Source organism: Kribbella kalugense (genome assembly GCF_004365875.1).
Classification (GTDB): domain Bacteria; phylum Actinomycetota; class Actinomycetes; order Propionibacteriales; family Kribbellaceae; genus Kribbella; species Kribbella kalugense.
Map to the genome: position 1 here is coordinate 1,126,746 of NZ_SODF01000002.1, position 55,984 is coordinate 1,182,729.

Consider the following 55,984-nt stretch of genomic DNA (forward strand, 5'->3'; position numbering starts at 1 on the left):
CTTGATCCGGTCGGGTGCATCCCATGGCAGTTGAGTGGCCGCTTCGCCTTCCTGCCCACCCTTGTCATCGGGCTGCACGACCACTCGAGTCGCCACCGCCAGGTCGAACCGCTGAGTGATCTGCCCGGCCGCTGTCTGACCCAGCCCCACAGTTCCTACTAGGGCAGCGACTCCGAGCACAGTGCCCAGAGTCGTCAGGATCAGCCGGGTAGGACGGGCAGCGACACCAGCCAACGCCTCGTCGAGCAGATCTCGTACCGCGGGACGAGATCTGGTACGACGGCGTCGCCGGGAGGTGGACGGCCCGCCGGCGGGATCCGGGGGGCCTGCTTGGGTTACCACTGGAGGGTTCCGTCGACGATGCGGACCTGACGCTGGGCGCGGCGACTGACATGGTCGTCGTGAGTGATGACCGCCAGCGTCATGCCTTCGGAATGCAGTTCGTCGAACACTTCGAGGATCGCCTCCGCGTTGGCGCTGTCGAGGTTGCCGGTGGGTTCGTCCGCGAGCAGCAGGCTCGGCTCCGCGACCAGGGCCCGCGCGATCGCGACCCGCTGCCGCTCACCGCCGGAGAGCGTGGTCGGCGCGAACTCCATCCGGTGCGCCAGCCCGACCCGCTCCAACGCGACCCGGGCCCGCGCCATCCGCTCCTTCCGCGGCACCCCGACGTACACCATCGACAGCGCGACGTTCTCCAGTACGGTCCGATGGTCGAGCAGATGGAACGACTGGAACACGAACCCGATCCGCTCCCCCCGCAGTACGGCGCGACGCCGCTCCCGCAGGCTCATCGTGTCCACGCCGTCGAGCCGGTAGACCCCGTCGGTCGGGTTGTCCAACAGCCCGAGCAGATGCAGCAGCGTGGACTTGCCCGACCCGGACGGGCCGACGATCGACAGGTACTCCCCCGGCCCGATGGTCAGGTCGACCTCTCTGATGGCCTGTACTTCGGGCGGCCCCGGGAAGAACCGCCGTACGCCGATCATCTCGACGACCGGTGCCGGCAAGGCAACAGCAGTGGCACTCACTTCCCGACCACCACCTGGTCGCCCTCGGACAACTTCGCGTCGCCCTTCGGCGTGACCTGCGCGAACCCGTCCGCGGACAGCCCGACCGTGACCGGGACCAGGTCCACCTGACCGTTCCGCAGTACCTCGACCCGCGAGCTGCCGTCCGACCCGGACGACAATGCGGCCAGGGGTACGGCGAGAACCTTGCCGGCCGTGCTCTTCACAGGGATCGTCACCCGGACGTTCGCGTCCCGCAGCAGGGCGAGCTGACTCGCGGTGAGCGAGTTCGGCCCGACCACGACGTCGTACTGGCTGCCGTTCTTCGTGACCCGGCGGACCTTGGCCGGGATCGCCGTACCGTCGAGGTCGAGGGACGCCGCCATACCGGCCTTCAGCCGCTGCGCCGTCTCCGCGTCGACCTTCAACGTCACGACCAGCGATGCGCCACTGGCCGACATCACCACGCCGTTCACCGTGCCGCCTCGCTCGACCTTCACGTCGTCAACCCGGCGCGGCAGGGTCTTCACGTAGACCACCTCGGACACCGGCAGCGGCGTACCGGCCTTGAACTCGGCCTCGCTCCGCGCGTCCTGGGCGTCGGCGAGGTTCGCCTCGGCGTCGTCGACGGCTCCCTGCTGCACCGACGTGTCCTTCGCCTTCGCATCCTTCGCCGCCTTGAGTTGCGCCTGTGCCTGGCGGAGCGCCTTCTTCGCCGCGTCCACCTGCTTCTTCGCGGCGTCGACCTCCTGCGTGAGCTGCTTGTCGGCCTCCGGCGCGTCGTACCCGGCGTTGTCGTACAACCGCTCCACGGCGGCCGAGGTGTCGAGGTCGTACTCGTCGTCGACCGTCCCCGGGTCGAGCCCGAGCCGGTCCAGCGTCTGCTCCAGCTGCAGCACGTCCGGTCCCTTGCTCCCCGGCGACAGGGACCGGTACATCGGCAGTACGCCGGCCAGCCCGATCACGGGCCGGCCGGTGATCTCGAGCAGCGCCTTGCCCTCGGTGATTGTCGAACCCACGGCCGGCACCTTCCCGGTCACGACCGGTGGCGTCTGGAGCCCGCTGGTCTCGACCCGGATGTTCACCGCGCCGTCGAACGAGGCGTCACCGCGCCCGACCGCCTTGCTGGACAGAGCCTTCTTCGCCACCGGCACCGTGATCTGGGACGCCTTCGGTGGCGCGGTCTTCGCGGCCGCGTCCTCCGGCGAGCTGATCCGGCTGCCCGCGGCCACGCCGACCCCGAGCGAGACCACGGCCACGCCTGCCACGCTGACGAGCACGCGGCGCCGGGACTTGGGTCGAGCGTTCACCGGTTCGCCATTTCGTCGCGGTACGACTCGAGCTCGGTCTTGTGCTGGTCGACGAACTCCTTCTCCGCCTCGTACTGCACCTTCTTGTAGGCGTCGTCGTACACCTTGGCCTTGCACTGCTGGTCCGCCTTGGCGAGGTCGATCTCGAACTTGCGCAGGTCGGCCAGCTTCGTCGCGTCGACCTTGTCGAACGACGGCGGACCAGTGATCGTCTTGGCCGGTCCGCCCTTGGCCGGCGGCTTGTTCCCGGTCAGCGCGTCGAGCTTCTGCTGGACCTGGTTGCGCGGGTCGTCGGTCTTCTTGAAGCCGGCATGGCCCGCGTCGGCCAGGCAGTCGGACCAGGCAGTGGTCGCGTCCACAACCCGCTGGTCGGAGTCGATCCGCTTCTGCAGTGCCTCGATGTCCTTGAACAGGCTGTCGAACTTCTTGAAGCTGGCGGTCCGGTCCTCGCCCTTGCCGTAGACCTGCTCGACTGCTTTGCCGCGGCAGCCCAGGTCCGTCGAACCGCTCGTGCTCGGGCCGCCCTTGCCGCCGCCCTGGATCACGACGGTGCCGTTGCTGGTCGCGTTCGGTCCGTTCAGCGTCTTGTCGTACGCCTTCTGCGCGGTCGGGGAGAGCGCGTTGCGGATCTTCGTGTTCGGGTTCGAGGTCTCGTCGTCTCCGGCCTTGGACCAGTCGATCGTGCTGATGCCGTACCCGTACTGCTCGGCGAACTTGTCCGGCGGCAGGTTGAACGCGTCGGCGAACTTGCTCTTCGCGTTCTGCTCCGGCGGCACGGCGACATAGTCGAAACCGGCCGCCTTCATGCAGGTCGCGGTGGCGTCCTCGACCTTGCGCTGCTTGGCCAACTCCTCCTCGCTCGGCTGCTGCGCGCCGCCGGCCCGGACCGCGACCCGGAACCCACCGCCACCGGACCCACTGACGAAGCCCTCGCCCATGTACTCCGCGAGCGGGCTCTTGTCGCTGTTCTGGTCCTCGGACGCGGCCGGGCTCTGATTGTTTCCACATCCGGCGAGCGCCAGGATCGCCACCAGGGTGAGTGCTTTTCGCGAGGTCTTCATGGCCAGTGAGCGTGCCGTCGCGGCGGTGAAGAAGCTGTGAAGGACCGGTTTGCACCCGATGCTCTCAGCCGATCTTCATCGGATTCTCATCAACTTCGGGGACATTGAGGGCTATGCCAGCGCGGATCTTGGTCGCCGAAGACGACCTGAAGCAGGCCGAGCTGATCCGGCGGTATCTCGAGCGGGAGGGGCACCTGACCGTCGTCGTCCACGACGGCCGGGCCGCGATCGACGAGGCCCGCCGGCGCAGCCCGGACCTGCTGGTGCTCGACGTGATGATGCCGAAGGTCGACGGCCTCGACGTCTGCCGGATCCTGCGGGCCGACGCCTCGAACGGTCTGGAGGTGCCGATCATCATGCTGACGGCCCGGGCCACCGAGGACGACCTGCTGCTCGGGCTCGACCTGGGCGCGGACGACTACCTGACCAAGCCGTACAACCCGCGCGAGCTGGTCGCCCGGGTCCGGACGGTACTGCGCCGGACCCGGAGCCGCGCCGAGGGTGAGGTGTACCGCGTCGGCGAGCTGGAGATCGACCCGAGCCGGCACGAGGTCCGGCTGGCCGGGAAGCTGATCGACCTGACACCGGCCGAGTTCAAGATCCTCGCCTGCCTGGCCGCGTCGCCCGGGCGGGCGTTCTCCCGGCAGCAGTTGCTCGAGCACGCGTTCGGCTTCGACCACTACGTGTTCGACCGGACCGTCGACGTTCACATGATGAACCTGCGGAAGAAGATCGAGCCGGCGCCCGGCGTACCGACGTACCTGAAGACCGTGTACGGCGTGGGTTACAAGCTCGCGGACAAGGTGGTCAGCCATGCGTCGTAGCGTGCTCGTCCGGTTCCTCGGACTGTCGCTCGCGGTCGCGCTCGGCGCGGTGATCGCGACCGCGCTGATCGCGACGTACAGCACGTCGGAGAAGCTGCAGGGCGAGATCGACGCGAACACCGGGCAGCTCCAGGTCGACGGCGAGATCTACGGCGAGTTGTCGCAGTACGCCTCGGACCATCCGACCTGGTCCGGCGTGGACAAACTGGTGCACGACCTGGCCGGGAAGCTCGGCCGCCGGATCGCCGTCACCTCCGAGGACGGCTCGGTGATCGCGGACTCGGCGCGGATGCTCGGCGCCGCGCCCGAGCTCCCATCGGTGCCAGCGGCAACCATCGACGCCCGGAACGAAGGCGTCGCGAAGATGTCCGTGTACGCCGCCCGTAAGACGCTGACCGGCGGTCAGGCGAGTGGCTTTGTCGCGACCGCGGCGGTCCCACCCTTCGTCTCCTCCCCCGACTGGGGGATGACCGACGAGGAGAAGCAGCAACGCCAGCGGCTGGGCCGGCAGGCGGTGGACTGCTACAACGCCAAGGGCATGTCCGCGACCCTCGCAGTGGCGGGCGGCAACGTCCCGCAGGTGATGGTCGAGTCGACGCAGTCGCTGGCCGGCGTCCGCGTGATGCAGAAGCCAGGCACGGCCGCGAAGGACGACACCTGCACGCCACCGGGGATGAACGCCCCGAGCGCCAAGGCCAAGATCGTGAACGACGACGAGATCCGCCGGGCGACCGCCTGCCTGGATGCGGCGAAGATCAACTACACGATCAACGACTTCGAGGGCCTGAAGTCGGTCGAGCCCAAGACCAAGGGTGAGTTCACCGACAAGTTCGTCGACTGCACCACCCAGGCCCGCGTCCAGGCGTTGACGCCGTACGTCGCTCCGCAGGCGAACCTGTACCTGGGGGCGAAGAGCACGTTCAACGTGTTCTCCGGTGAAGGACTGCTGCGGACGGCGGCGACCGCGCTCGGCGTACTGCTGATCGCGGCGTTGGTGATGATCTTTACCGGCCGCCGGCTGGTCCGCCCGATCGTGGCGCTGACCGGGGCGGCGCAGCGGATGCGGAACGGCGATCACGCGGCGCGGGTGCCGGTCAGCGGGAAGGACGAGGTGTCCCGGCTCGGGCACGCGTTCAACCAGATGGCCGAAGCCATCCAGCGGCACGACTTCCAGCGGAAGGCGATGGTCAGCGACGTCGCGCACGAGCTGCGTACGCCGCTGGCCAACATCAAAGGCTACCTGGTCGCGTCCGAGGACGGCGTGGTGCCGCTCGACCACGAGCTCGTCACGTCACTGCTCGAGGAGACCGGACTGCTCGAACACCTGGTCGCCGATCTCCAGGACCTGGCCCTCGCGGACGCCGGCATGCTCCGGCTGCACCCCGCTCCCCGCGATCTGTCCGAGCTCGCCCAGCAGGTCGTCTCCGCCCAGCGGCCCGCGGCCGAAACCGCCGGCGTCACGCTGACCGCGCACGCCCCGGAGCCCGCGATCGCGACGGTCGACAGCGCGCGCATCCGGCAAGCCCTCGGCAACCTGGTCTCGAACGCGATCCGCTACACCCCACCCGGTGGCGACGTGCTGGTCGGCGTACGGCGGGTGGACGACGGCTACAACCTGACCGTCACGGACAACGGCAGCGGGATCGCCGAGGAGCACCTGCCGCATCTGTTCGACCGCTTCTACCGGGCCGAGCATTCCCGCAGCCGGATCACCGGCGGTAGTGGACTCGGGCTCGCGATCACGAAGCACCTGGTCGAAGCCCACCACGGCCGCATCAGCGTGACGAGCCGCCTGGGCTCCGGGTCCACCTTCACGTTGTGGATCCCAGGAGTGCCACACTGACGGCGTGACTCAGCCTCCGAACCAAGGGCCGACCAGTGGCTGGCAGCAACAACCTGGGCAGCCCGGTCCCGGCTACACGCCGATGCAGTCCGGGTACGGTCCTGGATCGACGCAACCGCCGTACACCGGTTTCGGACCAGGCGGGCCGCGGCGTCCGCGGATACCGCTGTACCTCGTGGTGGCGATCGCCGGCGTACTCGTGCTGGTCGGCGTCGTCGCGCTGATCGTCCCAGGGCTCATGGGCGGTGACGACGACCAGAGCGGACCGACCGCGCCGTCCCCCGTAGGGCGCCAAGTGACCTCGCCGCAGCCGACCGCCCAACCGTCGACTCCCGGCGGACCGCGTCTCACCGAAGCGACGGCGCTCGCCACCAAGTTCCTCGCCTTCCTCAACGCGAACGACCAGAAGCACGCGCTGGCACTCGGTTGCGCGGACAGCATCAAGCTGCTGACCGGCCAGCTCCTGGTCACGATCGACCCGCCGACCAGGCTGACGGTCAGCGGACCCGCCGCCTCGGTGACCAGCTACTACCCCCGGATCTCGGTCCCGTTCTCCGGCACGACGAAGGGCGGCGCGCCGCTGAGCGGTACCGTCGACATCATGGACATGCCCTCCCAGCCGCTCTGCGTGCGCCTGACGTCGCTCGCGCCCTGATCCCTCTACGGATGGCGCCGAAGAAGGCCCGCGTGGCCGATGTCCACGAGATCGCGCAGGGAATGCCGCACGTCACCAAGTGGGAGCGCGACGACGGGACCGATCGGCCCGTCTACCAGGTCGGCGGCAAGTCGTTCGTGTTCTTCCGTACGCCGCGGCCGGACGCGGTCGACCCTCTGACCGGCGAGAAGTACGACGACGTGATCATGATCTGGGTCGAGTCCGAGGACGACAAGCTCGCACTGATCTCGGACGAGGCGAACCCGTTCTTCACCACGCCCCACTTCGACGGCCATCCGTCCGTACTGATCCGCGCCACCCGCCTCGGCGAACTGTCCCGGCAGGAGCTGACCGAGATCATCCAGGACGCCTGGCTGTCCCGAGCCTCGAACCGCCGCGCAACCACCTGGCTCGAAGAGCACCGGTTGAACTGATCGCGCTGCCACACTGATCCTGTGAGCTCACCGCCGCCCGGGCCGAACTACAGCTGGCAGCCGGAGAACCGCGACTACAAGTCCGCACCCACCTACGGCCAGCCGCCGAAGAAGAGCCGTGCGGGCCTGATCATCGCCCTGATCGTGATCTTCATCGTCGTAGCCCTCGGCGCCGTCGGCGTACTCGTCCAACGCCTGGTCTCCACCCACCAGAACTCCACAGCCAACCCCGGCCCCGGCACCTCGGTCGCACCCCCACCCGCGACGAAAACGACGCGCCCCACGGCACCCAAACCGACCACTCCCAAGCCGTCCACCCCGGCAAAGACCACACCTGCTACCCCGGCGACGTCAGCAGCAGCCTTAGGTCAGCAATTCGTTGCCCAACTCAACGCCAACAACTCCAAAGGCGCCGCCGCCCTGGCCTGCAAGAGCTCGGAACAACTGATCCCCCTCCTGATGCGCGCCCTGGTCGGCCCCCCAACCAACCTCACCACCGGCACCCCCACCGGTCAGACAACTACCCTCGTCATCCCCCTGTCCGGCACCTCCAAAGGCGCCAAAGTCACCGGAGTCCTAGTCCTCACCAAGCTCGCCCCCGCCCCCCTCTGCGTCCAAGCCTTCCAAATCACCACCACCCACTAGCCAGATTCGCGGATCCTGGTCGCAACGTCGATCTGCTCGAACACCCAGTCCCACCGGAATCCGTCGACCACCTGCGAGCCAGTTCCGGGCACCATCGGCTCCAGCGAGGTGGGCGAGCCATCGTGTGCATCGAGGATTCGGATACCCGCCTGACGAAGTACCGTGAGAGAGGCTGGCCAGGCGGGATGCCCAGTCAGCTCTTGACTGGCGTACGGCACGGCGACGGTAGGTGTTCGGGAGCCGAGGGCAGCGCACAGCGTGGTCAACGGATACGAGTAGGCGTTTCCAGTTGCCCAAGCATTCAGGGTGTGGAAGGTCGTCGGCACCACGGCAACGGCATCCGCTGCCGGAGTTCGCCTGGGCTCCGTGGGTTTGCGGTTGCCGACGATCACAGGAACGCCGCCCAAGTTCTGCTCCGCCAACCAAGGAAGTGCGGCATCGGTCGGTACGACGTAGGGGTCCCAACCCCGCTCGTACGCAGCCTGTACACCGTCACCAAGCCGGGCAGCTAGCGGCGCGCCGCAAGCGACCAGCAGAAGGGCGCGATTGCTCACGCCAAATCACCTGCCCAGCTCACAGTTGTACGCCGACCCAGTTGGCATAGCCGATGAGGTTGTCGGGCGCATGACGGCTTGCGTGGACAAGGCTGGCGATGGTTTCTCGAACGCTTGGGTGATATCTGGTCTTCTGGGGTGCGACCTGCCGTGCAACCAGCAGCGAACTCATGGAACCTTCGTTATCACCGATCAGCAACTGCGCACGGGCTGTGTCGATGTGATGGTGACCAATCCTGTCGGGCGGATAGCCGCTGGGTGTGTGGACTTGGCTGGCGAGTTCGACTGCGCTGCCATGGTTGCCGAGCTCCATTTCGATGGCGGCAGCATGGATCGCCACGTTCGTGGCACCGAACGACATCGCGCCTGCATAGCCAGTTGCCAGATCCATGCCAGTCACCTCCCGGCCAAGCACATCCGCGAGATGCCGAGCTTCCGCGAGTTCGCCACGGGCAGTATCCGCATCACCCTGGCGCGTTGCCAGAATCGAGGCGCGCAACCGCAGGTTGCCAGCCGCACATACCGCAATCGGATCGGCCGCCCGAACCTCGGCATCGATGTCGGCGAGCGCGGTGTGGATGATCCTCCGCCCGAGCTCGTGGCGGCCGGTTGTGAATGTGGAGTAAGCGCGCATGTAGCGATAGGTCGCGACCTGGTACGGATCACCGCAGCGGGATGCTGAGAAGTCCATGCGGGCAAGCAGTAGCGACACGAGATCGACCAAGCCGAGGGCGTACGCCACGTCGGCGGCCGATCGGTAGAGCTGAACGAGAAGATGGTGGGCGTGTTCGGCATCGCGACCAGTGAGTGTCTGTGACAACTGGACCAGTTCATCGATCAAGGCAGGAGCTCGGCCGAGAATCCGGGCGTACTGCGCATCGCGTCGGGCGAGCACCATGTCACGCACGTCAGGGCGGATTTCCGCAAGCGTTCGCATGGGTAAGTCGTCGAGAGTGAGATCGAAGTTCTCCAGCGACGCCCGCAAGTCATTGAGCGGGCCAGACAGCCGGTCCTCAGTCTGTTCCTCGATGAACGGCTGACCGGTCAAGTGGGTGACTGGTATCGACATCGCCCTCGCACACGCGGCAAGAAATGACTGGGACGCCGGCCTAGAGCCGCTCTCGACTTTGGTCAGGAGGCTGTGGGACACGTTCGCGCGTGCAGCAAGTCCTCGCTGGGTCAGCCGATTCAGTCGGCGATACGCGGCTATTCGGGCACCGGTGCTCAGCCTGCGATCTGACATTGCGTGTCTCCGGTTCCGGCAGTTGCGTATCTGGGTGGAACGATACCCGCGCCCTCGAATCGCTACTTGCTGAGTGTGCTGAGTGTTGCACCAAGTGTGCAACTCGACGACTTGCGCACTGACAACAATTGATCACACAGCGCGACAGGCTCGTGGAGGTGAGAGGGCATGCAGGTGGAATCACTGACCGCAGGCAGGTCCGACGACGAGATCGACCATCGAACTCTCGCGGTGGGGTACTTGCGGCAGTACCCGTCAATGACCCACTCCCAACTCGTTCAGGCGGAAGCGCATATCGCTGGACTCGCCGCGCAGCATCGCCTCGACCTGCGCAAGGTGTTCGTGGAGCACCTGGGCACTGATCCAGCCGCCTTCGACGCGCTAATCAAGAGGGTGAAGCGGCACAGGATCCCGGTGGTGCTCGTGCTCACACAAGTGCATCTAAGCGCCGTTGGCGGCGATGAGACGAAGGAAGAGCGACTTCGCCGTGAGACCGGCGCCCATGTGTTGGCCGCCAACAGGTCACATCCATGAGCCGACGAGTATCCACACCAGCCCGGTGGGCGGGCGTACTGACCCCTGCGTCTGCGCCCGTCCGCCGAGACCAGCCAACTCCTGGCTAAGCGGCGAACGGCAACTCGATGGCGACCTGATCGACGGCGAGCCGAAGACCTGCAAGCAACTCCGTGCTGACTGAATCAACCTGTGGAAGGACATGCGCTATGACTGCTATATCTCTTCGCCCGTGGGGCGTGAGCCGTGCCACCGAATGTAGTCCGCTGGATGACAGCGACGTTCTGGCGCTGACCGCCGAGGACATTGACCCGGTGACGCAACTCGGGATCTACCGCGATCCGACCGGTCAGGTCGTGCAGGCCGGGCCTCCGAAGCATGGCACGCAGCGAGCGCAGTTCAAGAGTCTCCCGACGGGGGGCGGCGATGGCTCGAAGCCCGGCAGCGGAGATGACACCAAAATCGTCGAGTACGTTCCTGACTGATGAGTGTTGACGGACCTGTCCTCGTCCTGACGTGTGCGGACGACCCGACGTCGGATGTGGTCCTGGCTGAGCTCAACAATCGCGGCGTACCCGTGTTCCGGTGTGATCCCGCTGATGTGCTCACAGGCAGGTTGGAGGTCTCGGCGCATTTCGGGACCAGCGGCGCGCGCAGCTATCTGCGCACAGACGCGAGGACCGTGGATCTCAGCTCTGTCCGATCGGTGTACTACCGCCGCCCGTCGTCGTACCTGGCTCCAACGACAATGTCCGAACGCGACGGACGATTCGCAAAGGAGCAGGCAAAACACGGCATGGCGGGCATCGTGGCCAGTGTGCGGGGCCGGTGGGTCAATCACATCTGGCGGGCAGTGGAAGCCGAGTTCAAGCCGACTCAGCTGATCGCGGCACGCGAGGCAGGTTTTGTGGTGCCGCCGACGATCATCACCAACAGGGTCGATGACGTACGCGACTTCACCAAGGAGCAGGGGTCGATCGTGTACAAGCCTTTGCAGAATACGGACCTTGCTGGATCGGATGGCACAGCGGCTGCGATCTGGGTGGATGAGGTCGAGGCCTCCAAGCTGGATGCCGGTCTGGGGTTGACCTTGCATTTGTTCCAGCGTCGGGTGGACAAGGTTGCCGACTTACGGGTGACTGTGATCGGCAACGAAATCTTCAGCGTCCGGCTCGAATCGCCACACATCGACTGGCGTCGTGACTACGACCAGGTCCGCTACAGCGTGGTCGACACACCCGTTGACATCGCAGCGCAGTGCCGCCGCTACCTCGACAAGTTCGGACTGCTGTTCGGTGCCTTCGACTTCGGGCTCACAGGCGATGGCTCGTGGGTCTGGTACGAATGCAACACCGGCGGACAGTGGCATTGGCTCGAACTCGAGACAGGACTACCAATGACAGCTGCTCTCGCTGACCTTCTGGAGATCACCCGATGACCGATCCGATCGATCAGCAGACATGGCAAGCCTTAGCCGGCGAGCTGGTTGCCTCGCTCAAACAAAAGGGGCACCTGAATGATCCAGGTCTGCGGGCAGCGTTCGCGGAGATTCCACGACACCATTTCGTGCCCGAGTACCTGCGCCTGGACGTCGATCCGGCGGGTGCCGCTCGCGTTGACGGCGTCGTCGACCGATCAGACCCGGAGTACCTGCAGACCATCTACTCCGATCAGGCGTTGATGACGCAGACGAAGCCTGTCCAAGGGCAGCCTGACAGCTTCGTATGGAGTTCATCCTCGTCGATGCCATCCGTCATGGCCGACATGATCGAGGAACTCCAGATTAGTCGAGGTATGACCGTACTGGAGAGCGGCACGGGTACCGGCTACAACGCAGCGATCCTTTGTCAACTGCTCGGCGATGCTGCGGTAACGACGGTGGAGATCGATCCCGACCTGCTTCACACAGCACTCGTACGCCTGGCCGATCTCGGATACCGCCCATCCACCAGCCCACAGCCCCGGAACTACGATCGGATCCTGTCAACCCACGCGGTCGACAACATTCCGGTCAAGTGGACCGAGCTAGGTAAGCCGGGAGCCGTCATCCTGACTGATCTTCGGCCACCCTCGAACACCCAGATCGGTGCCTGGGCAAAACTCACGATCGACGAAGATGGTCGCGGCGCGACCGGCCGTCTGATGGCCCCTCGCGGCTACTTCATGAGCGCGCGCAAAGTACCGGAGTTCGCCGACGACGGCCAGAACCTGCCCGTGCTGACCCTTGAAGAGCACCAACGCAGAGCACAACTGGTGGTCACTCGGACAACCGATCTTTCTCCCGAGATCTTCAATGACACAGGGTTCGGCCTGTACTTCTGGCGCCGCCGCCCGGATGTCTGGTCGTGGTACCACGCCGGAGAGATCAGCCTGAGCACCGCAGACGGCACCTGGACCCAGGTGCGCAACACCGCGGTCAGCCACATCGGTGAACGTGATCTCTGGGCCGAGGTGGAGGACGCGCACCGAGAGTGGCAAGCGTCAGGGCGGCCGCCGATCACGGAATGGACTATCCGCATCACTCCTGAAGGGTCCACCGAGATCGAACTGCCGCACTGATCGCGGGGGTCATCGACCCGTCGTGTAGAACTCGGCGAGGCGCTGGATCGCCTCTGCCTTCGTCATGGCCTTCACCTCGGCCTCGGGAATGTGCGCCTCGGCGATCAGTACTCTGACGACTCCTACCGGGATCGACTCGGTCGGGACCCGTGGTCCCTGTCGATCAGGGAGGACCTTGTGTTCGACGCACGCCCAGAACTCTGCAGCGGTCACAGCGAGCTGGTCGCGAAGAATGTGCGACCAGATGGACGGGCCGTAGCCGGTGCGATCGACGGGGTGACTGATTCTCGTGTACAGGATGCGTCCGTCCGGCAGGGCGAACTCGTAGTTGACGTGGTGGGTTCCGCGCTTACCCGTGGCGCGTTTGCGTTCGGCCCAGCCTTCGGTGATGCAGAAATCCTGGTGATCCGTCCGGCTGGCCGGACGGCGTTGTTCGTTCATGGTGTTCGTCAGCCGAGCAGCCAGTCGCGCAGCTGATCGTCCGATGAGAGGGCGACGATTTGGACCAATCCCCAGTTGTCGGCGTGGTTGGGCGCCAGCCGCAGGTGGTCGGCCCACTCCTCGGCGTAGTCGCGGAGTGCGTCGATCATCTCCGCCACCGCCTCGTCGAGGGTGGTGCCGTCAGCGGCAACAGGAAGCCCGGGGATGAAGATCGACCAGCCGTCGTTCTCGGCAACTGCCTCGGCGCCGGACGGGCGGATACGCGTCAGGAAGTGAACCAGCCGGTCTGCGTCGACGGCAGCAACCCGACGAGCGTCTCGAGTAACCGTTGCCGGGCGACCGTCATCGGCGGCGTCAAGGATGTCCTTGAAATGCTCACGCGCCTCGCGCGCGCTGCGGTACTCGATCGGGGCACCCATGACCTTCTCCATCCCTCTACTGTGTACACAGCGTACACGGTCGCGCTGTCGGTCAGCTCGGAGCGAGAGCGCGGGCGGTGTCGATCAGGCTGGTGCCGGTGGGGAGGGTGGCGATGATGGGGGTGTCGAGGCCGTTTTCGAGGTAGCGGTTGATGTGGGTTCGGCATTGGGCCGCGGTGCCGTGGACGATGAGGTCGTCGATGACTTCCAGGGGTACGGCGGCCATCGCGGCGTTGCGGTCGCCGGCGGACCAGGCTTCACGCATCTGTTTCATCGCGGCCCCGCGGCCGAGCCAGTCGTGGAAGGCGGCGTACCCCGGCACGGTCAGGTACGTCGCGATCAGGAAGCGGCCGATGTTGCGGGCCATCTCGGCGTCCTCGGTGACGCAGACGAAGATCCGCGCGGCCAGCTCCTTGTCCGGGCCGAGCTCGGCGCGGACCTGGCGTACGTCGTCCGCCGAGAGCCAGTTCGTGATCGCGCCGTCCGCCTCCCGCGCCGCCAACCGCAGCATCTGGGGACGCAACGCAGCCAGCATGATCGCCGGCGGCACGTCCGGCGCCTTCTCCAACCGGAAGCGATTGATCGTGAAGCTGTCGAAGGTCCCGTCCACCTTCTCCCCAGCGAACGCCTGCCGCAGGAAGCGCAGTACGTCGCGCGTCCGCGCGAACGGCGGGTCGTAAGAGATCCCGTTCCACCCGGTCACGATCGTCTCCGACGACGCCCCGATCCCGAGCACGAACCGCCCCGGCGCGAGGTCGGCCAACGCCGCCGCACTCATCGCGAGCGCCGCCGGCCCGCGGGTGTGCACGGGTACGACGGCCGTCCCGAGCCGCAGCCGCTGGTCCCACTCCGACGCCAGCACCAGCGGCGTGAACGCATCCGAGCCGGCCACCTCCGCCGACCACAGATCGGTGTAGCCCAGGTCAAAGAGCTCCGAGATCAGCGAGCGGTGGTCCCGCAGCGGTACTCCGGTCAGCGGAACGGTCAATCCCCAGCGCATCACAGCATCCTCTTCAGCAAGGGCAACGGCGCGAAGCGCATCGCCTGGGCCAGCGGCCGCCACGGCCATGACGGTACGTACGCCTTCGCCTTCTCGGCCTCGATCGCGTCGACCATCGCCCGGACTCCCGGCACCGTGTCGACGATCAGCGGCGTGTGCGCGACGTGCTCGTTCATCTCGGACCGAATGTAGCCGGGGTAGATCGTGCTGACCTTGATCGGCTTACCGAGCAACTCCAGCCGCAGTCCCTCGGCGAGCGAAGCCAGTCCGGCCTTCGTCGCGGCGTACGTCGTCACTGTCTTCGGCAGGCCGCGGAGTCCGGAGATCGACGAGATGAAGACGAGGTGGCCGGCGTTCCGGGCCCGGAACAGCTCCATCGCCGCCTCGGCCTGGGCCAGCGCGCCGACGAAGTTGGTCAGCGCGGTGTCGCGGTTCGCGTCGAACCGGCCGGTGCCGAGCGGCGCACCCTTACCGAGACCGGCGTTCACCACGATCCGGTCCAGCGGCAACTCCGCGTCGATCTCCCGGAAGACCTTGAACACCTGGTCGTGATCAGTCACATCCAAGCTGTGGATAACCACTGTGATCTGTGGATAACGCTCGGTGAGCTCGGTCTGCAGGGACTCAAGCCGCTCGGTCCGGCGCGCGGTCAGCGCCAGGTTGTGACCCTTCGCGGCGAACTGCCGGGCCATCTCCGCGCCCAGGCCGGCGCTGGCGCCGGTGATCAGGATGTTGCGTCGCATCGCAGCCCTATCTGTAAGTCAGCAGGTCAGCACCGACATGGACATGCTCGTTGTAGCTCACCACGGTCAGTCCACCTCGCCCGGACACGACCTTGGTGATCGCGGTGTTGATCGTCACCGGGTTCAGCTTCGCCCACAGCCCGTCGCCACCGGACAGCAGCCGGCTCACCACGGCCGCGATCGGCCCGCCCGACGTGAAGACCAGGGCCGTTCCACCCTTCCCGAGCCGCTCGGCAGTACGCCGTACCGCTGCCTCGGACCGCTCGCAGAACGCCTCGAAGGACTCGGTGTACCCGGCGCCACCATCGATCCACCGCTGCGTCGCCGCGGTGAACATGTCCTGGAACGCCCGCTGTGGATTCCCGGTCCGGGCCAGATCGGCGAGCATCACCGGACGCAGGCGGTACGCCGGTTTGTGGGCGATGATCACCTGCTCGTGGTCGAACTCGTCGTACCCGTTGTCGACCTCTGGAGTGAATCCGGCGAGCGTCGCCGTCTGCTCATGCCTGCGCATCGAGCCGGACATCACGAGCTCCGGCTTCACCTCCGACAACGTCTCACCGAGCCGTCGGGACTGTTGCTCGCCGAGCGGGGAGAGCTTGTCGTAGTCGCGGGCGCCGAACGACGCCTGGGCGTGCCGGATCAGGTAGATGACTGCCATCTACGACTGCCGGATGATGCGACGGCAGCGGCGCTCGAGCAGGTTGACCGGGAGCCAGAAGTTCTTGAACCGCGGGTTGCGGGTCTGCTTGTGGTGATAGCGGTAGTAGATCTGCTGCGCGATCACCGCCAGCCGGAACAGCCCGAACACCTCGTAAAACGCCCAGTTGTCGGCCGTGAGCCCTGATCGCTTGGCGTAGTACTCCACGATCTCGTCGCGGGTCAGCATCCCGGGCACGTCCGACGGCTGCAGCTTGAACCGGCGGAACGCCCAATCGTCGTCGGCCTGCACCCAGTACGCGAGCGCGCTGCCGAGATCCATCAACGGATCGCCGAGCGTGGCCAGTTCCCAATCGAGTACGCCGACCACCCGCAGCGGATCGTCTGGCGCGAGTACGACGTTGTCGAGGCGGAAGTCGTTGTGGATAACGCAGGTCCGGACATCGGCCGGCTTGTTCGCCGCGAGCCACGACATGACCCGCTCGTAGCTGGGGACGTTCCAGGTCTTCGCCTTGCGGTAGCGATCGGACCAGCCGGTGACCTGGCGTTCGACGTACCCAGCGCCTCGGCCGAGGTCGGACAGCCCGGCCGCTGCAGGATCGACCGCGTGCAACTCGGCGAGAGTGTCGATCAACGTGAAGCCCAGCTGCCTGGTCTGATCCGGAGTCAGGTCGACGCCTAACTCGTGGTGCCCGGGGATCGTCCCGGCGACGCGCTCCATCACGTAGAACTCGGAGCCGATCACGCCGTCGTCGTTGCAGTGAGCAACCATCTCCGGGACGTACCGGAAGACCGGCTTGAGGCCGGCCTGGATCCTGTACTCGCGACCCATGTCGTGTGCACTCTTCGCCTTCGTCCCGGCCGGCGGACGACGCAGGATCAGATCGTGGCCTTGATACCTCAATAGGTAGGTCAGGTTGGAGGCGCCGCTGGTGAACTGCTTCACCTCAGGCAGGCCGCCCGGCAGGTCCGTCTGCTGCCGCAACCAGGCGTCGACCGCCGGCACGTCGAAGGCGTCCTCGTCCCGGACCGCCCGCGCGCCATCACCCATTCGACGTCTCGGCCCGCTGCCGGGCTCGCTCGGCGATCTTCCGCATCTGCCGGTCGTACAGCGGTCGCGCGAACCGCTTCGTCCGCCAGGCCATCGCAGCCGGCCGGTCCGGGATGATCAGGAACCGCTTCTTCTTGATTCCCGCGAGTACGGCGGTCGCGATGTCGTCCGCGGACCGCGGCGACTTCTCGATCAACTGTCGAGCCGTCGCGCCCATCGCACTGTCCGCGCCGCGGATCGAGTCGGCCAGGTTGGTCCGGAAGAACGACGGGCAGACCACCGACACAGTCACGCCGTACGGATAGAGCTCGTGCGACAGCGTCTCCGAGAGCGCGACCACGCCGGCCTTGACCGTGTTGTACGAGCTCATCATCGGCGGGTGGACCAGTCCGGCCGCGGACGCGGTGTTGACGATGTGACCTGACCGCTGCCGCTTGAACAGTGGGGTGAACGCGCGGCAACCACGGACCACACCCATCAGATTGATGTCGACGACGCGGTCCCACTCGTCCAGCGTCTCGACGTCGATCCGGCCGCCGGTCGCGATCCCGGCGTTGTTCACCAGGATGTCCAGGCCGCCCCAGTTCTGCTCACACCAACTGACCGCGGCCTCCCAGTCCTCGGGCCGGCGTACGTCCAGCTTGAGGTACGTCGTACCGCCGTCCTCGGCGATGTCTGTGCTGAGGACTTGGTGGCCTTCGGCAACGAACTTGGCGACCAGCGCGGCACCCAACCCACTCGACGCGCCGGTGACGAGGACTCGGCTCACTTGCCCTCCTGAGCTGCTGCCAGGTACGACGCCAGCTCGATTCTGGCGACCACCCCACGATGCACCTCGTCGGGTCCGTCGGCCAGTCGCAACGCCCGCGCACTCGTCCACGCCACCGCAAGTGGGAAGTCGTCGGACAGTCCGCCGCCGCCGTGCAACTGGATCGCCATGTCGATCACGTCCTGCGCCATCCGCGGTACGGCGACCTTGATCTGGCTCACTTCGCTCAACGCACCCGCGAGTCCTTCGGTGTCCAGCAGGTACGCCGTTTGCAGCACGAGCAACCGCGCCTGGTTGATCGCGATCCGCGCGTCGGCGATCCGCTCCCGGTTGCCGCCGAGGTTGACCAGTGGCTTGCCGAACGCGGTCCGGCTGGTTCCGCGCTGCAGCGCGAGCTCGAGTGCCTTCTCCGCCAGGCCGACCAGCCGCATGCAGTGGTGAACGCGCCCCGGTCCGAGCCGGCCCTGGGCGATCTCGAACGCCCGGCCCGGTCCGACCAGGATGTTCGACGCGGGAACGCGGACCTCGGTGAACGAGACCTCGCCGTGCCCGTGCGGTTCGTCGTACCTGTGCATCGCGGGCAGCAGGCGCTCGACCTTGACGCCCGGGGTGTCGCGCGGGACGAGGACCATCGTGTGGCGCGCGTACCGGTGGGCGTCGGGATCGGTCAGGCCCATGAAGATCAGCAACTGGCAGTCCGGGTGACCGACGCCCGTGCTCCACCACTTGCGGCCGTTGATCACGACCTCGTCGCCGTCGAGGACGGCGGTCGCCTCCATGTTGGTGGCGTCGGAGGACGCGACGTCCGGCTCGGTCATGCAGAACGCGGACCGGATCGTGCCGTCCAGCAACGGCTCCAGCCACTGCTTCTTCTGCTCGTCGCTGCCGTAGCGGAGCAGGACCTCCATGTTGCCGGTGTCCGGCGCGTTGCAGTTGAAGATGTACGGCGCGATGAACGACCGGCCGGTGAGTTCGGCGATCGGGGCGTAGTCCAGGTTCGACAGGCCCTCGCCGTACCGCTCGTTACCCGGCTCGGCGATCGGGAGGAACAGGTTCCACAGGCCGGCGTCGCGCGCCTTCGCCTGCAGGTCCTTGAACACCGGTTGCGGCTGCCACGGATCGCTAGCGGCGCGGATCGCGGTGTGCAACTCTGCCTCGACCGGCTCGATCTCGGTCCGCAGGAACTCGGTCGTCTTCGCGATCAGCTCCTGGGCCCGGGCGGAAGGTTCGAACCCCATCAAGACTCCTCTCTTCGCCTTGACCGTAGCTCAGCGTCTAAGCAATGCTCAATAGCATGGATCACCGACTCTCGGCCGAGGACCGGAAGAAGCAGCTGGTCAAAATCGGCCTGATGATGCTGCGCACGACGCCGATCCACGAGCTGTCGATCGATTCCATCGCCGCCCAGGCCGGGATCTCCCGCGGCCTGCTGTTCCACTACTTCCCGAGCAAGCGCGACTACTACGTCGCCGTCATCTCCGCCGCCGGTCGCCGCCTGCTCCGGGTCACGAAACCGGACGCGTCGCTCAAGCCGGAAGAGCAGCTCCAGGAGATGCTGACCCAGTTCGTGGCCTTCATCGAACGCCGCCGTACCGCGTATATCTCCTTCGTCCGCGGCGCCGCCGGCGGTGACGACTTCGCCGTCGAGGTGTACGACGAAACCCGCGCGGGCCTGACCAAAAGGATCCTCACGTACCTGGGCACGCCGGACTTGGCCGACGAACCTACGTCAGCCGACTACCTTCGGATCCACGCGTGGCTGTCGTACACCGAGGACCTCGCAATCGAGTGGTCCGGCCTCCTCGAAGCCGACCGCCCGTATGCCGCAGACCACCTGGTAACCCACGCCATCGAAGCCCTCCACGTACTCCGCAAGCTCTAACACCACCACCCCCGACCCCCCGCGCACGACCATCTCAGGGGTCAACCCCTGCGATGGTCGGTTGCGCAAGCAGATTCTGGGTCCGCAACCGACAAGCAGCGGGGTTGACCCCTGAGAGTGCCCGGGGGCGAGAACCTACGGCAGTAGTTCGGGGGTGAGGTCGGGCGTGGGCATGTCGGGGTCGAAGGGGAAGAGGGGGCGGAGTACGCCGTGGTGGCCTAGGCGGAGGAGGTCTTGGTCTACGCCGCCGGGGGTTAGGGCCAGGAGCCAGTCCGCGGCCAGGTTGTAGAGCTCTGGTTCCAGGTAGCCGATCTTGACGATGACCAGGTCTGTGGCGGCGGGGTCCAGGCCTAACAGAGTGAAGTCGGCGATGTGGTGGTACGGCTTGCGGCGGCTGGTGAGGATGGAGTGGAGGCCGCCGGCCTTGATCACCGCGACCGTGCCGCCGACCGGGTCTTCGGAGATCGAGAAGACCGTGCCGGACAGCGGGACCGGGCCGGCTGGGATGTTGTCGACCTTGCCACCGGCGGTGACCTCAACGGAGTTGCCGACCCCGGCAGCGACGCAGGCCGCTACGGCTTCAGGGTCGGTGATGCTGGCGTGGATCGCGGTCGCCTTGCCGGACGTCAACTCCTCCACCCCCAGCAACTGCCCGAGCGTCCAGGAAGTGTCGCCCGCGCCGCCGGCGGTCGGGTTGTCGCCGGAGTCGCTGATCAGGAACGGGCGGGCCGTGCTGGCAAGACCCGCGGTCACGCACTCCTGCAAGGTCCCGGTCGGCGCAACGAATTCGAACCCGTCTCGCGCATCCCAGTAAGCAGCAGCCAGCTCAGCGGCGCGCGTAGTGATCAACGAAGAATCATCACCAGTGACGACAACAGCGGCCCGGCATCGCGGCTCGTCGGCCCACGCGTACCCGACCCACACGGCCGCATCCAGCACCCCCGGCTCGTCCGCGATCTCGCCCACCCGCCGATAGATCGACTTCGCCGGCTCGAGTCGGGTCGACGTCTTCTCACCGGGCAGCAGCACCGGCACCTGGACCCACGCCTTCCCCGGCTTCCCCAGCCCGGAACGCAGCCGCTCGACGAGATTCCGCAGCGCCCGCTCTCGGCTCTCCATCGCGTCCTCGTGCGGCGCCATCCGGTAACAGGTGATCAGATCGACCGCCGTACCCAGCTCGCGGGACACGTTTCCGTGCAGGTCCATCGAGGCCGACATCAGTACGTCGGGACCGAGCACGGCCCGGATCCGGGTGGCCAGATCCGCCTCCGCGTCCTGCCGGCCGACCACGCTCATCGCGCCGTGGATGTCGAAGAAGAACCCGTCCAGCTCACCGGCCCCTTCGAGCCGCGTGATGATCTCCGCCGACAGGTCGTCGTACACCTCAGGAAGGACGGCGCCGCCCGGCAGCGACCGCGCGTGCAGCAGTGGGACCCACTCGATCCCCTGCGCCCAGTCCTTGCCGAGGAACTCGTACCGCTCGAGCAGATGGTCCCCACGCCGTACGTCGAAGTCCGCCAGCCCGGCCCGGTGCGGCGAGAACGTACTGGACTCGATGGCGATCCCGGCAATCCCGATCCGAAGGTTCATGTCTAAAACCTGCCACAACCGAGCCGTTTCGCGCACTGCCCAACTCCGTATCCGGACACCACCTCAGCGCAGGGGCGGGGCCGTCGAGGTGCGGATGATCAGTTCGGTCGCGAGTTCTACGTGGAGGGCTTCCAGGGCGTGGCGGTCCAGGAGGCGGATGAGGAGGCTTACGGCCATTCGGCCCATTTCCTGGAGGGGCTGGCGGACGGTGGTTAGTTGGGGGGTGGTGGCGCGGCTGAGGTCCAGGTCGTCGAAGCCGGCGATGGAGAGGTCGCCCGGGACGTTGAGACCGCGGTCGCTCGCGGCTTGAAGTGCGCCGATGGCAGCTTTGTCGTTGAAGGCGACCAGCGCGGTCGGGCGTGGATCGAGGTCGAGCAGCAAAGCCGCGGCCCGATAGCCGTGCTCCGTCGTGGGGTGGTCGTGGCGGACCAGCGACGGGTCGGGCAGGATGCCGGCGTCGGCCAGGGCGGCGGCGTGGCCGCTGAGGCGGGCGTCGGCTGCGAGCCATTCGCGCGGACCAGCGATCACGCCGATGCGAGTGTGACCGAGTTCGGTCAGGTGCGCGGTGAGTTGGCGGGCGCCGGAGTGGTGGGCGGCTGAAACCGACGGGATGTCGCGGGCCAGCGCAGTACGCGGGTCGACGACCACGAACGGGAACCGGCGGGAGCTCAGCCGGACCAGGTCCTCACTCGGCTCCGGCGGCAGGATCAGGATGGCGCCGCCGATGTCGCGCTGGGATGCCAGGCTCGACACCACGGGGTCATGTTGCGCGGCCTCGCCGGCGTTCAGGACGAGCTGCCGGCCGTGGCGGTCGAGCGTCTCGGCGATGGACGACACGATCAGACCGAAGTAGTCGGTGAGCACGTAGGGGCAGCGCACGAAGACGGCGCCGTCGACGGGCTTCGGCGTACCGCCACGGGGAACGGGGCCAGGCAGTCCGAGCTCCTTGATCGTCCGCTCGACCAGCTCGCGGGTCTCCGGTGTCACGCTGCCGACCTGGTTCAGCACCCGGGACACCGTCGCGAGCGACACCCCGGCCGCGTTCGCGACGTCCCGCATCGTTGCTCTAGCTCGCGGCATTTGTTACATCCCGTTGTTTCACGCTCAGCACTCTAGCCAACGCTCCCAGATCTTGACAGTGGTTGATTGCGAGCGTTTCCTGTGGCCGTTTGTTACATCCTGAGGAGTGCGATGAGAACATCAGCATCCGGTGTCGCCCTGGCTCTCACGGTGGCGTCACTCACCGGTCCGGCCCAGGCCCATCCCCCGACGACCCAGGTCAACGTCTGGGTCACCACTCCCGACCGCGCCGAGCTGCTGCATCAGCGCACGCCGGTCGCGTTCCACGACGGCGCGAGTGACCTGACGACGATCACGGTCGACCCGCGTACGTCGTACCAGACGATGGACGGCTTCGGCGCCTCGATCACCGACTCGTCCGCGGCCGTGCTGTACAAGCTCAGCCCGGCCGATCGCGAGAGAACGCTGCGGAGCCTGTTCGATCCGAAGCAGGGCATCGGCGTCAGCTTCCTCCGGCAACCCGTCGGCTCGTCCGACTTCACCGCCGCTGCGGAGCACTACACGTACGACGACGTGCCCGCCGGCCAGACCGACTTCGGTCTGAAGCAGTTCACCATCGCCCACGACCAGCAGCAGGTCCTGCCGCTGCTCCGTCGCGCCAAGCAGCTCAACCCGGCGCTCAAGGTAATGGCGACGCCGTGGAGCCCGCCCGCCTGGATGAAGACCGCCGACTCACTCGTCGGCGGCCGGCTCAAGGACGACCCCAAGGTGTACGACGCGTATGCGCGCTACCTGGTCAAGTTCGTCCAGGCGTACGCCAGGGCCGGCGTACCGATCGACTTCCTCTCCATCCAGAACGAGCCGCAGAACCGCAAGCCGAGCGCGTACCCGGGCACCGACATGCCCGTCCGGCAGGAAGCAGCAGTGATCACCGCCCTGGGTCCACTGCTGCAGAAGGCCAGCCCGCGGACCAAGATCCTCGGCTACGACCACAACTGGACCACGCACCCCGGTGACGTCGCCTCCACCCCGCCTGGTGAGGACCCGGAGACCGACTACCCGTACAAGCTGCTCCAGACCCCGGCGGCCAAGTGGATCGCAGGTACGGCGTACCACTGCTACTCCGGCGACCCGTCGAAGCAAACCGATCTGCACAACGCGTTCCCGTCCAAGGGGATCTGGTTCACCGAGTGCTCCGGCTCGCACGGGCCGACCGACACGCCGCCGCAGATCTTCCGCGGCACGCTCACCTGGCACGCCCGCACGTTAATGCTCGGTACGACGCGCAACTGGGCCAAATCAGTCGTCAACTGGAACATCGCACTCGACTCCACCGGCGGCCCGCACCTCGGCGGCTGTGACAGCTGCACCGGCCTGGTCACGCTGCAGCCGGATGGGACGGTCACGACGGACGCGGAGTACTACACGATCGGCCATCTGTCGAAGTTCGTGAAGCCGGGCGCGGTCCGGGTCGGGAGTACGTCGTACGGGACGACCGGGTGGAACGGGCAGCTGATGTCGGCCGCGTTCCGCAACCCGGACGGTACGACGGCGCTCGTCGTCCACAACGAGAACGACGACCCGCGGAGCTTCGCGGTCGCGGTGGGCGGCAAGTCGTTCGAGTACGAGCTGCCCGGTGGCTCGATCGCGACGTACACCTGGGGACGGATGCAGACCGACGTACCGCAGCAGCTGACTGTTGCCAGTGCGACGGCAAGCGTGAACGCCGCCGACGCTGGTCTGCTGACTGACCAGGACGGATCGACTGTGTGGCAGAGCAAGGCGGCACAGGCACCGGGTCAATGGGTGCAGGCGGATCTGGGCAAGGCGCAGACGGTCCGCGAGGTCGCACTCGACAGCGGTGGCAACCTCGGCGACTACGCGCGCGGCTATGAGGTTGCCGTCAGCAACGATGGTGTCAGCTGGAAGACCGTCGCGTCGGGCGCCTCCACAGCTCAACTCACCACGGTGAAGCTACGGCCGACGCATGCACGGTACGTACGTGTTACGTCAACCGGGACGGCCGCGAACTGGTGGAGCCTGGCCGATCTCCGGCTCTACCGCTGAGAGCCAGCACGCGACCGCTGCGGCCTGCTCGTTGCTCGTAGCAATGATCTGCAGGCCCACCGGAAGGCCGTCAGCCGGAATCGGCAGGCTGACGGCCGCGTGCCTGGTGAGGTTCGCCAGGCGGGTGTTGTTCAGCAGTTGGCCGCGCACCTCCAGGCCATTGGTGTCGGCCGCGGTGATGGCCGGCGCCGTCGTCAGGACAGTAGGTGTGAGCACGGCATCGACCTGCTGAAGCACAGCATCCACAGCGGCAGTGATGCGCACCGCCTCTTCCCTGGCCCGTTCGTACTCCGCAGGCTGCACCTGTGACGCCTCGAGCAGTCGTTGGCGGACATCAGGTTGGTACTGGTCCTGCGAGCGACCGCGGTGGTTCGCAACTGCCTCGGGTCCTTGCAGGTTCGCTGCCGTGAAGAAGCTGGTTGACCAGTCCGGCAACTCAACCTCGACCGGATCGAGCAAGTCCAGCGCAGCAGACCAAGCAGTCCGGACCTCTGGAGTCATCTGCAGATACTCCGGGTTGGTTGCCACACCAAGGCGGGGCTTGCGCTGTGGCAGCTCACCAACACCACCCAGCACCTTAAGTGCGTACGCAGCATCCGCTGCGGTTCTCGTCAGCACACCGACGTGATCGAGGCTCTGCGACAACGGGAAGACACGATCCGTCGGCAAGGTGCCGTACGACGGCTTGAACCCGACGACCCCGCACAGCGCCGCCGGGATCCGCACCGAGCCCGCTGTATCCGTCCCGATCGCCAACGGCACCACGCCGGCCGCCACCGCAGCAGCCGAGCCGGAGCTGGACCCACCGGTCATCCGCGACAGGTCATGCGGGTTCCGGCACGGCCCGACCCGGTTCGACGTACCGAAGCAGCCGTAGGCGAACTCGTGCGAGTGACTGAGCCCAATCACGATCGCACCGGCCGCGCGCAGTCGCCGTACGACCTCCGCGTCCTGCCGCCCCACCTCGTCCATCGACGCGGACCCACAGCGGTACGGCAGCCCCTCGACCTCGACGATCTCCTTCACCAGCACCGGTACGCCGGCGAGCGCCCCGGTCCGGTCGTGTGCCAAGGCCGCCTCGCGCGCACCGCTGACATCCAGGTGCACAATCGCGTTCAGGTCAGCAGCGTCGGCTGCACGCGCCAGCGCATCCTCGACCAAGTCCACCGGGTCCAACGACCCGTCCCGTACGCCGGTAGCGATCTCGACCAGTGACCTCACCCGGCTATCAGATCACGCCGGTCCGGGCGGTGAGAGAGGAAACGGAAACAGCAGCGTCATGTCATCTTGCTACCGTCCGTGGGCATGGTGATCGAGGGAGTGGAACTGCACGCGAAGCCCAGCACGGATCCTGAACTCCTGGGCTTGATCACCGCGCAACAGGCCGAGCTCGCCGCGATGTACGGCGAGGACCAGCCGCAGGTCGCACTGCACTCCGACATCGCGTTCACCGCGCTCATGCTGGAGGGAGCGCTGGTCGGATGCATCGGACTACAACCGGTCGGACCCGCACTCGGCGAGATCAAGCGGATGTACGTCGCCCCGTCCGCCCGCGGATGGGGTCTGTCGCGGACCCTGCTCGAAGCCGTCGAAGCGGAAGCGCGGACCCGCGGGATGACCCGGCTCCGGCTCGAGACCGGCATCAAGCAGATCGAGGCGATCGCGCTCTACACGAACCACGGCTACCGGCCGATCCCGGCGTACCCGCCGTTCGAAGCCGAAGCCGTCTCGCTCTGCTTCGCGAAGGATCTCTAGAGATTCAGCACCACGTCCTCGCCTTCCCGATGGAAGCCGAGGTTCTTGAGGTACGGCGTGGAGTCGAGCATCCGCGGCGGGGCGAGGACCTGCCGGAAGCCGTGATCGGTGAAGACATCGCTCCGTCGGTAGACGAACTCGCCGGGAGTGAAGTCGCGGTACTTCGGCACCACATAGTCGAGATCGATCTGCGCACGACCGGTGCCGGCGTCATGTGCGAGGACGACACCGACAGTGCGGTCGCCGTGCTGCACCAGGAACGCGTACGGGCTCGCGCCAAGTACAAACCCGGGATTGAACCGGCTGATGTCCTTCTGGTGCCGCTCCAAGACATAGCTCAGGTACGCGTCGGACTCGGCGACCTGCAGCACCTGGTACGCCGTCTCGTCGTGCCGGTGCCGGAGCAGCCGCCACAGGTGTACGACGTTGATGACTGCCAGCACCGCGTTCATGCCGACCATCGGCCACACCCCGAGAGCGGTGTTGAACCCGACCAGGATCACGCAGCCGACCAGATTCAGCAGCCGCAGCCGCAAGATCCGGGTCTGCAGCAACGACAGCACGACCAGCGCGGATCCGCCCCACCCGATGATGCTCCACACGTCCACAGCGGGAGACTATGCGGATGAGCGAACAGTTGCTGCTCAACGGCGCACCCTTACCGACCGTCGACGCGATGTTGCTCCGCGCAACCAGCTTCGGCCACTTCACCTCGATGCAGGTCCGGGGCGGGCAGGTCGCCGGCCTCGATCTGCACTTCGACCGTCTGGATCGCAGTACCCGCGAGGTGTTCGGCCAGCCACTCCCCGCCGACCGCGTCCACGCCGACCTCCGCGCCGCCCTGGACCTCGCCGGCTCCGGCGACTTCTCGCTCCGCGTGAACGTCTTCGCGACCACGGACGTCAACCTGCTCATCCGCACCGGCCCGCCGGTACAGCCCGGCGCCGACCTGGTCCGCCTACTGGCCTTCGAGCACGAACGGTCGGTCCCGCACCTCAAGCACACCGGCACCTTCGACCTCACCTACTACGCCCACAAGGCCAAGCAGTCCGGGTACGACGACGCGCTCTTCTACACCACGTCCGGCGAGATCTCCGAGGCGTCGATCTGGAACATCTGCTTCGCCCGCGGCTCAGAGCTGGTCTTCCCGTCCGCGCCCGTCCTCCCCGGCATCCGGCAGCAGGTGCTGCAGCGCGGTCTCGACACCTACCGCACCGCGCCGGTCCCCTTGACCGACCTGCCGACGTACGACGCCGCCTACCTGACCAACTCCATCGACCCGGCGTTGCCGGTCGCGTCGATCAACACCACGACGTACAAACCCCACCCGGAGTCGGCCGAGCTGATCGCGAAGGCCTACGCGACCCAACCGCTACAGCCGATCTAGCGCTGCATCAAGAGGCGTTCAGGTCGTCAGACACAACCCCGACCGGTCGAGTGTGCTCGACAATCTCAGTGGCTGACCGGCTCTGCTGTCCTCTGTGTGGGTGGTGCGGTCGCATCGTGAGGCGCCCGCACCGGGGGTGTCGGTCATCTCGACAGGTAGTGTCCGGCGGCCGGTAGTACACCTGAGCGTGGACACGTCCGCGCGTACGGCGTATCGCAGGTGTACTAACTGTCGAGCTGCAGATCGCCGGCGCACGACCGGCGCACCGCTCGCCCGGCCCCGACGAAGCCCCACCCCAACCCGGGAGCCGGGCCACCCGCAGCACAGCTCACAGCTCGCGGCCACCACGGTCTCGTCAACAACCCCGTACCAGCCAGACACACCAACCACCGAAGACCCGCCGCCTAACAGGCCAACTCAACCCACCCACACATCAGTCACAAGAGCCGGTTGACCCCGAGATGGTCGGTTGCCCTGCCTGAATGCGAGGTGTCAACCGGCCATCTCGGCGGTCAACCCCTCAAACGGACCGGCGGATCGCCGCCCCGGTCAGGGCAGCCGGCGCAGGCGGTCTAGCTGCGGTCTGACCACCATTGGAGGAGCGCCTCGCGGGCGCGGTCCTCGCCGAGCGGGCCTTCGTCCAGGCGGAGCTCCATCAGGAACTTGTACGCCTCGCCGACCTCGCGACCGGGCGGGATGCCGAGGATCTCCATGATCTGGTTGCCGTCCAGGTCGGGCCGGAGCGAGTCGAGCTCCTCCTGCTCCTGCAGCCGCTCGATCCGCGCCTCGAGATCGTCGTACGCGGCCCGGAGCGACTCGGCCTTCCGGCGGTTCCGGGTCGTGCAATCGGCCCGGGTGAGTACGTGCAGCCGCTCGAGCTGGTCGCCGGCGTCGCGGACATAGCGCCGTACGGCGGAATCCGTCCACTCGCCGTCGCCGTACCCGTGGAAGCGCAGGTGCAGCTCGATCAGCTTGCTGACCTGATCGATCTGCTCGTTGCTGAACCGCAGCGCCTTCATCCGCTTCCGGGCCAGTTTCGCGCCGACCACGTCGTGGTGGTGGAACGTCACCTTCCCGTCGTCCTCGAACTTCCGCGTCTTCGGTTTCCCGATGTCGTGGATCAGCGCAGCGAACCGAATGACGAAATCGGGCGTCGGAACAGACAGACGCGATTCCAGGTCGATGGCCTGGTCGAGGACGGTGAGCGAGTGCTGGTACACATCCTTGTGCCGATGGTGCTCGTCCACGTACAGCCGCAGCGCCGGCAGCTCCGGCAGCACGTGCTCGGCCAGCCCGGTCGTCACGAGCAGGTCGAGGCCGATCCGCGGCTGGTCGGAGCAGATCAGCTTCTCCAGCTCGTCGCGGACCCGCTCGGCCGACACGATCGTGATCCTGTCGGCCATCGCGGTCATCGCCGTGACCACCGCCGGGTCGGGTGTGAACCCGAGCTGCGCGGCGAACCGGGCCGCCCGCATCATCCGCAGCGGGTCGTCGGAGAACGAGTCCTCCGGGGTGCCGGGGGTCCGGATCCGCTGGTGCGCGACGTCCTCGATCCCGCCGTACGGGTCGACGAACTCGTGCGACGGCAGCCGGACCGCCATCGCGTTCATCGCGAAGTCCCGGCGGGCCAGATCGGCCTCCAGGCTGTCGCCGTACGCGACGTCGGGCTTGCGCGAGGTGGGATCGTAGGTTTCCGACCTGTACGTCGTGACCTCGAGGATCCAATCACCCTTGCGACAGCCGATCGTGCCGAACGCCTTGCCGATGTCCCAGACGTGGTCGGCCCAGCCGGCCAGCAACCGCTCGATCACGTCGGGGTGCGCTGACGTGGTGAAGTCCAGATCCTTGCTCCCCCGGCCGAGCAGAATGTCCCGGACAGGACCGCCGACCAGGGCGATCTCATGGCCGGCGTCGGCGAACACCGAACCAAGCTCGTCGACCACCGGAGCGAGTTCCAGCAAGGCCTGGACTCCTCTCCGTTGCACAGCGGGCAACGATCCGGCGGAGGCTGACTGGTCGGCAAAGGGTGACACGGGGAACTAGGTTACGGTGACGGCGTGTTCAGACGGCGACTGAGGCTCCCGGCAGTGCTGGGTGCCTGCTTGTTGGTTGCTGCCACGGCAGCAACTCTGGGCACTCCAGCCTCGGCTGCGCCGTCGGACGAGCCGGTCGTCCAGGTGAGCATCGACTCGTTCGGCCCGATCGCGCCGAAGCCCGGTCAGCAGGTCGTGATCAAGGGCCGGGTGACCAACACCAGCTCGGTGACCTTCGACGACCCACAGGCGCTCGCCTGTATCGACCGGACCAGGCTGGCCAGCACCGCCGCGGTCGACGCCATCTCCGCCGAGCAGAACCTCCCGATGAGCCAGCGGGACAGCTGCAAGAACCTGGTCAACCCCGACAGCCAGACCTTCCAGCCGTTCGAGCAGCCGCTCGCCCCCAAGCAGTCGGTCGAGTTCACACTCACGGTGCCGTGGAAAGAGTGGCGGATCAACGACCAGACCGGCGTGTACGTCGTCGGCGTGGTCTTCCGCGGGAAGCCGTCGAACAGCGAGCGGGCCACCGCCGGCCGCGCCCGCACGCTGATGCCGGTGCTCGGCACCCAGCCGCTGACCCGCAAGGTCAACACCGCGCTCGTCGTCCCGCTGCGGCACCGTCCGACCCAGCTCGGTGGCATGAACTTCGCCAACGAGTCACTGGCCCAGTCACTCGCGCCGTCCGGCTCGCTCGGCCGCCTGCTTGCGCTCGGCAAGCAGCGCAAGGTCACCTGGCTGCTCGACCCCGCGATGCTCGACGAGGTCCGGCAGATGGCCAAGGGGTACGTCGTACTCGCCGACAACGGCGACACCACGCCGGGCATGGGGCAGACGATCGCAGCCAACTGGCTCAAGGAGTTCGGCACCAGCTGGGCCCGGGGCAACCAGGTCGTCCTGCTGCCGTACGCCGACCCGGACGTCGCCGGGCTCCTGGACTCCGGCGAACCGCTGAAGAAGCTCGTCGGCGAGGCCCGCAAGACCACCCAGGGCTACGTCATGCCGACGACGTCGACCACCGTGCCGGCGGCCTTCACCAACGGCCTGTGGCTTGAGGGCGGCGCCGCGGCGAGCCGCTACCTGGGCGCGGCGTCCGGCGGCTTCGCCGGCGCGAGCGACAGCGACCTGAACCTGGTCAGCAGCTCCTCGTGGTCCACCGCGACCCGGCCCGTGCTCACCTCGACCCCGGTGTACGACGTCATCACGCCCACCGGCCCCGACAACCCGGTCCGGACCGTCATCGCCGACTCGTCGCTCACCAACGGCGGCCCGGACCCGGAGACCGCTGCCACTCCCCTTCAGGTCCGGCAGCGGTTCGCGTCCGAGACCGCACTGATCGCCGCGAGCGGCACGGGCAACGCCTCGGTGGTCGTCCTCCCGCCTCGCGGCTGGGACAGCGACGGCGTCGCCACCGCGGAGCTGGCCAACGACCTGACCGCCATGCCGTGGATCAAGGCCACCGACGTCGCCGCGGTCGTGGCGAGCAACCCGAGGCCGCTGAGCACGAAGGCGCCCAGCGCACCGCAGTTCAACGGCGTGCTCACCCCGTCGCAGCTGGACAGCATCAAGCAACTCGACAATGCGACCAGCACGATGCAGGGCCTCCTGGTCGACGAGAACGCGCTGCCCGAGGTGATGTCGCACGCGCTGCTGCGTTCCACCTCGTCCGGCTGGAACGGCTATCCGGAGGAGGCCCGGCACTTCACCGCGATCGAGCTCGGATCGGCCAACCAGCAGCTCGGCAAGGTGCACCTGGTCAATGCCAGCGTGGACCGCGGGCTGCGCAAGGAGATCAAGGTCAACCTGGCCGGCAGCAAGGGCACCTTCCCGCTGACGATCACCAACGAGACCGAGTGGTCGATCCGGGTCGGCATCGACGTCACCACCGCGAACCGGTCCGACCTGAAGATCAAGCGGCCGCAGAGCGTCGTCCTCGGCCCGGGCCAGAAGTGGACGCCGCGGATCACCGCGAGCGCCGAGCAGAACGGTCTGATCCGGGCCAACGCCCAGGTGATCACCGCGGCCGGCCAGCCGGTGGGCAAGTCCCAGGAGCTGCTGATCCAGGCCAGTCAGTACGGCAGCGTCGGCTGGATCCTGGTCGGCGCCGCCTGCGCCCTGCTGTTCGGTACGTCGTTCGTCCGCATCTTCCGCCGGATCCGCACCGAGCGCCGTAACCCGACCGCGGTCGCGGGCGAGCCCACTGAGAGCACCGAGAGCACTGACACCGCTGATCCCGCCTACGATCGCCCCGAGGCGAACGGCGTACCCGAAGCTGCGGCTCCGGATGCGTCCTTGAAAGAAGGAGTCGGTTCGAAGGATGGCTGACCGCACCCTGCGATCCGCGGGGGTGATGGCAGCCGGAACGGTGCTGTCCCGCCTGCTCGGATTCGTCCGGATCGCCCTGCTGGCGGCCGCCATCGGTACCGCGTTGCGCGGGGACATCTTCACCGCCGCGAACACGATCCCGAACAGCCTCTACATCCTGCTGGCCGGCGGGGTGTTCAACACCGTGCTGGTCCCGCAACTGGTCCGCGCAATCAAGAACCACGACGACGGCGGCCAGGACTTCACCAACCGGGTGCTCACCTTCGGCTTCGTCGTACTGGCTGTCGTGACGGTGGGGTGCGTGCTGCTGGCGCCGGCGATCGCCCAGCTGTATCTGCCGAAGGAGTTGCACGACCCTTCCCGGGCGGCCGAGCGGGCTTCGATGGTGATGTTCGTCCGGCTCTGCCTGCCGCAGATCTTCTTCTACGGCGCGTTCGTGCTGGTCGGTCAGGTGCTGAACGCGCGACGCCGGTTCGGTCCGATGATGTGGGCGCCGATCGCGAACAACATCGTCGCCTGCGCGTCGATCGTGATCTTCCTGTTCATCTACCGGGTCGGCGACACCCCGCCGACGTACAGCCACGGCGAGGAGCTCCTGCTCGGACTCGGGCACACGCTCGGCATCGCCGTACAGCTGCTGGTGCTGCTGCCGTACCTGAAGGCGAGCGGCCACACGTATCGGGTGAAGTTCGGTCTCCGCGGTACCGGTCTGGGGCACACTGCCCGATTGGGCATGTGGACGGTCTTCTTCGTGGCGGTGAACCAGGTGACGCTCGTCGTGGTCACCCAGCTCGCCATCGCCGGTAGCGCCTCGGACGACCCCGGCGCGAAGGCCGGTCTGTTCGCGTACAGCACGGCGATGCTGATCATCCTGGTGCCGCACGGGATCGTCACGGTCTCGCTCGCGACCGCCGCTTTGCCGCAGATGTCGGCGCTGGCGGCCGAGGGTAATACGGCCGAGGTGGAGCGAATGTCCGCCCGGTCGATCCGGCAGTCACTCGCGATCGTCGTACCGGCGGCCGCGGCGATGATCGCGTTCGCCTATCCGATCGTCACGATCATCGCCGGGTACGGCTCGGGTAAGAACAACCTGACGCTGATGTCGTACACGCTGGTGACGCTTGCCCTCGGCATCGTGCCGTTCACCATCCAGTACTTCCAGCTGCGGACGTTCTACGCCTTCGAGGACACGCGTACGCCGTTCTTCCTGCAATGCGTGATCGCGGCAACGAACATCGCCGCCGCCGTGATCGGGGTCCGCGTGCTGCTGGACCGCGAGCACCTGCGATTCAGCGGTGTGATCCTCGGAGCGGCGTACGCGCTGGCCTACCTGGTCGCCGTCCTGATCTCCCGGCCGGTGCTGCGTCGTCGGGTGCCACGAGTTCCGGGCGCCGGGATCGGGCTGCCGCTGCTGGCGATGGTGATCGCCGCGGTCGCCGGCGCAGGCGCGGGCCGCATCGTGCTCTGGGTGCTGAGTCTGGCGATCGACTGGTCCGGACCCATCGGCGCGATCATCGAGTTGCTGATCGCGGCAGCCGTGATGCTGCCGGTGTACGCCGCCGTGTCGCGGGTACTCCGGATCCACGAAGTCAACGACGTGGTGTCCATGGTCACATCGAAGTTGCCGATCCGACGCTGAACCGAACCGCTTGTGCATTCGTGCACCACGTGCGGGGTCGACGGGGCACTAGCATGGGGGCTGCAAAGGCGCTGGGGCATCAAGGAGGGCGAGAGACACCGTGTCGAACCAGACCGTGAGTCCTGGTGCCCTGCTGGCCGGGCGGTACCGGATTGCCGAGCTGCTGGCGGAAATCGACGGTGCCCGGGTCTGGCGGGCGGTGGACGAGGTCCTCAGCCGAGCGGTGGTCGTCGACGTACTGCCGGTCGGTGATCCGCGGACGAACCTGCTGTTCGACGCCGCGCGCCGAGCCGCCGCCGCGAACGACCCGCGGTTCCTCCGGGTGCTCGACTGCGACATACACGACGGCGTCACGTACTGCGTGCGCGAGTGGGCCGGAGGCCGGCCGCTGGAGCGGATGCTCAGCAGCGGACCGCTGACCGGCCAGCAGGCTGGTTGGCTGGCGCGCGAGGTGTCCGAGGCCCTCGAGAACCTGCACCGGACCGGCTACGCGCACGGCGCGATCAACCCGGCGAGCGTGGTTGTCACGGATGCCGGCGCGATCAAGATCGTCGGTGTCGCGACCGAGGCTGCGCTGCGGTCGTCCGGGGCGGGTTCGCCCGAGGAGGACGTCCATTCACTCGGCGAGCTGCTGTTCGCGTCGCTGACCGGTCGCTGGCCTGGCCCGGTGCCGGCTTGGGGACTGCAGCCCGCGCCGGTCGAGCACGGCCGACTGCTGAGCCCCCGTCAGGTGCGGGCCGGCGTGCCGCGCTCGCTCGACGACATCAGCGACCGGCTGCTCGGAGACCCGCCGCGGCACCACGCCCCGCCGATCACCAGCGCGGCCGGCCTCTCCGCGGCGCTGTCCGGAGTCGTCGGCAGCTCGCACGAGCCGCCGAACCAGATGGACGAGACCGTCCAGGTCGCCCGGCAGAACGGCAGCATCGACGACGCGACCCAGGTCGTCCCGCAGGCCGGACCACCCGCGCTCGACCCGACGCCCCGGCCGACGTACGACTCAGAGCCGAATGGGTACCGCCAGCCGCAACCGGCGTACAACACCGCCGCCGAGACCCGGCCGGTCCGGCGGCAGACGCCGCCGCCGTCGAACGGGAACGGCCGGCGCCGGCACGACGAGCCGAAGCCGAAGGGGTCGTGGGGCGGGCGGATCCTGATCCTGCTCGCGATCCTCGCGCTGCTGTCGGTGGTCGCGATGGCGCAGTTCCTGCTCAAGGGCGCGATGAACAACGACCAGGACAACGGCAACAAAGGCGGCGGCACCAGCAGCAGCAACGCGCCGCAGACCAGCACCACCCCGTCGTCGACCGGTGGAAAGGCGACCATCGCCGGCGCCGCGGACTTCGATCCACCACCGGGTAACCGCGAAGAGCACCACAAGGACGTGCCGAACACCTACGACGGCGATCCCAGCACGACCTGGAAGACGCAGTCGTACCGGAACAAGCCGAACCTCGGCGGCATCAAGTCCGGTGTCGGAATCATCTACGACCTCGGCGCGAAGACCACCGTGTCGGCCGTCGCGGTCGCGCTGCAGGGCAACGACACCAGCCTCCAGATCATGATCCCGTCGGGCGACACCGCCACGTCGCCGACCACGATCAGCGGCTGGAAGGCGGTGGCCACCAAGGCGGACCAGGCCGAGGGTACGGTGACGCTCAATCCCTCGGCGCCGACCGAGACCCGGTACGTGCTCGTGTGGCTGACCAAGCTGCCGAAGGTCGCAGACGGTTACCAGGGCACGATCTCGGAGGTCTCAATCCAGAAATGACGGCTCACCTGGACCCGGGCAACCAGCCGCCCAGCCCGGACGTCCCGCGCATCGGCGCCGACGAACCGGTGGTTGCGCATGCGGGTGCGCCGGTGAGCTACGACCAGCTGGACGACCACGAACTGCTCCGGCTCCATGTGGCCGGCAACCCGGACTCGTTCGGGTTCCTGGTCAAGCGGCACCGGGACCGGATGTGGGCGGTCGCGATCCGTACTCTCGGCGAGCCCGAGGAGGCGGCCGACGCGCTGCAGGAGGCGTTCATCTCGGCGTTCCGGCGGGCCGACTCGTTCCGCGGAGACGCGAAGGTGACCACCTGGCTGCACCGGATCGTCGTCAACGCCTGTCTGGACCGGATCCGCCGCCGCCAGGTGCGGGCCGCCGACCCGCTGCCCGAGGACGAGGACCGCGCCGCCGAGCTGGCCGGACCGATGCAGGAGGACCCGGCCGAGGTCCGGGAACGCCGGCTGGACGTGCTCAACGCGCTCAAGCAGATCAACGAGGACCAGCGGGCCGCGCTGGTCCTGGTCGACATGGAGGGCTACTCGATCGAGGAGGCGGCGGCGATCCTCGACTGCGCCCCCGGCACGGTCAAGTCCCGTTGCGCCCGCGGCCGGGCCAAGCTCCTCCCGCTGCTGCGGCACTGGCAGACCTCCCGGGAGTCCGACGTACCGGAGAAATCGGCCGCGGAAGCGGTGGGAACCGAATGATCGGGTACCCCGTCGAAGCGAAGTCGCCTAGGACTTGCCTGTCCTCGTGCGACCGGACTGCTGATGCCTTTGACCCGGAGCTTTTTATGATCACGCCGCCGCATACCTCCTGTGAGGAGGCGAGCCCCCGATGACCGAATCCGGCCTTCCGACCAGTGAGCACCTCGAGCACCTGGATACGGACACGATTGCCGACCTGATCGAGAACCTGCTGCCCGCCAATGAGGCGCACCGCGCTCGTGAGCATGTGAAGGCGTGCCCCGAGTGCCAGCAGACGTACGACGCTCTGGTCCGGCTCTCCGAGGACCTCGCCGACGAGGGTCGCGCCGACATCCCGATGCCCACCGACGTCGCCGAGCACCTGGACGCGGTGATCGTGTCCGAGTCGGTGCTGCGAGCCTCGACGGTCGGAGTGCACTCGCTGGCACAGATCCGCGAGGAGCCCCGCCGGCACCTGCCGAAGCTGCTCGGCGCGGCGGCCGGCGTCGTACTCATCGCCGCGATCGGTGTCGGCGTCGTCATCGCCACCAAGGACCAGGCGAACGAAGGCGCGGCCAGCACCGACCAGAACAGCCCGCCGGCCGACGCCGTGACGTTGACCACCGACGACATCGGTTCGCAGGTCAAGCAATGGCTGGAGCACACTCCGAATCCGATCGTCCACGGGTCCGCGGACGAGCAGGCCTGCGCCCGGTCGTTCGCCTCCACCCAGCCGAACCCGAACGTCCGGCTGGTCCAGCCCGCCAAGATCGACGGCAAGCGGGCCACGATCATCGGGCTGCAGGGCGGCGCGGCGGGTGACATTCAGGTCTTCGCGGTCACCGGATGTAACGAACCGGGCGGAGTCGCCAGCTCGTTCTACGACACCACCGTGACATTGCGCAGTCGCTGAAGACCCACCGTTGGTAGGTGGGTACCGTATTGAACACGGCCCCACCCCTCCGCCCCGGTCAGGGGGAATGGACGGCCTCTAGGATCCGTTGAGTACGACGTACCAATCTCGACTCCCCGAGGAACGCCTGAATGAGCGACTCCACTGTTCGCAACGTCATCATCATCGGCTCCGGTCCCGCCGGTTACACGGCCGCCGTGTACGCCGCTCGCGCGGCGCTGCAGCCGTTGGTCTTCGAAGGCTCCGTGACCGCCGGTGGCGCGCTGATGAACACCACCGAGGTGGAGAACTTCCCCGGTTTCTCGCAGGGCATCATGGGCCCGGCGCTGATGGACGAGATGCGCACCCAGGCCGAGCGCTTCGGCGCCGAGCTGGTGCCGGACGACGTCGTCAAGGTCGACCTGACCGGTGACATCAAGGTGGTCACCGACTCGGCCGGCGTCGAGCACCGGGCCAAGACGGTCGTCCTGGCGATGGGGTCGGGCTACCGCAAGCTCGGTCTGGCCGACGAGGAGCGGATGTCCGGGCACGGCGTGTCCTGGTGTGCGACCTGTGACGGCTTCTTCTTCCGCGACCACGAGATCGCGGTCGTCGGCGGTGGCGACTCCGCCGTCGAGGAGGCCACCTTCCTGACCAAGTTCGCGAAGAAGGTGCACCTGGTGCACCGCCGCGGCGAGCTGCGTGCCTCGAAGATCATGGCCGACCGTGCGTCCGCGAACGACAAGATCGAGTTCCACTGGAACTCGGCCGTCGACAAGATCCACGGTGAGGACAAGCTGAGCCACCTGACGCTGAAGGACACCGTCACCGGCGAGACCTGCGAACTGCCGGCCACCGGCCTGTTCATCGCGATCGGGCACGACCCGCGCTCGGAGCTGGTGAAGGGTCAGGTCGACCTGGACGAGGAGGGCTACGTGCTGGTCAAGCCGGACAGCACCGAGACCAACCTGCCCGGCGTGTTCGCGGCCGGCGACCTGGTGGACCACACCTACCGGCAGGCGATCACCGCCGCCGGCACGGGCTGTGCGGCCGCCCTGGACGCCGAGCGCTACCTGGCCACCCTGGAGGACGCGGAGCACGCCGCGGCCGCCACCGAGCCTGTCTCTGTCTGACCTGACCATCACCTGAAGGAGAAACGCCCATGGGCGAGAAGATGAACGCTGTCACCGATGCCGAGTTCGACCAGACAGTGCTGAAGAGCGACAAGCCGGTCCTGGTCGACTTCTGGGCCGAGTGGTGTGGCCCGTGCCGCCAGGTCTCCCCGATCCTGGAGGAGCTGGCGCAGGACCACAGCGACAAGATCACGTTCCTGAAGATGAACGTGGACGAGAACCCGGTCACCCCGAGCAACTACCGCGTTACGGGTATCCCTACCATCAACGTCTATGTGAACGGTGAACTGGCCAAGTCCATCGTCGGCGCGAAGCCCAAGGCTGCGCTGCTGAAGGAGCTCTCGGACTTCACCGCCTGAGCACTACCCCGCCGCCACGGCAAGGAGTACAGAACTGATGGAATCCCCGCACGGCGTGTACCGGATCGGCGACAGCGGTGAGGCGGTCGCCGAGATCGTCGGCAAGCTGGAGCGGCTCGGGCTCCTGACCGGCGGTCACGACGTCTATGACGAAGCGACCGCACACGCCGTCCGAGGGTTCCAGCAGCAACGCGGGCTGATGATCGACGGCATCGTCGGCCCGGAGACCTACCGGGCGATCGACGACGCACGCTGGCGGCTGGGCGACCGGCTGCTGACGTACGTGCCGTCGCATCCGCTGAGCGGTGACGACGTCCAGGCGCTGCAGGCGAAGCTCCAGGAGCTCGGCTTCGCCGTGGCCCGGATCGACGGGATCTTCGCCGCGGACACCCAGCGCGCGGTGACCGAGTTCCAACGCAACATGGGCCTCCCCGGCGACGGCACCTGCGGTCCGTCGACGTTCAAGGCGCTGCAGCGGATCCGGCCGATGGCCACCGGTGGCCGGCCGGACGCCCTGCGTGCCCGCGAGGCCGTTCGTGCCGCCGGACCACGACTGTCCGGCAAGACTGTGGTGATCGACGCGGGCCACGGCGGCTTCGACTACGGCTGGGAGGGCTACGGCCTGCGCGAGTCCGACATCGCGTACGACCTGGCCGCCCGGATCGAGGGCCGCCTCGGCGCCACCGGCGTACGGGCGTATTTGTCCCGGGGCCGGGATCAGGGGCCGGACGAGCTCGCCCGGGCCGCGTTCGCGAACGAGACCGACGCGAACCTGTGTGTCTCGCTGCACACCGACGGTTCGATGAACCCAGAGGCGCAGGGCGTCGCGACGTACTACTACGGCAACGACCTGCACGGCGCTTCCTCGAGCGTCGGCGAGCAGTTCGCCGGCCTGGTGCAGCGCGAGATCGTCGCCCGCACCGACCTGCTGGACTGCCGCACCCACGCCAAGACCTGGGACCTGCTTCGCCGGACCAAGATGCCCGCGGTCCGGCTCGAGATCGGCTACGTCACTAACCCGCACGACTCGGCCCGCCTGGCCGACCCCGCCTTCCGCGATGTCATCGCCGAGGCGATCGTGGTCGCCATCCAGCGCGTCTACCTCCCGCCGGACCAGGACGCCGCCACCGGCATGCTCCGCTTCGGCCAACTCACCGTCTAGGTCGTCGATTTCGGGATGGGCTGTTCGTCATCTGAATGAGTTCGGTGACCACACCGGGCACATTTGGGGAGGAACCATGGCACATCCAGTCGTTCACGCCGAGATCAGGTCGGCGGACCCGGACAAGACGCGCGAGTTCTTCGCGGAGCTGTTCGGGTGGAAGGTCGCGTCCGAGGGCGCGTTTCCGGGGTACACCTTCATCGACACGGGAGCTGAGGGCGGGCCGTACGTCGCCATCAGCCCTCGGCAGAGCGCTGAGGACGAGGTGCTGTTCTTCGTCGCCGTCGAGGACGTCGCGGCCACCCTCGCCCGCGCCGAGCAACTCGGCGGAAGCATCGTCCAGCCGGCCCAACAGGTACCGGGCACCAGCTTCGGCGTCTTCGCCGACGCCCAGGGCCACAAGGTCGGCGTCGCCGCCAACGGCTGATCCCCCAGCGTGGACCGCGCCCAGCCCAGCGCGGCCCACGAGGCTCAGTCCTTTTCCAGCGCGATCCGTGGGAGGACGCGTTCGAGGCGGCGCGGGAGCCACCAGGCTCGGTCACCGAACAACCGCAGTACTGCGGGGACGATGACGCAGCGGATCAGGAGGGCGTCGAGCAGGACCGCGGTCGCGAGGCCGAGGCCGAACTGCTTCAACATCCGGTCCGGGCTCAGCAGGAAGGCGCCGAATACCACGATCATGATCGCGGCCGCCGCGGTGATCACGCTGCCCGTCGTCGCCAGCCCTTCCCGGACCGCCGCCCGGGCGTCCTTGGTACGCCGCCACTCCTCGTGGATCCGCGAGACCAGGAACACCTCGTAGTCCATCGACAGCCCGAACACGATCGCGAAGATCATCACCGGTACGAACGCCTCGATCGGCCCGGCCTGCGCACCGAACCAGCCCTGCTGGAACACCAGCGTGATGACCCCGAGCGAGGCGCCGATGCTGAGCAGGTTGAGTACGGCGGCCTTTAACGGAATCAGCACCGACCGGAACACCGCCATCAGCAGCAGCGCCGACAGCCCAACCACCACCAGCACGAAGATCGGCAGCCGCTTGCTCACCGCCCCGGCGAAGTCGTCGGCCGCTGCCGTCGCTCCACCGACCAGGTACGTCGCGTTGGTCTGCGACTCGAGCTTCGGCAACGTGTCGTCCCGCAGTCGTTGCACGAGGTCGCTCGTCGCCGCGTCCTGCGGAGCCGACTTCGGAAACGCCAGTACCGTCGCGATCTTGCCGTCCGGAGTCAGCTGCGGCGGCGTGACCGCCGCGATCCCGGGATCCGCCACCAGTGTCTGACCGAGCACCTGGGCCGCGGCCTGGTCCCCCTCCGACACGACCACGAGCGGACCGTTGAACCCGGGCCCGAAGCCGTCGGCCAGCAAGTCGTACGCCTTCCGGCTCGTCTTCGCCGGATCGTCCGTCCCCGCATCCGCGAACCCGAGCCGCATGTTCAACGCCGGCAGCGACAAGGCGCCCAAGGCAACGACTCCGAGCAGCAACGGAACCCACGGTCCGCGCTGCACCGCACCCGCCAGCTTCCGCCAGCCGTCGCCCGGCGTACGGCGTTGCTTCGCGGCATGCTTCCGGACACTCCGCTCGATCCGCTTGCCGAACAACGCCAGCAGAGCCGGCAGCAACGTCACCGCAGCCAGCATCGTCATCAGCACGGTCAACGTGACGCCGAGCGCAACGCCTTGCAGCGAACCAAGTCCCAACGCCAGCAGGCCGAGCAGAGCGATCACGACAGTGCAGCCGGCGAACATCACCGAACGACCCGCGGTGTCCAAGGCAACGGTCGCCGCCGCCGCCCGATCCGTCTCACCTTTCAGGAGTTCATGGCGGTAGCGCGAGAAGATCAGCAACGCATAGTCGATACCGACGCCCAGCCCGACCAGCAGCATCACCGGCGTCGTGTACTCCGGCACCTTGAACAGATGCGACGCGAGCATCAGCAGACCAACGGTGCTGCCGACCGCGAACACGGCAGTCAACAGCGGAAGTGTTGCCGCAAGCAACGATCCGAAAAGGAACACCAGGATCACCAGGGCGGCGATGACACCCGCGCCCTCGGACGCGCCGCCGGCACTGTCCGACGCGTTCCGCGCCAGGTCCCCACCGACCTCGACCTGGAATCCCGGCCGCGCGAAGTCCTGAGCCCGGTCGATGATCGTCCGCACGTCCGCCACCGGCATGTCCGTCTCCGCGACATCCAGGCTGACAGTCGAGTACGCCGTACGTCGATCTGTCGACATGCTGCCCGGAGCGGTGAACGGGTCGGCGACCGCGCCGACATGCGGAAGGCCCCGGACGACCGCCAGCATCGACGCCACCCGGGTCTTGTCCGCCGCCAGCCCACCATCCGCCCGTACGACGATCTGGACCGAGGCCGTGTCGCCCTTCGGCTGGTGCGCCTGGAAGATGTCCGTCACCCGCTGCGAGTCGGTCCCCGGGAGCGAGTTGTCGTTCTTGTAGGTCGCACCGACAACGGTGGCCGCGGCGGTGACCGCGGCCAAAACGAGTACCCACAGCAGAAGGGCCAGGCCGGCGTGCCGCATGGCCCAGCCGGAGACCCGGTGCAGCAGACCAGGTCGCGTCGTACGTCGGACCGGGGTGTCGATGACCATCGCGCTCTCCTGATAAGTAGGTCGACTACATGTTGCCTCTCGACAGTAGCAGGGATATGAGTAGACTGGCTACATGAAGGCGGATGCGCTGCGTGGACACCTCGACCCGATGATCCTGGCGGTGGTCGAGACCGAGCCGCTGCACGGTTACGCGATCATGGAGGCGCTGCTGGAGCGCAGCGGCGGCGAGCTCGACCTGCCGACCGGCACGCTCTACCCCGCGCTGCGGCGGCTGGAGCGGGCCGGTTACCTGGCCAGCGAGTGGAGCACGGTCGGCGGACGCAAGCGCCGGACCTACCAGCTCACCAGCGCCGGCACCAAGATGCTTGCCTCAGGCAAGCAGGAGTGGGTGACCTTCCGAGCCGTGGTCGAAGGAGTGCTACGCCCGGGCCAGGCGTAGGCAGCGGCCTGCCTGGACACTCACCAGTGCGAGCGGCAGGACGACGAAGGTCCCGACGATTCCGTACGCCGGCAGGCCCGGAGCATGCGTGCTGGTCGCGGTCATCGTGACGCCGATCGCGGCGATCAGCGCGGAGCCTGCGAGTGTGAAGAGTGCGGTGATCCGACTCAGATGCTCCCGGACCAACGGGTATCGCAGGCCGATGCCGGTGCTGAGCACAGCCAGCACAGCGCCGGCCATCACGACCCCGCCGATGTCGCGGACCACGACCTGCAGCAGGTCGTTCAGGGCGCTCGTCCCGGTCTCGTCGCTGGTCCAGACCCATGCGCCGCTCTGCCAGACGATCGGCTGGATCAGCAGCGCCAGCAGCAGCATCATCGCCGTCCGGCGGCTCTGACTGATCGCCAGCTCCTCCCGGTAGCCGGGCGCCACATCCTCGATCGACCCGAAGTCGGCCACCGCGTGCTTCTCCGCGTCGTACCGCTCCAGACCGTCGGCCTCGAAGGCTTCGGTCGCGTCGGTCAGGTGGTCGCGGGCCTCGGTCAGCAGGTCCGCCTTCCGACGCCGTGGCCCTCTGAGCTCCTTGCTCAGAGCGGTCAGGTACTCGTCGATGGGCACGGCTCCAGTATGGGGACCTTTCGCCCGGATCACGTCCGGGGTCCCACTGACTCTCCCCTGACCTTGGCCTGCCGACGACGCCGCAGTACGACGAAGAACCCGGCGTACCCGATCAGCACCAGGGCGAACCCGATCCGCTCCGCCCACGGCGTCGCGCCCTCGGGCCACAGGTGTCCCTCGAGGTAGTGATGGATGTACCCGCCCGCGTAGACGCTCTCGCCGCCCTGCCGGCGGAAGAACTTCTCGGTGGCCGTGACCGGACAGCCGAAGTCGACCAGGACGATGACGAGGTTCCACACCACGATGGCGAGGTGGAGCCAGATCAGCTTGGGCCAGCGCCAGGCGAGGAACCCACCGACTACGAAGAAGAGCAGCAGGGCGCCGTGCACGACCATGACGACATCGGCCAGCACCCGCCAGATCATGGGGCCTCCGGACCCGATCTCAAGGCATCCCGGACTGTGACCGGCTTCGACGGCGAGTTCTCGGGGCGGATCACGCCCATCAAGCGTTCGACCGCGGCCTCCATCTCGCTGCGCCAGGTGATCGTCGAGCGCAGATCGAGCCGCAGCCGTGGATTACGCGGATGCTCCCGGACCACCCCGAACCCGACCGCCCGGAGGAACTCAGTTGGCCAAACACACCCCGGCCCGTCCCAGCGCGAGTCTCCGAACGCCTCAACGGCCCGGAATCCACGCTTCAGCACGTCCTTGGCGACCGCCTGGACGAGGATCTTGCCCAGCCCGAGCCCGAGGTACCGCGGCTGGATCCGGCCGGTCGCGAGTACGACGGCATCGGGACTGACCGGAGCGGTCGGGAACGCCTGGATCCGGGGCAGGTACGTCGCGGGTCCGTAGACCGCGAACCCGGCTGGGTGCTCGTCGACGTACAGCACGACTCCCGCCGGCCCCCAGTCGAGCAGGAGCTGGGAGAGCCAGGCTTCTTTCTCGAGTGCGGTGTCGCCGTTGCGGTCGGCCTGGCGCGCGGCGACCGGGTCGAGCTCCCAGAACACGCAGTCACGGCACGGAGCGGGCAGCTCGCCGAGATTGGCGAGCGTCAGCGGTTCGAGCCGTCGAGCCATCAGCGGATCCGATCAGCGCTGGATCGCGGCCGTTCTGGTGGCTCGGAGCCTGTTAGCTTCGTCACCGTACGTGTCACCGCGTAGCGGGAGCGGCCGCCGGCTCGGGGACCGGGGACGGCGTCCGCGCGTCCGGGGTCCGGGTCGCCTCCGGGGCGACGTACCGCTGCTGCACTTTCGCTGCGGGCTGCTGCCTGAACAGCTCACCCGCGAACCCGGCCAGCACACCCAGCATCAGTCCGCCGAGCGCCCATCCGGCTGTCTTGCGCACGCTCATCCGATCCGCCTTCCAGTCCACCTCTCAGGCCGCACCCGCCGATCGGCTGTCTCAACAGCCAGATTGCGGCATGGTCGAACCTGCCCCTATAAGGCATGGTAGTGAGAGGTCACGCCGATCCACAGCCCGGACTCGGGTTCCTCGACGTAACCTGGTGACTTCCCCCTCGATCACCGTTGGAGTGGCCCCCGTGAGTGCTGACGTGCCCGATGTCCGGCAGACCCGCCTCGACAACTACGTCGAAGCGTATGCAGCCCGGACCAAGGGTATGACCGCATCGGAGATCCGAGCGCTGTTCTCGGTCGCCAGCCGGCCCGAAGTGGTCTCGCTCGCCGGTGGCATGCCGAACATCGCCGGCCTACCGCTGGACGTGGTCGGCGGAGCGGTCCGCGACCTGGTGATCGACAACGGCACCATCGCGATGCAGTACGGCTCCGGCCAGGGCGATCCGACGCTGCGGGACCAGATCTGCGACATCATGCGGCTCGAGGGCATCGAGGCGCATCCGGACGACGTCGTGGTCACGGTCGGCAGTCAGCAGGCGGTCGACCTGGTGACGCGAGTGTTCTGCGACCCGGGCGACGTGGTGCTCTGCGAGGCGCCGTCGTACGTCGGCGCGCTCGGAGTGTTCCGTGCGTACCAGTGTGAGGTCGTCCATGTCGCGATGGACGACGACGGCGTTGTGCCGGAGGCGCTGGAGCAGGCGATCGCCTCGGTGCGCGCGGCCGGTAAGCGGATCAAGTTCTTCTACACGATCCCGAACTTCCACAACCCGGCGGGGGTTTCGCTGTCGGACGAGCGGCGTGCTCGGGTGCTGGAGATCTGCCAGCGGGCCAGCTTGCTGGTGCTGGAAGACAACCCTTACGGCTTGCTCGGCTTCGAAGGTGAGCCGCAGCGGGCGTTGCGCGCCGCGGACCGGGAAGGCGTGATCTACCTCGGGTCGTTCTCGAAGACGTTCGCGCCCGGGTTCCGGGTGGGATGGGCGGTCGCACCGCATGCGGTGCGGGAGAAACTCGTGCTGGCACAGGAGTCCGCGACGCTGTGCCCGCCGACGTTCAGTCAGCTCGCCATCTCGTCGTACCTGGTCAGGCACGACTGGATGGGGCAGGTGAAGCAGTTCCGGGAGATGTACCGGGAACGCCGGGACGCGATGCTCGCGGCGCTCACGGAAAAGATGCCAGCGGCAACGACCTGGACGCGGCCGCGCGGTGGGTTCTATGTCTGGCTGACGTTGCCCGAAGGCCTTGACGCGAAGGCGATGCTGCCGCGGGCGGTGACCGCGCGAGTGGCGTACGTACCCGGGACGGCCTTCTTCGCCGACGGTTTCGGCTCCCAGTGCATGCGGCTGTCGTACTGTCATCCGACGCCGGAGCGGATCACCGAAGGCGTCGGCAGGCTCGCCGCGGTGATCAACGAGGAGCTCGAGCTCCGCCAGACCTTCGGCCCGCTGCCACCCGGCGCCGGCCGTGACTACGACGCTCCCGGGCCTGAGCTGAGCTAGACCAGTAGGCAAAGGTTGCGCAATGGATCTGCGGGTACCCGTGGGTCGCTGACACGCTAGCGGTACCGTTCCAGTGGGCCTCGGGACCGGCGACCGTGCCGGAGTCGCCCACGAGTGATCGGGATATTAGTGATGAGTGATCTGGGTCGAGTGCTGGTACTGGCAGGTGGTTTGTCGCACGAGCGGGACGTGTCGCTCCGGTCCGGTCGGCGGGTAGCGGACGCCCTGCGCAGCGTTGGCGTGGAGGTGGAGCAGCGCGATGTCGACGCCTCCCTGGTCGATCGGTTGCGCAACGATCCCCCGGACGCGGTCTTTCCGGTCCTGCACGGCGTCACCGGTGAGGACGGCGCTCTCCGCCAGGTCCTCGACCTGTACGGCGTTCCGTACGTCGGAGCTGATGCGGCCGCCTGTCGGACAGCCTTCGACAAGCCCGTCGCGGCGACGATGGTCGGATCAGCTGGCCTGTACACGCCGGCCTCGGTCGTGCTTGGACATGAGACGTTCCGCGAGCTGGGTGCCGCGTCGCTGATGGAGTCGGTCATCCACAAGATCGGCCTGCCGCTGGTCGTGAAGCCGGCGCGCGGCGGTTCGGCGCTGGGTGCGTCGATCGTGCGGTCCGCCGAGGAGCTGCCGTCGGCGATGGTGAACTGCTACGCGTACGGTCCGGTGGCGTTGATCGAGCAGTACATCGACGGCACCGAGGTCGCCGTGACGGTGGTCGACACCGGCGACGGGCCGCGGGCGTTGCCGGCGGTGGAGATTCGCCCCGACTCCGGGTTCTACGACTACGAGGCGCGGTACACGGCCGGTGCGACGCAGTTCGTCGTACCTGCTCGGCTCGAGCCTGAGGTTGCGGGCGCGTGTGCTGCGGCCGCGGTTCAGGCGCACCAGGCGCTGGGGCTGCGCGATCTGTCGCGGTCGGACCTGGTGGTGGACGCAGCTGGGGTGCCGTGGTTCCTCGAGGTAAACGTGGCGCCGGGTATGACGGAGACGTCGCTGGTCCCCTTGGCCGCCGAGGCAGCTGGGATCGAGCTCGGCGTACTCTGCCGCGACCTGCTCGCCGCAGCAGCAGCCCGCTGAAGGCCCCCGATGCCCGACCCTGACGACCGGCCTCTCTGGCGGACGGTTCTGACGCCGCGGTGGTTGGGGCTCCTGGTACTGGCGCTGGCCATCGCCGCAGTGATGTCCGTGCTGGGTGTGTGGCAGCTGGACGTGTATCACTCGAAGACTGCGGACGCGACTGCTCACCGAGCTGACGCCGCACCTGTGCCGTTGCAGTCGCTGTTCTCGATCGACGAAGGCTTGCCGTCCAAGGCGGTCAGCCGACGGGTGACGGTCGACGGCACCTGGGGTCCGGCCGCGGACCAGGTCTTCATCGCCAATCGCTTGCAGGACTCGCGTGAGGGCTTCTGGGTGGTCTCTCCGGTGAAGCTCTCCGACTCCGACGCGGTCATGGTCGTCCGCGGATGGGTGCCGACGGCAACGGCTGCTGCCCCGACCGGACCGGTGCAGCTGACGGGGACGGTGATCTCGTCCGAGTCCGAGGACTCTTCCGACGATGCCGCCAAGGGTCGGGTGCTGTCTTCGCTGCGGATCCCTACGATCGTTCACCTTGTCGACTACCGGGTGTACGACGCCTTTGTCGTACAGGAGTCCGTCGTCTCCGGCGTCGTACCGTCTCCTGCGCCGGCCGTCGTACAACCGCCTGCACCTCCGACCGATCACGCCGGGCTGCGGAACGTCGCGTATGCCTTCCAGTGGTGGATCTTCGCGGCCTTCACGCTGTGGATGTGGGCCCGGATGGTGCAGGACGCGCGCCGGTCCGACCCGGACTCCCCTGATCCGGAGTCTGACGATCCAGACCAGGCCGGTGAGCGCGTGGAGCCAAGCGGTACCGTTTCAGCGTGACTTCCTCTGCCGACCCCGCCACCTCCGCCGCGTTGACCCCGGCCGTCCGCGGGGCGCTGATGCGCTACCGCGTGATCGCGTACGTGGTCGGCGTGATGCTCCTGCTGCTGGTGTTCCTTGCGATGCCGCTGAAGTACTTCGCGAACAGCCCGGGCGCGATGGACGTGATCGGTCCGACGCACGGGTTCCTGTACATGGTCTACCTGCTGCTGACCTTCGACCTGTTCCGCCGGGTTCGCTGGTCGTTCCCGCGACTGGTGATGATGGCGCTGGCGGGCACGATCCCGTTCCTGTCGTTCTACGCCGAGCGCAAGACGTCGCACGAGCTGCTGGGTCGCTAATCCCTTTGTGCTGTTGGTGTTCCCGGCCCTAGCTTCAGGGTTGTGCTCCACGACATCACGGAATCCAACCGCGCCAGCTGGAACCAGATCCACAACGCCCGCCCCGGCGAACCTGCGTCGTACTTCGCCAACGGTGGCTCGACCCTGGAGCCTGACGAAATCGCGGCCGCCGGCTCGGTCCAGGGTCGCCGCGTCCTCCACCTAGCCTGCTCGTGTGGCGACGAGGCACTCTCCTGGGCTCAAGTCGGCGTCGAGGTCACCGGCGTCGACATCTCCGAAGTCGCAATCGCGATGGCCCGCTCGAAGTCTTTGGCAGCCGGCATCCCGGTCGACTTCCGTCGCGCCGACATGATGGATCTGCCGGCCTCGCTGACCGGCTTCGACCTGATCTACCTCAGCTGGGGCGCTATCTGCTGGGTGCCGGACCTCACCGTCTTCGCCACCGTGATCGCCGACCGTCTGACTCCCGGCGGCTCGGTCCTGATCTCCGAACACCACCCGGTCTGGGAAGTCCTCACCGTCCAGGGCCCGAACCACCTGACCGTCACCGAGGACTACTTCGCCCGCTCGACCCCGTGCGCCCGAGCCGACAACGCCAAGCTCCCGACCGGCGCACGCGACAACCCCGACGCCCCTTCGTTCACCGCGTACATCTGGACCCCGAGCGACATCATCACCGCCCTCCTCTCCGCCGGCCTCACCCTGACCGCCTTCCACGAGTCCCCCGCCCCCGAGATGTACGCCGGCCTAGGCCCCGCCGCAGCCCACCTCCCCGCCACCTACCTCATCAAAGCCACCCGCAATGTTTCACATGAAACATCACAGCAAGTCCCCAAATAACTAAGTCGACAAATCCCACCCGCCCCGGACTGCCCCGAGAACCCCAGAATTCCTCTGAGAGCCGGATCCTCCGCCCACTCACCCCACCCAAGCACCGCGGTAGAAGAGGATCTGAGCGGAGAAGCGGAAGGGCCGCGTCCACCGCTGCCAAGCCTGGAGGAGACACGCCTCCACAGCCAAAAGGCCTCCCAGAACCACCGCCTGACGAGCCACCGCGAACCCTCCCCCGGGGACGGGCGCTCGCTGCACAGACCCGCACGCTGTGCTGGACAGCCAGCCCGCTCGCAGCTGCTGAAGCCAATGCCGGTGACCTGAGACAAGAAGTCGTGGCCAGAGACCTGAAATTGCATGTCTCCGCCCCCGACAACCTGTCCCAGGCCACCACAGACGAACGTCCGCAACGCACCCCGCACCACCGCACCCCGCACCACCGCCCCCTGGCCGCGTCACCAACCACCGCACGCCGGCAAGCGCACGCCGCCCACTCGGCCGCGCCGCGACTCGATTGCGCGCGACGGGACGCAGCAGGGGCACCCGTACCGGCTGCTCCTGAACCGGCAACGGTGGCGGAGGCAGCCCAACCGTCAGGTTCCGAACTCCACCACGCTCCGGCGCCTCGGCAGCGCCGTACCCCAGCGGTGCCGGTCCTGCGGCGCCCGCCCGTACCTCTTCGGTCACGCACCTCCCGCGCCGCAGGTCTGCGCGCCGTCCCCGCATTCCCGATGGGTCTGACACGGCCCTCTCGCCAGGATGCTGCCCGCTTGCCGACCCGGCGGCCGCACCCACTGGTCAGGTCGCTAACCGGCGCACACCGGCCAACGTGCGGCGGCCCGCAGCCCGCGCCGTGACCCGATTGCGCGCGACGGGACTCGGCGGGCGCGCCAGTTCCGGCCGCTCATCCGCTAGCTCACGCCGGTTGGCGCACTCGACCGGCCAACAGCCGAGCGGCATCAGGCAGCGCCCATCATCGGCCGTCCGGCTTCCCGCAGAGCGGCCGCCGCAGACATCGCCGTGAGCAGGCCCGACGACCTCGACGGACCAGGTCACAGGACCGGACCGCACCGCGCGCCACGGCGGCTGTGGGGCAGCGCCCGTTCTGGGTCGCGCGGCGCGGGCTCCGGGTCGCGCGGCGCGGGCTCCGGGTCGCGCGGCGCGGGCTCCGGGTCGCGCGGCGCGAGCTCTAGGCGGCGCGGCGCGGGGCCACCGCCGCGAGCCTGCACTCGGCTGACGCGAAGGAGCAGGTCGGTGTGCGTAGCCAAGCGCCTCCGGACGATCGGCATCGTCAGCGCGGTCTTGCGCACCCGCCGGTGCAGCCATCCCTGGTACGCCGCCAGGTGGTTCGCGTCGTGCGGGCCCCGGGAGCCCCGGAGAGCGGGTGTTAGGGGTTTTGTTTGTTGGGGTCCATGAGGGTGACTATGCGTTCTAGGTCGTCCAGGGAGGCGAACTCGACGGTTATTTTGCCCTTGGTTTTGCCTAGGTCTACCTTGACGCGGGTTTCGAAGCGGTCGGAGAGGCGGTCGGCTAGGTCGACCAGGCGGGGGGCGACCGGCTTGTTGCGGCGGCGGGTGGTTGGGGTGTCTTCGGCGTTCATGTCGCCCAAGGCGACGATCTCTTCGACGGTGCGGACCGACAGGCCTTCGGCGACGATGCGTTGGGCGAGGCGCTCGATGGCGTCGCCGCTCGGGAGGCCTAGGAGTGCGCGGGCGTGGCCGGCAGACAGGACGCCGGCGGCGACCCGGCGCTGGACGGAAGCTGGCAGCTTCAGTAGGCGCAGGGTGTTGGAGATCTGTGGGCGGGATCGACCGATCCGGGTGGCGAGGACTTCCTGGGTGCAGCCGAAGTCGTCGAGCATCTGCTGGTAGGCGGCCGCTTCTTCGAGCGGGTTCAACTGGCTGCGGTGCAGGTTCTCCAGGAGGGCGTCGCGGAGCATCGCGTCGTCCGACGTCTCGCGGACGATTGCCGGGATCGTCGTGAGGCCGGCCTGCTGCGTTGCGCGCCAGCGGCGCTCGCCCATGACGAGTTCGTACTTGTCGCCCTCGAGCTTGCGTACGACGATCGGCTGGAGCAGCCCGATCTCCTTCACCGAGTGGACGAGCTCCTCCATCGCGTCCTCGTCGAAGACGCTGCGGGGCTGCTTCGGGTTCGGCGTGATCTTCTCGACGTCGATCTCGGCGAACGATGCTCCTGGCACCGCGGCCAACTCTGGCCCCTGCGGCTCGGCCGGCCTCGGCGGCGCTCCCGGGATCGAGTTCGACTTGCTGCCGAGGGTCGTGGTTCCGGGAGCCGGCGAGCTGGGGATCAGCGCGCCAAGTCCGCGTCCGAGTCGGGTGTTCATCGCGCTCCCTCGAGTTCGACCTGCTGAGCTACTGCTGGCTTGCTACACCACCGGCTACACCACCGGCTACACCACCGGCTACAACACCGATCAGGCATCGCGTTTCACGTGAAACGGTGCCACACCGATCCGAGGATCGACGGAAGGCCTAGGCGTTGTTCCGCATCGCGATCTCGCGGGATGCCTCCAGGTACGACAGCGCGCCGGCCGAAGCAGGGTCGTACGCGAGCACGGTCTGCCCGTGGCTCGGCGCCTCCGAGATGCGCACCGAGCGCGGTACGGCGGTCCGCAGTACGGCGTCCTTGAAGTGACCACGTACCTCGGCAGCAACCTCGCCGGCCAGCTTCGTGCGGGCGTCGTACATCGTCAGCAGGATGGTCGACACGTCGAGACCGGGGTTCAGGTGCGACTTCACCATGTCGATGTGGCGGAGGAGCTGCGACAGTCCCTCGAGTGCGTAGTACTCGCTCTGGATCGGCACCAGGACCTCACGCGCGGCGGTCAGCGCGTTGACGGTCAGCAGGCCGAGTGACGGCGGGCAGTCGATGAAGACGTAGTCGAACTTCTCGCCCGCGGCCTCGGTCTTGGCCAGGTAGGCATCGAGCACGTTCTTCAGCCGGCTCTCGCGAGCGACGACGCTGACGAGCTCGATCTCGGCGCCGGCCAGGTCGATGGTCGCCGGGATCACCTGGATGCCCGGGTGCTCGGCACAGGGCTGGGTCAGGTTGTCCAGCGCCTCACCTTCGATGACGGCCTCGTACACACCCGGTGTTCCCTCGGCGTGGTCGATGCCGAGGGCCGTCGACGCGTTGCCCTGGGGGTCGAGGTCGATGACCAGGATCCTGGCGCCGTACAACGCGAGGCCGGCGGCGACGTTCACCGTCGTCGTGGTCTTGCCGACGCCGCCCTTCTGGTTGGCGACCACGAAGACTCGGGTCTGGTCGGGCAGCGGGAACTCGCGGCCCATCGTGCGTCCTTCATTCACCAGCAGGGTCCGTTCGGTCGCGGCGGCGATCGGAGTCTCGAGAAGTCGTCGCTGAAGCTCGTCCGACGTGGCCCGCGCGGCGATCTGTGCGGCAGTCATAGCGCCCATTCCAATAGGTGCGGGACTTGGCCCGAAGAGGATGTCTGTAGGGGTTGGGGCGGGTCTACCCCCAGCTCCGTCCACAGGCTGCTGTGGACGAATTCCCGTGTGCGAGGGCAGTTTCGTGCGGTGGTCATCCACAGGCGGTGGAGATTCCGGGAACACCGGTTCGGCGTCCACCAGTGACACCGATTCGGGCTCGGAACCATCATCTCGCATGTCCGGCGTTTCACGTGAAACGGCGCCGGAGTCGACAACGGCGGGTACGTCGAGACCGGCCGCGGCGACCGCCCGGAGGCCCGAAGTGTCGATCGGTGCGGACACCACCACGGGCTCCGACGGCTCGCGAAGAGAGGAAGTCTGGACCGGTGGTGCAGGGGCGGGGGTCGAATCGGGAGCCGGCTCCTGGGTCACGACGCGTACGCCGGAATCCGGATCGGTCGGCCAGCCGATGCCCTGCGAAGACCTCGGCTCACCTGTGCTCTTCTCGGGCCATCCGAGGGCACGACTCACCAACCCGCTCACCTCCCGTATTGTCCGCGCCGGGATCCCCCTGCAGCACGTCCGGCCACAATACTCACCACAGTGGTGGGGAGGGCCAGTTCATCGCCGCCGAGTTGATGAATATGCCAAAGCTCTGCACCAAGCTTCGCCAACTCGCGTTCCGAGGCGTCCAGTTCCTCCTCTGCGGACGACCCCTTCATCGCCAGCATCAGTCCACCCTCGACGCACAGCGGCAGACACCACCGCGCCAGCTTGGCTAACGGAGCCACGGCGCGAGAGGTCACCACGTCGTACGACGCCGGCGGCAGATCCTCGGCCCGCGACCGCAGTACGGTCGCGTTGTCGAGCTCGAGGGCGTCGACCGCTTCTTCTAGGAAGGTCGTCCGTCGAAGCAGTGGCTCGACGAGCGCGACCTCGAGATCCGGGCGAACGATGGCGAGCACGATCCCCGGAAGGCCGGCGCCGGTGCCGATGTCGGCCACCGAGGACTCCTCCGGGATCAGGCGCTCTACGACGGCACAATTCAACAGGTGCCGGTCCCAGAGCCGCGGCACCTCGCGAGGCCCGATCAGCCCTCGCAGTGTGCCTTCGGTCGCGAGCAGTTCGGCGTACGCCGAAAGCCGGACCGCCGCCCGTGGAAACAGCTTCTCCACGAGCGGCGGTGTTTCACGTGAAACGGATTCGGTCACTGGCGCACGATCATGGCTGGATCACTACGCGGCGGCGGGGCTCTTCGCCCTCCGACTCGGACGTCAGGCCGGCGGCCGCGACGACATCGTGGACGACCTTGCGCTCGAACGGCGTCATCGGGTCGAGCCGGACCGGGGTCCCGGTCGCCTTCGCTTCCTCGACCGCCTTGCGGCCGACCTCTTCGAGCTCGGACTTCCGGTTCGCCCGGTAGTTCGAGACGTCCAGCATCAGCCGCGACCGCTCACCGGTCTCCCGGTACACGGCGAGCCGCGTCAGCTCCTGGAGCGCCTCCAGGACCTTGCCGTTCTCGCCGACGAGGTTGTTCAGCTCCGCGCCGACGATCGAGACCGCAGCCCGATCGCCGTCGATGTCCATGTCGATGTCGCCGTCGAGGTCGGCGATGTCGAGCAACTCCTCGAGGTAGTCGGCCGCGATGTCGCTCTCGGCCTCGAGGGCCTTGAGGCGATCCTCGGCCGAATCGCTCGTGCCGGCGGACTGCTCCGCCGCCTCGGTGTTCTGCATGCCGTCAGTCACGGCCACTCCTTCACAATTCGGGATCCGCCCCACGGGGACCCGGGTGGTACACAAAGCAACAAGGGAATCCGGCGCGGCGCTGGTCAGCGCGAGCCGCCGGAGCGCTTCTGCGCCGCCTTCTTCTGCGCGGCCGACTTCGCCGCGGGCTGGCGCTTGGGCGTTCCCTTCTTGCCGGCCGGCTGCTTCTTGGCAGCACCGGCCTGAGTCTTCTTGGGCGTGTCCTGCGGCCGCGGTGCGTCCTGCGGATCGCTCGACGACGTCTGCCCGTTGCTCGCTGCCGGCGTCTCAGACGTACCGGCCGGGCCGCCACGACGATCGCTGCGCGACTGCCGCTTCGGCTGCTGCCGCTGGGCCGGGCGCCGGTCCGAGCCGGTCTCGGTGGCGGTCGCCGCACCCTCGGTGCCCGGGACGTTCTCGTCGGCCGGGCGGCCGTGGCGCAGGTTGTGCTCCCGCTTGCGGGCCTGCATCGCGTCGTACGCGTGGGTGCCCGGAGCCGGGTTGCGGCGAATCACGTAGAACTGCTGGCCCATCGTCCACAGGTTCGAGACGAACCAGTAGATCAGCACACCGATCGGGAAGTTGAAGCCACCGATCAGGAAGAAGACCGGGAAGACGTACAGCATGATCTTCTGCATCTGCGCGGCCTGGCCGGTGAGGGCTTCCTTCGGCATGTTCTTGCGCATCAGCTGCAGCTGCGTGGTGAACATCGTCGCCGTCATCAGGATGATCAGCACGATCGCGACGACCTTGACGTTGCCGGCGCCGGAGCCGTTCGCCTTCAGGAAGGTCTGCGAGATCTCCGCACCGAAGATCTTCGCGTGCTGCAGCGAGCCGACGTACGGCTTCATGATCTCGCTGTGCCACTGGCCCTTCGCGGCGTAGTCGAGCACCCGGAACAGGGCCAGGAAGATCGGCGACTGGAGCAGCAGCGGCAGGCACGAGGAGAACGGGTTGGTGCCCGTCTCCTTGTACAGCTTCATCATTTCCTGACCGAGCTTCTCCCGGTCATGGCCGTACTTCTTCTGCAGCTCCTTCATCTTCGGCTGCAGCAGCTGCATGTTCCGGCTGGAGCGGATCTGCCGGACGAACAGCGGGATCAGCAGGGTCCGGATGACGATGGTCAGGCCGGCGATCGACAACGCCCAGGCCCAGCCGCCGTTCGGATCGAGCACCTGGCCGAGCAGCCAGTGCCAGCCGACCAGCAGCGCCGAAACGGCCCAGTACAGCGGCGTCATGACGGTGTTGAACAGATCTACGATCCCGTCCCACACCGCGAGCCCGGGGATGGCCAGAAGAGTCACTCATGCACCTCGCTGCACAGGCCCGGCGTCGGCTGACGATCCGGGCTGGTTGGCGGATCCGTGAACACAGGGGTCCTCACGGTCTCCGCGCTGGTCGACATCTGTGGGTGGAACGGGGTCGTAGCCTCCGGGGTTCCACGGGTGGCAGCGGATGAGTCTCCTCATCGCCAGCCAGCTACCGCGCACCGCACCGTGGCGCTCGACCGCCTCCAAGGCGTACGCCGAACAACTCGGGTAGAACCTGCACACCTGCCCGTACATCGGGCTGATCAGCAGGCGGTACAGCTTCAGAAAACCAATGATCCCGCTTCGCACGGGATTGAACCGCATCATGAGCCCAGCAACCGGGTCAGGGCGCCGTCGACGTCCTTGGCCAGTTCGTCGTACGACGCTGAAGCGGACGACGGCAGGGCCCGGACGACTGTCAGGCTACCGGCCGGCAGATCCGGGAGTCGCGTTGCCAGGACAGCACGCAGACGGCGGTGGACCCGGTTCCGCAGAACCGCGTTGCCCACCGCCTTGTTCACAACGAATCCG

The 55,984-nt window shown here is 67.6% G+C and carries 60 protein-coding genes and 1 pseudogene (2 of these 61 only partly in view); 28 read left to right on the forward strand and 33 right to left on the reverse strand.

Annotated features, from left to right (window positions below; translation table 11 throughout):
- The 4 genes in view from EV650_RS23160 to EV650_RS23175 are tightly spaced (each overlapping or abutting the next) and all read right to left on the reverse strand, a layout consistent with a single transcriptional unit that may run on beyond the window.
- Positions 1-342, reverse strand: partial view of an ABC transporter permease gene (locus EV650_RS23160; RefSeq protein ID WP_134119426.1) — the start only. The gene continues 930 nt to the left of window position 1, outside the view; 342 of the gene's 1,272 nt are visible here — the first part of the coding sequence; its start codon is at positions 340-342; the stop codon falls past the left edge of the window.
- The gene (locus EV650_RS23165) at positions 336-1,028 is read right to left on the reverse strand and encodes an ABC transporter ATP-binding protein (protein WP_134121121.1); all 693 of its coding nucleotides are present in this window, start codon (positions 1,026-1,028) and stop codon (positions 336-338) included. The genes EV650_RS23160 and EV650_RS23165 overlap by 7 nt, the downstream gene beginning before the upstream one ends.
- Positions 1,025-2,317, reverse strand: a complete 1,293-nt coding sequence (locus EV650_RS23170; protein WP_134121122.1) for a peptidoglycan-binding protein — start codon at positions 2,315-2,317, stop codon at positions 1,025-1,027. Before EV650_RS23170 ends, EV650_RS23165 begins: the two co-directional genes overlap by 4 nt.
- Positions 2,314-3,378, reverse strand: a complete 1,065-nt coding sequence (locus EV650_RS23175) for a hypothetical protein (RefSeq protein WP_134121123.1) — start codon at positions 3,376-3,378, stop codon at positions 2,314-2,316. Before EV650_RS23175 ends, EV650_RS23170 begins: the two co-directional genes overlap by 4 nt.
- 113 nt (positions 3,379-3,491) lie before the next feature.
- Here EV650_RS23175 and EV650_RS23180 point away from each other — a divergent pair, with 113 nt between their 5' ends.
- From EV650_RS23180 to EV650_RS23200, 5 genes are read left to right on the forward strand one after another with little or no spacing between them, the layout of a single operon-like run.
- Complete coding sequence (locus EV650_RS23180; RefSeq protein WP_134121124.1) at positions 3,492-4,202, forward strand: response regulator transcription factor; 711 nt, start codon at positions 3,492-3,494, stop codon at positions 4,200-4,202.
- Positions 4,192-6,045: a sensor histidine kinase gene (locus tag EV650_RS23185; RefSeq protein ID WP_134121125.1), complete on the forward strand. Its 1,854-nt coding sequence runs from the start codon at positions 4,192-4,194 to the stop codon at positions 6,043-6,045. The genes EV650_RS23180 and EV650_RS23185 overlap by 11 nt, the downstream gene beginning before the upstream one ends.
- Positions 6,046-6,049: 4 nt before the next feature.
- A complete protein-coding gene (locus tag EV650_RS23190; RefSeq protein WP_134121126.1) occupies positions 6,050-6,700 on the forward strand; it encodes a hypothetical protein in 651 nt (216 codons plus the stop codon).
- Between the two features lie 11 nt (positions 6,701-6,711).
- Positions 6,712-7,134: an MmcQ/YjbR family DNA-binding protein gene (locus EV650_RS23195; RefSeq protein ID WP_134121127.1), complete on the forward strand. Its 423-nt coding sequence runs from the start codon at positions 6,712-6,714 to the stop codon at positions 7,132-7,134.
- Positions 7,135-7,155: 21 nt separating this feature from the next.
- Positions 7,156-7,779 carry a hypothetical protein gene (locus EV650_RS23200; RefSeq protein WP_134121128.1) on the forward strand — a complete coding sequence of 208 codons (624 nt, stop codon included), beginning with the start codon at positions 7,156-7,158 and terminating at the stop codon, positions 7,777-7,779.
- Here the strand turns inward: EV650_RS23200 and EV650_RS23205 are convergent.
- The 3 genes and pseudogenes from EV650_RS23205 to EV650_RS41500 all read right to left on the reverse strand — a co-directional run.
- Positions 7,776-8,333, reverse strand: coding sequence for a flavoprotein (locus EV650_RS23205; protein ID WP_134121129.1), 558 nt, complete (start codon positions 8,331-8,333; stop codon positions 7,776-7,778). The two genes, EV650_RS23200 and EV650_RS23205, sit on opposite strands and share 4 nt — an antisense overlap.
- A 19-nt stretch (positions 8,334-8,352) precedes the next feature.
- Positions 8,353-9,381 (reverse strand): hypothetical protein, encoded by a 1,029-nt coding sequence (locus EV650_RS23210; protein WP_238174399.1) that lies wholly within the window; start codon positions 9,379-9,381, stop codon positions 8,353-8,355.
- A gap of 15 nt (positions 9,382-9,396) precedes the next feature.
- Positions 9,397-9,576 (reverse strand): annotated as a pseudogene (locus EV650_RS41500) (helix-turn-helix domain-containing protein); the annotation flags it as partial.
- 168 nt (positions 9,577-9,744) lie between these two features.
- Here EV650_RS41500 and EV650_RS23215 point away from each other — a divergent pair.
- From EV650_RS23215 to EV650_RS23230, 4 genes are all read left to right on the forward strand, one after another.
- Positions 9,745-10,110: a hypothetical protein gene (locus EV650_RS23215; protein ID WP_134121131.1), complete on the forward strand. Its 366-nt coding sequence runs from the start codon at positions 9,745-9,747 to the stop codon at positions 10,108-10,110.
- Between the two features lie 188 nt (positions 10,111-10,298).
- Positions 10,299-10,574 carry a putative ATP-grasp-modified RiPP gene (locus EV650_RS23220; RefSeq protein ID WP_134121132.1) on the forward strand — a complete coding sequence of 92 codons (276 nt, stop codon included), beginning with the start codon at positions 10,299-10,301 and terminating at the stop codon, positions 10,572-10,574.
- On the forward strand, positions 10,574-11,527 hold the full coding sequence (gene tgmB / locus EV650_RS23225; protein WP_134121133.1) for an ATP-grasp ribosomal peptide maturase: 954 nt from the start codon (positions 10,574-10,576) through the stop codon (positions 11,525-11,527). Before EV650_RS23220 ends, tgmB begins: the two co-directional genes overlap by 1 nt.
- A complete protein-coding gene (locus EV650_RS23230; protein WP_134121134.1) occupies positions 11,524-12,648 on the forward strand; it encodes a methyltransferase domain-containing protein in 1,125 nt (374 codons plus the stop codon). The genes tgmB and EV650_RS23230 overlap by 4 nt, the downstream gene beginning before the upstream one ends.
- A gap of 9 nt (positions 12,649-12,657) precedes the next feature.
- Here the strand turns inward: EV650_RS23230 and EV650_RS23235 are convergent, their stop codons facing one another.
- Genes EV650_RS23235 through EV650_RS23270 form a run of 8 tightly spaced genes read right to left on the reverse strand, consistent with a single transcriptional unit; the run spans position 12,658 to position 18,969 of the window.
- On the reverse strand, positions 12,658-13,089 hold the full coding sequence (locus EV650_RS23235; RefSeq protein WP_134121135.1) for a cytotoxic translational repressor of toxin-antitoxin stability system: 432 nt from the start codon (positions 13,087-13,089) through the stop codon (positions 12,658-12,660).
- Positions 13,090-13,097: 8 nt separating this feature from the next.
- Complete coding sequence (locus EV650_RS23240; protein ID WP_202874842.1) at positions 13,098-13,520, reverse strand: RelB antitoxin-like protein; 423 nt, start codon at positions 13,518-13,520, stop codon at positions 13,098-13,100.
- 40 nt (positions 13,521-13,560) lie between these two features.
- Positions 13,561-14,508, reverse strand: coding sequence for an LLM class F420-dependent oxidoreductase (locus EV650_RS23245; protein ID WP_134121136.1), 948 nt, complete (start codon positions 14,506-14,508; stop codon positions 13,561-13,563).
- The gene (locus EV650_RS23250) at positions 14,508-15,251 is read right to left on the reverse strand and encodes an SDR family oxidoreductase (protein ID WP_134121137.1); all 744 of its coding nucleotides are present in this window, start codon (positions 15,249-15,251) and stop codon (positions 14,508-14,510) included. The genes EV650_RS23245 and EV650_RS23250 overlap by 1 nt, the downstream gene beginning before the upstream one ends.
- A gap of 7 nt (positions 15,252-15,258) precedes the next feature.
- A complete protein-coding gene (locus EV650_RS23255) occupies positions 15,259-15,912 on the reverse strand; it encodes a histidine phosphatase family protein (protein WP_134121138.1) in 654 nt (217 codons plus the stop codon).
- On the reverse strand, positions 15,913-16,962 hold the full coding sequence (locus EV650_RS23260; RefSeq protein WP_134121139.1) for a phosphotransferase family protein: 1,050 nt from the start codon (positions 16,960-16,962) through the stop codon (positions 15,913-15,915).
- Positions 16,955-17,731, reverse strand: coding sequence for an SDR family NAD(P)-dependent oxidoreductase (locus EV650_RS23265; protein ID WP_134121140.1), 777 nt, complete (start codon positions 17,729-17,731; stop codon positions 16,955-16,957). Before EV650_RS23265 ends, EV650_RS23260 begins: the two co-directional genes overlap by 8 nt.
- Positions 17,728-18,969, reverse strand: coding sequence for an acyl-CoA dehydrogenase family protein (locus EV650_RS23270; protein ID WP_134121141.1), 1,242 nt, complete (start codon positions 18,967-18,969; stop codon positions 17,728-17,730). The genes EV650_RS23265 and EV650_RS23270 overlap by 4 nt, the downstream gene beginning before the upstream one ends.
- A gap of 56 nt (positions 18,970-19,025) precedes the next feature.
- Between EV650_RS23270 and EV650_RS23275 the strand changes: the two genes are divergently transcribed.
- Complete coding sequence (locus tag EV650_RS23275; protein WP_238174400.1) at positions 19,026-19,613, forward strand: TetR/AcrR family transcriptional regulator; 588 nt, start codon at positions 19,026-19,028, stop codon at positions 19,611-19,613.
- Positions 19,614-19,748: 135 nt separating this feature from the next.
- Here EV650_RS23275 and EV650_RS23280 read toward each other — a convergent pair whose 3' ends face one another.
- Both EV650_RS23280 and EV650_RS23285 read right to left on the reverse strand, forming a co-directional pair.
- Positions 19,749-21,203: a M81 family metallopeptidase gene (locus EV650_RS23280; protein ID WP_134121143.1), complete on the reverse strand. Its 1,455-nt coding sequence runs from the start codon at positions 21,201-21,203 to the stop codon at positions 19,749-19,751.
- A gap of 63 nt (positions 21,204-21,266) precedes the next feature.
- A complete protein-coding gene (locus EV650_RS23285; protein ID WP_238174401.1) occupies positions 21,267-22,283 on the reverse strand; it encodes a LacI family DNA-binding transcriptional regulator in 1,017 nt (338 codons plus the stop codon).
- Between the two features lie 111 nt (positions 22,284-22,394).
- Here EV650_RS23285 and EV650_RS23290 point away from each other — a divergent pair, with 111 nt between their 5' ends.
- Positions 22,395-24,290: a discoidin domain-containing protein gene (locus tag EV650_RS23290; RefSeq protein WP_134121144.1), complete on the forward strand. Its 1,896-nt coding sequence runs from the start codon at positions 22,395-22,397 to the stop codon at positions 24,288-24,290.
- Here EV650_RS23290 and EV650_RS23295 read toward each other — a convergent pair.
- Entirely contained in the window at positions 24,234-25,511 is a 1,278-nt protein-coding gene (locus EV650_RS23295) for an amidase (RefSeq protein WP_134121145.1), read from the reverse strand. The genes EV650_RS23290 and EV650_RS23295 overlap by 57 nt on opposite strands.
- Positions 25,512-25,595: 84 nt before the next feature.
- On the opposite strand from EV650_RS23295, the gene EV650_RS23300 reads away from it, so the two are divergent.
- Positions 25,596-26,045: a GNAT family N-acetyltransferase gene (locus EV650_RS23300; RefSeq protein WP_134121146.1), complete on the forward strand. Its 450-nt coding sequence runs from the start codon at positions 25,596-25,598 to the stop codon at positions 26,043-26,045.
- Here the strand turns inward: EV650_RS23300 and EV650_RS23305 are convergent.
- Positions 26,042-26,653, reverse strand: coding sequence for a hypothetical protein (locus EV650_RS23305; protein ID WP_134121147.1), 612 nt, complete (start codon positions 26,651-26,653; stop codon positions 26,042-26,044). The genes EV650_RS23300 and EV650_RS23305 overlap by 4 nt on opposite strands.
- 17 nt (positions 26,654-26,670) lie before the next feature.
- Here EV650_RS23305 and EV650_RS23310 point away from each other — a divergent pair, with 17 nt between their 5' ends.
- Positions 26,671-27,432, forward strand: coding sequence for an aminotransferase class IV (locus tag EV650_RS23310; RefSeq protein WP_166678242.1), 762 nt, complete (start codon positions 26,671-26,673; stop codon positions 27,430-27,432).
- 572 nt (positions 27,433-28,004) lie between these two features.
- Here the strand turns inward: EV650_RS23310 and EV650_RS23315 are convergent.
- Positions 28,005-29,426 carry a CCA tRNA nucleotidyltransferase gene (locus EV650_RS23315; RefSeq protein ID WP_202875065.1) on the reverse strand — a complete coding sequence of 474 codons (1,422 nt, stop codon included), beginning with the start codon at positions 29,424-29,426 and terminating at the stop codon, positions 28,005-28,007.
- A 63-nt stretch (positions 29,427-29,489) separates the two neighbouring features.
- Here EV650_RS23315 and EV650_RS23320 point away from each other — a divergent pair, with 63 nt between their 5' ends.
- The 9 genes from EV650_RS23320 to EV650_RS23360 all read left to right on the forward strand — a co-directional run bounded on the left by EV650_RS23320 (position 29,490) and on the right by EV650_RS23360 (position 39,856).
- Positions 29,490-31,790, forward strand: coding sequence for a DUF6049 family protein (locus EV650_RS23320; protein ID WP_134121150.1), 2,301 nt, complete (start codon positions 29,490-29,492; stop codon positions 31,788-31,790).
- Positions 31,783-33,429, forward strand: coding sequence for a murein biosynthesis integral membrane protein MurJ (gene murJ, locus EV650_RS23325; RefSeq protein ID WP_134121151.1), 1,647 nt, complete (start codon positions 31,783-31,785; stop codon positions 33,427-33,429). The genes EV650_RS23320 and murJ overlap by 8 nt, the downstream gene beginning before the upstream one ends.
- 100 nt (positions 33,430-33,529) lie before the next feature.
- A complete protein-coding gene (locus EV650_RS23330; RefSeq protein WP_134121152.1) occupies positions 33,530-35,197 on the forward strand; it encodes a protein kinase family protein in 1,668 nt (555 codons plus the stop codon).
- Positions 35,194-35,904 carry an RNA polymerase sigma factor SigM gene (sigM, locus tag EV650_RS23335; RefSeq protein WP_238174402.1) on the forward strand — a complete coding sequence of 237 codons (711 nt, stop codon included), beginning with the start codon at positions 35,194-35,196 and terminating at the stop codon, positions 35,902-35,904. The genes EV650_RS23330 and sigM overlap by 4 nt, the downstream gene beginning before the upstream one ends.
- A gap of 130 nt (positions 35,905-36,034) precedes the next feature.
- A complete protein-coding gene (locus EV650_RS23340; RefSeq protein ID WP_134121153.1) occupies positions 36,035-36,796 on the forward strand; it encodes an anti-sigma factor family protein in 762 nt (253 codons plus the stop codon).
- Positions 36,797-36,927: 131 nt separating this feature from the next.
- A complete protein-coding gene (gene trxB / locus EV650_RS23345; RefSeq protein ID WP_134121154.1) occupies positions 36,928-37,908 on the forward strand; it encodes a thioredoxin-disulfide reductase in 981 nt (326 codons plus the stop codon).
- A 29-nt stretch (positions 37,909-37,937) separates the two neighbouring features.
- Positions 37,938-38,267: a thioredoxin gene (gene trxA, locus EV650_RS23350; RefSeq protein ID WP_134121155.1), complete on the forward strand. Its 330-nt coding sequence runs from the start codon at positions 37,938-37,940 to the stop codon at positions 38,265-38,267.
- A gap of 37 nt (positions 38,268-38,304) precedes the next feature.
- Entirely contained in the window at positions 38,305-39,429 is a 1,125-nt protein-coding gene (locus EV650_RS23355; RefSeq protein WP_134121156.1) for an N-acetylmuramoyl-L-alanine amidase, read from the forward strand.
- Between the two features lie 76 nt (positions 39,430-39,505).
- On the forward strand, positions 39,506-39,856 hold the full coding sequence (locus tag EV650_RS23360) for a VOC family protein (RefSeq protein WP_166678243.1): 351 nt from the start codon (positions 39,506-39,508) through the stop codon (positions 39,854-39,856).
- 44 nt (positions 39,857-39,900) lie between these two features.
- On the opposite strand, the gene EV650_RS23365 is transcribed toward EV650_RS23360, so the two are convergent.
- Positions 39,901-42,036, reverse strand: a complete 2,136-nt coding sequence (locus tag EV650_RS23365; protein WP_134121158.1) for an MMPL family transporter — start codon at positions 42,034-42,036, stop codon at positions 39,901-39,903.
- Between the two features lie 73 nt (positions 42,037-42,109).
- On the opposite strand from EV650_RS23365, the gene EV650_RS23370 reads away from it, so the two are divergent.
- Positions 42,110-42,436, forward strand: coding sequence for a PadR family transcriptional regulator (locus tag EV650_RS23370; protein ID WP_134121159.1), 327 nt, complete (start codon positions 42,110-42,112; stop codon positions 42,434-42,436).
- Here the strand turns inward: EV650_RS23370 and EV650_RS40710 are convergent.
- The 4 genes from EV650_RS40710 to EV650_RS23390 form a co-directional block, all read right to left on the reverse strand.
- Positions 42,416-43,054 carry a permease prefix domain 1-containing protein gene (locus EV650_RS40710; RefSeq protein WP_202874844.1) on the reverse strand — a complete coding sequence of 213 codons (639 nt, stop codon included), beginning with the start codon at positions 43,052-43,054 and terminating at the stop codon, positions 42,416-42,418. The two genes, EV650_RS23370 and EV650_RS40710, sit on opposite strands and share 21 nt — an antisense overlap.
- Positions 43,055-43,083: 29 nt before the next feature.
- Complete coding sequence (locus EV650_RS23380) at positions 43,084-43,479, reverse strand: DUF2784 domain-containing protein (RefSeq protein WP_134121160.1); 396 nt, start codon at positions 43,477-43,479, stop codon at positions 43,084-43,086.
- Positions 43,476-44,135: a GNAT family N-acetyltransferase gene (locus tag EV650_RS23385; protein ID WP_134121161.1), complete on the reverse strand. Its 660-nt coding sequence runs from the start codon at positions 44,133-44,135 to the stop codon at positions 43,476-43,478. Before EV650_RS23385 ends, EV650_RS23380 begins: the two co-directional genes overlap by 4 nt.
- Before the next feature lie 73 nt (positions 44,136-44,208).
- The gene (locus tag EV650_RS23390; protein WP_134121162.1) at positions 44,209-44,409 is read right to left on the reverse strand and encodes a hypothetical protein; all 201 of its coding nucleotides are present in this window, start codon (positions 44,407-44,409) and stop codon (positions 44,209-44,211) included.
- A gap of 190 nt (positions 44,410-44,599) precedes the next feature.
- On the opposite strand from EV650_RS23390, the gene EV650_RS23395 reads away from it, so the two are divergent.
- The 5 genes from EV650_RS23395 to EV650_RS23415 all read left to right on the forward strand — a co-directional run bounded on the left by EV650_RS23395 (position 44,600) and on the right by EV650_RS23415 (position 48,999).
- On the forward strand, positions 44,600-45,910 hold the full coding sequence (locus tag EV650_RS23395; protein ID WP_134121163.1) for an aminotransferase-like domain-containing protein: 1,311 nt from the start codon (positions 44,600-44,602) through the stop codon (positions 45,908-45,910).
- A gap of 132 nt (positions 45,911-46,042) precedes the next feature.
- Complete coding sequence (locus EV650_RS23400) at positions 46,043-46,990, forward strand: D-alanine--D-alanine ligase family protein (RefSeq protein WP_134121164.1); 948 nt, start codon at positions 46,043-46,045, stop codon at positions 46,988-46,990.
- Positions 46,991-46,999: 9 nt separating this feature from the next.
- Positions 47,000-47,818, forward strand: a complete 819-nt coding sequence (locus EV650_RS23405; RefSeq protein ID WP_134121165.1) for an SURF1 family protein — start codon at positions 47,000-47,002, stop codon at positions 47,816-47,818.
- Positions 47,815-48,159, forward strand: coding sequence for a DUF3817 domain-containing protein (locus EV650_RS23410; protein ID WP_238174403.1), 345 nt, complete (start codon positions 47,815-47,817; stop codon positions 48,157-48,159). Before EV650_RS23405 ends, EV650_RS23410 begins: the two co-directional genes overlap by 4 nt.
- A 42-nt stretch (positions 48,160-48,201) precedes the next feature.
- Complete coding sequence (locus EV650_RS23415) at positions 48,202-48,999, forward strand: class I SAM-dependent methyltransferase (protein ID WP_134121166.1); 798 nt, start codon at positions 48,202-48,204, stop codon at positions 48,997-48,999.
- 1,043 nt (positions 49,000-50,042) lie between these two features.
- Here EV650_RS23415 and EV650_RS40430 read toward each other — a convergent pair.
- The 8 genes from EV650_RS40430 to rnpA all read right to left on the reverse strand — a co-directional run.
- Entirely contained in the window at positions 50,043-50,258 is a 216-nt protein-coding gene (locus EV650_RS40430; protein ID WP_166678244.1) for a hypothetical protein, read from the reverse strand.
- 119 nt (positions 50,259-50,377) lie between these two features.
- The gene (locus tag EV650_RS23425) at positions 50,378-51,334 is read right to left on the reverse strand and encodes a ParB/RepB/Spo0J family partition protein (RefSeq protein WP_134121168.1); all 957 of its coding nucleotides are present in this window, start codon (positions 51,332-51,334) and stop codon (positions 50,378-50,380) included.
- 148 nt (positions 51,335-51,482) lie between these two features.
- A complete protein-coding gene (locus EV650_RS23430) occupies positions 51,483-52,418 on the reverse strand; it encodes a ParA family protein (RefSeq protein ID WP_166678245.1) in 936 nt (311 codons plus the stop codon).
- A gap of 521 nt (positions 52,419-52,939) precedes the next feature.
- Positions 52,940-53,611 carry a 16S rRNA (guanine(527)-N(7))-methyltransferase RsmG gene (gene rsmG, locus EV650_RS23435; protein ID WP_134121169.1) on the reverse strand — a complete coding sequence of 224 codons (672 nt, stop codon included), beginning with the start codon at positions 53,609-53,611 and terminating at the stop codon, positions 52,940-52,942.
- A 10-nt stretch (positions 53,612-53,621) separates the two neighbouring features.
- Positions 53,622-54,146, reverse strand: coding sequence for a Jag family protein (locus EV650_RS23440; RefSeq protein WP_439648797.1), 525 nt, complete (start codon positions 54,144-54,146; stop codon positions 53,622-53,624).
- Positions 54,147-54,229: 83 nt separating this feature from the next.
- Positions 54,230-55,447: a membrane protein insertase YidC gene (gene yidC, locus EV650_RS23445; RefSeq protein WP_134121170.1), complete on the reverse strand. Its 1,218-nt coding sequence runs from the start codon at positions 55,445-55,447 to the stop codon at positions 54,230-54,232.
- The gene (gene yidD, locus EV650_RS23450; RefSeq protein ID WP_369409958.1) at positions 55,448-55,780 is read right to left on the reverse strand and encodes a membrane protein insertion efficiency factor YidD; all 333 of its coding nucleotides are present in this window, start codon (positions 55,778-55,780) and stop codon (positions 55,448-55,450) included.
- Positions 55,777-55,984, reverse strand: the 3' portion of a protein-coding gene (gene rnpA / locus EV650_RS23455; protein WP_134121171.1) for a ribonuclease P protein component. 134 nt of this gene lie beyond the right edge of the window; only the last 208 of its 342 coding nucleotides appear in the window; its start codon lies off the right edge, out of view; its stop codon occupies positions 55,777-55,779. The genes yidD and rnpA overlap by 4 nt, the downstream gene beginning before the upstream one ends.

Coding starts and splice junctions, on each gene's coding strand:
- EV650_RS23175 (WP_134121123.1), bottom strand. CDS start 3,378: ATGAAGACCTCGCGAAAAGCACTCACCCTGGTGGCGATCCTGGCGCTC.
- EV650_RS23180 (WP_134121124.1), top strand. CDS start 3,492: ATGCCAGCGCGGATCTTGGTCGCCGAAGACGACCTGAAGCAGGCCGAG.
- EV650_RS23185 (WP_134121125.1), top strand. CDS start 4,192: ATGCGTCGTAGCGTGCTCGTCCGGTTCCTCGGACTGTCGCTCGCGGTC.
- EV650_RS23195 (WP_134121127.1), top strand. CDS start 6,712: ATGGCGCCGAAGAAGGCCCGCGTGGCCGATGTCCACGAGATCGCGCAG.
- EV650_RS23215 (WP_134121131.1), top strand. CDS start 9,745: ATGCAGGTGGAATCACTGACCGCAGGCAGGTCCGACGACGAGATCGAC.
- EV650_RS23220 (WP_134121132.1), top strand. CDS start 10,299: ATGACTGCTATATCTCTTCGCCCGTGGGGCGTGAGCCGTGCCACCGAA.
- tgmB (WP_134121133.1), top strand. CDS start 10,574: ATGAGTGTTGACGGACCTGTCCTCGTCCTGACGTGTGCGGACGACCCG.
- EV650_RS23230 (WP_134121134.1), top strand. CDS start 11,524: ATGACCGATCCGATCGATCAGCAGACATGGCAAGCCTTAGCCGGCGAG.
- EV650_RS23235 (WP_134121135.1), bottom strand. CDS start 13,089: ATGAACGAACAACGCCGTCCGGCCAGCCGGACGGATCACCAGGATTTC.
- EV650_RS23240 (WP_202874842.1), bottom strand. CDS start 13,520: ATGGAGAAGGTCATGGGTGCCCCGATCGAGTACCGCAGCGCGCGCGAG.
- EV650_RS23245 (WP_134121136.1), bottom strand. CDS start 14,508: ATGCGCTGGGGATTGACCGTTCCGCTGACCGGAGTACCGCTGCGGGAC.
- EV650_RS23250 (WP_134121137.1), bottom strand. CDS start 15,251: ATGCGACGCAACATCCTGATCACCGGCGCCAGCGCCGGCCTGGGCGCG.
- EV650_RS23255 (WP_134121138.1), bottom strand. CDS start 15,912: ATGGCAGTCATCTACCTGATCCGGCACGCCCAGGCGTCGTTCGGCGCC.
- EV650_RS23260 (WP_134121139.1), bottom strand. CDS start 16,962: ATGGGTGATGGCGCGCGGGCGGTCCGGGACGAGGACGCCTTCGACGTG.
- EV650_RS23270 (WP_134121141.1), bottom strand. CDS start 18,969: ATGGGGTTCGAACCTTCCGCCCGGGCCCAGGAGCTGATCGCGAAGACG.
- EV650_RS23275 (WP_238174400.1), top strand. CDS start 19,026: ATGGATCACCGACTCTCGGCCGAGGACCGGAAGAAGCAGCTGGTCAAA.
- EV650_RS23280 (WP_134121143.1), bottom strand. CDS start 21,203: ATGAACCTTCGGATCGGGATTGCCGGGATCGCCATCGAGTCCAGTACG.
- EV650_RS23285 (WP_238174401.1), bottom strand. CDS start 22,283: ATGCCGCGAGCTAGAGCAACGATGCGGGACGTCGCGAACGCGGCCGGG.
- EV650_RS23290 (WP_134121144.1), top strand. CDS start 22,395: ATGAGAACATCAGCATCCGGTGTCGCCCTGGCTCTCACGGTGGCGTCA.
- EV650_RS23300 (WP_134121146.1), top strand. CDS start 25,596: ATGGTGATCGAGGGAGTGGAACTGCACGCGAAGCCCAGCACGGATCCT.
- EV650_RS23310 (WP_166678242.1), top strand. CDS start 26,671: ATGAGCGAACAGTTGCTGCTCAACGGCGCACCCTTACCGACCGTCGAC.
- murJ (WP_134121151.1), top strand. CDS start 31,783: ATGGCTGACCGCACCCTGCGATCCGCGGGGGTGATGGCAGCCGGAACG.
- sigM (WP_238174402.1), top strand. CDS start 35,194: ATGACGGCTCACCTGGACCCGGGCAACCAGCCGCCCAGCCCGGACGTC.
- EV650_RS23340 (WP_134121153.1), top strand. CDS start 36,035: ATGACCGAATCCGGCCTTCCGACCAGTGAGCACCTCGAGCACCTGGAT.
- trxB (WP_134121154.1), top strand. CDS start 36,928: ATGAGCGACTCCACTGTTCGCAACGTCATCATCATCGGCTCCGGTCCC.
- trxA (WP_134121155.1), top strand. CDS start 37,938: ATGGGCGAGAAGATGAACGCTGTCACCGATGCCGAGTTCGACCAGACA.
- EV650_RS23355 (WP_134121156.1), top strand. CDS start 38,305: ATGGAATCCCCGCACGGCGTGTACCGGATCGGCGACAGCGGTGAGGCG.
- EV650_RS23360 (WP_166678243.1), top strand. CDS start 39,506: ATGGCACATCCAGTCGTTCACGCCGAGATCAGGTCGGCGGACCCGGAC.
- EV650_RS23365 (WP_134121158.1), bottom strand. CDS start 42,036: ATGGTCATCGACACCCCGGTCCGACGTACGACGCGACCTGGTCTGCTG.
- EV650_RS23370 (WP_134121159.1), top strand. CDS start 42,110: ATGAAGGCGGATGCGCTGCGTGGACACCTCGACCCGATGATCCTGGCG.
- EV650_RS23380 (WP_134121160.1), bottom strand. CDS start 43,479: ATGATCTGGCGGGTGCTGGCCGATGTCGTCATGGTCGTGCACGGCGCC.
- EV650_RS23385 (WP_134121161.1), bottom strand. CDS start 44,135: ATGGCTCGACGGCTCGAACCGCTGACGCTCGCCAATCTCGGCGAGCTG.
- EV650_RS23390 (WP_134121162.1), bottom strand. CDS start 44,409: ATGAGCGTGCGCAAGACAGCCGGATGGGCGCTCGGCGGACTGATGCTG.
- EV650_RS23400 (WP_134121164.1), top strand. CDS start 46,043: ATGAGTGATCTGGGTCGAGTGCTGGTACTGGCAGGTGGTTTGTCGCAC.
- EV650_RS23405 (WP_134121165.1), top strand. CDS start 47,000: ATGCCCGACCCTGACGACCGGCCTCTCTGGCGGACGGTTCTGACGCCG.
- EV650_RS23425 (WP_134121168.1), bottom strand. CDS start 51,334: ATGAACACCCGACTCGGACGCGGACTTGGCGCGCTGATCCCCAGCTCG.
- EV650_RS23430 (WP_166678245.1), bottom strand. CDS start 52,418: ATGACTGCCGCACAGATCGCCGCGCGGGCCACGTCGGACGAGCTTCAG.
- yidD (WP_369409958.1), bottom strand. CDS start 55,780: ATGATGCGGTTCAATCCCGTGCGAAGCGGGATCATTGGTTTTCTGAAG.